Source organism: Mesorhizobium sp. ESP7-2, assembly GCF_020164715.1.
In the GTDB taxonomy this organism is placed as follows: Bacteria; Pseudomonadota; Alphaproteobacteria; order Rhizobiales; family Rhizobiaceae; genus Mesorhizobium.
In genome coordinates this window covers 1-55,498 of record NZ_JAIUGQ010000031.1, presented here as the reverse complement: position 1 = coordinate 55,498, position 55,498 = coordinate 1, and the positions used below count along the sequence as shown (strand labels likewise).

Here is a 55,498-nt window from a genome sequence, read left to right as displayed (position 1 = left end):
GGTCTTTCACCAACGTCTTCCACCGCGCCGCCGAGCGCGTCGCCCGTAGCCTCGAGCGCAATGAGGAGGCGCAACGCTCGAGCCAGCAGGAGCAGGACGGCTCCGAGGTGAAGTCCGTCGAGCTGGAACGGCTCACAGCCGAGGGCATAACCTATATCGAGCGGCGCAACGTGCTCGAAATCATGCGCGATGAGGCCGCCGACCTCTACGAGGCGCAGACCGGATCGGCATGGCGGCCGCGCACCGGCTCCAAGGTCAGCCACCAGGCGATGACCGCGTCGGTGATCGACTCGCGCGACTTCCTCGCCGCCCGCCGCCACGCCGAAACCGAGGTACTCGTTCCGGCCGGCACCAAGATCGCCTTCGCCGGTGGTCTCGACTGCAACGATCACGACCGGATCTGGGACGCGCTCGACAAGGCCCACGAGAAGCATCCCGACATGGTACTGCTCCACGGCGGCAGCCCGCGCGGCGCCGAACGCATCGCCGCCTGCTGGGCCGAGAACCGCAAGGTCACGCAGATCGCCTTCAAGCCGGATTGGAACCGGCACGCCAAGGCGGCTCCGTTCCGCCGCAACGACCAGCTTCTCTCGGTCGTGCCCTATGGCCTGATCGTCTTTCCCGGCTCCGGCATCACCGACAACCTTGCCGACAAGGCCCGTCGGCTCGGCATCCCCGTCTGGCGGTTCGCGGAAGACGCCGCGTGAGCGTCGGTTTCCCCGCAATCCGCACCGCCGAACCCGACCGCGCGCGGCCGGGTCGGCGCCCGCGAAGCGCACCGAAGCCCGCGCGCGAAGCACGGCACCCTCCACCACGGCACCCTCCACCTCCACTAATCGGATCGACGCGATGGAGCATGCCGCCACGCAACCTGGTATTGCGATCCGCGTTACACCGACGTATATACATCCGCAGCAAAGGAGCGCGCCATGGCCACCACAGCCACGAGGAAGGAAATACCCGTCTCGATGCGGTTTCGCGATGATGATCTCACCATCATCGACCGCGGCGCGGAGCTGCTCGGCCTCTCGCGCACGGAGTTCATGCGACGCGCAGCACTCCACGAGGCGCAGGCGGCCATCCTCAACGAAACCGTCATCCGCGTGTCCCCGGAAGCCTATGACGCCTTCATGCAGGCGATCTCGGCGCCTGCCGCCCCGCCCACGCCGAAGGCGGCAGAGCGGCTGCGTCGGTCGCCGCCCTGGGACCGCTAGGTGGCGCTTTCAGGCATCGAACTCCTCGACGACGTGCATCGCCTCGACAGCTTCGATTGCGGCAAGCCAGCGCTTAACGCTTGGCTGGCCGGCTTCGCGCGAACGAACCAGGCCCGCGGGTTCACCCGCGTCCTGATCGTTCACGACGCGGGGACAGTCGTCGGCTATTACGGCCTCGCGCCGGGCGTGATCCAGCCAAACAGCGCGCCGCGCGCCATCCGCACCGGTCGCCCGCCCGACCCGATCCCCTGCCTGCTGATCGGACAACTCGCCGTCGACCATCGCTATGCCGGACAAGGCATCGGCAGCGGCCTGGTCAAGGACGCGCTGCATCGCTGCGTCGCCGGCGCCGACATCGTCGGCGGCCGCGCGGTGGTGGTGCGGGCGATCGACGCCGAGGCCGAGCGCTACTGGCAGAGCTGGGGCTTCATCCCCGCGCGGGACAATCCGTCGGTACTCATGCGCTCGATCCAGGACGTGAGTCTCTGGCTGGCCGACAGAGCCCACTAGCTCCACACGTAGCGCCTCCCGCAGCGGCAGGGTCCGGGCGCGCCGGCCTGCGGCCGGCCGGGCTGTAGTCGCGGCGTCCCGCCGCTCCCCGCGCCGGCTTCGCCGTCTCGGCCTTTGGGTGACGATCCCTCGCGCAGGGCCAGAGGGAGAGGGCGGCCGGCGCGGGGCGGGGGACGCTGGAGAGAAGGAGGCGCAGGGCCTGCTCGCCGGCTACAGTTACGAGCATGTCGGGGTCTTCCATGCGGGCAAGGAACCCCGCAACAATCTGGGCGACTGGGCCGCCTACCATGTTCCTTCTCCTGAGGATGCCAGAGGGTGCTGGGTCCACGCCACCAAAGACCGGGAGATGGTGCGGCGCGCCGACTTTGGCATGATGGTCTGGGGCGGCGCATCACCCGGCACGGCCGTCAACGTGTTTCGGCTGGCCATAGCGAACAAGCCGTGCGTCATTTACGATCCGGCCAGGGGCAGCATGGCGACCACGTACACTGTGGAAGACTGGTGCGCCATGCTCCGCGATGCCGGTCCAGACATTCGCCGCCAAGCCGAAGCCTGCATGATGCCGGACGAGCGTCTGGCGTTGCCGGGATGATGTAGGCGCAGTCCCGCCGACAGCCCGGCGGGTACGATCCAATGTGCTTGATCCGGCCCCGAGCCCCCAACTTCCCTTCGATTAACGGCCGGGGCCGGCTCCTTCCGAAATCGGCCACGCACAGAGCCGCAGGGCGTTGTGCAGGACAATCATCTTGCCCGTCTCGCGTCTGAAGCGGGTGCAGCGTGCCGAACATCCTGGCTTGCGCGGTCATCCATCGTGGCTTCGAGGGATTGCTACCGAGGGCGGGAAGTTCGCTGCCATTCCTGCTGGCGCTGCGCGAAAGAGGGTTTCGGGTCACCGCCATCTCGAGCGATGTCGGAGGCGTCTTTTCACCGTATGGCATTCCGCATCGCCGATTTGGCTTCGAGCGCTTTGCCAGCGGTGGTGGCGATGCAGCGCTGCTCTCTTCGGGCGATGATGTAGGATGCTAAGCTAGAGAGCTTCAAGCGGCCCGCGTACGCCTTCAGGTACCAACTCGCGATGCCTGTATCTTGGTACTTCTGTTTGGTTGCAAGCTCATGGCTCGCGATCTCGTCGTCGTAATTGATGGGCTTGGCCGCCGGTGCCCTCGATATGATCTGATCCATCTTCAAATCCTCGGTCATCGGCTCACTTTCGCTTTTCTCTTTCTTGCCGGGTTCGCTGCCGATTAGCCAAGATTCAAACGACCGTTGGCTCGCGACGCGCGATTGGGCCGCTTGGAATTCCATCCGCTCGAAGGCGTATGTTGCGGAAGGAGGCTTCCAGAAGGCGCAATGGTTTGCATCCGTCGAACGAATGAAGACTTGGCTGGAACTGAGGCTACCGTGCTGGCCTCACGGATTCATCGCGGGAAGCTCCCGATCGGCCTTTGTCGGGACTGGGCAGGAACGGAAAGCGGATGGAGGACGAATCCAGAAAACCGGTAAAGGAAACGATGGAGTTGGAACGCCAGCTCGCGGCTTCGGCAATGCCCGTTTACGGCAATTTGGCGACCGACGCCCTCGGGGTAAATGGCGATAGCTTAAAGAGGATTTTCGAGCCAGCGGGCCAGCAATCTACGGCCAAGGAAGGCACCGGCAGCCACGGTTTGACCCGACGCCTCTCACACGCAAGCGTTTGGTCCTTGTTCATTTACGCGGCGGGTGCCGGGCTGACCTTCGTAACCCAGATCGTCATCGCTCGGCTGGCAGGCGCGGAGAGCTTTGGAACATATACCTACGTGTTCGCCTGGATTACACTCCTGTCTTATGGCTCGACTCTCGGTTTTCACGTAGCCGTTCTGCGGTTCGTGCCGGCCTACGAGACAACGAACCAATATCCGATGGCGCTCGGATTCATCCATTTGGGGTCCAAAGCCAGCATTGCGGTTGCAATTCTGATCGCCGCGGTTGGCGCGCTGGTCGTGATCGGGTGGCCTCACCATCTCGAGCCGGAACTTGCCATCAGTGTGTTGATCGGCTTGGCGGCACTTCCGCCGATCACAATTTATCTCACCGGTGCAGGGCTCGTGCGCGCGTTTGGAGGCGTTATTTCCGCGCTCCTTCCCGAGCGCATTATACGCGACGGACTTATGCTCGCCCTCCTCGGTCTAGCGGCTTTTTTCACGCCGTGGCGGTTGGATGCGACGGCCGTGATGTGGATGCTGCTGGTCAGTTCAGCCGTCGCGGCCTTCGTAATGGTTCTCAGCATATGGGGCCTGTGGCCCGCTGGCCTGAGTGCCGCGCCTCCGACTTATGCTTTCCAGGATTGGTGGCCTTCGCTTCTGCCGATCATGATCATGACATTCGTGGACGTCCTGATGAACCGCACGGCTGTGATGCTGCTTGGAAAGATCGGCTTCATAAAGGGGGCAGGGATATTCGCGGTCGGGTCGAACATCGCGTTGCTTCTCACTCTGCCGCGTGTTGCGGTGAGCACCGCATTCGCACCGGCTATTTCGCGTCTGTTCGCCCGTGAGGATCTGACGGGGCTCCAGGCATTGTTCGCAAGAGCCACCGTATTGTCTTTTGCAGGCGGCGTTGCGCTGGCGCTTCCACTGCTCGTGCTTACCGAACCGGTGTTGCATGCGTTTGGCGGTGAATTCACCTCCGGTGCGCTCATAGCCAGGATTCTGATTGTCGGGCAGCTATTTGCTGCCGCGGTCGGGCCGCAGCAGCAACTTTTGACAATGACAGGCCACGAGCGCGCCGCGGCTATGCTGATGTCGGTGGCGGCAATCATCAATGTCTCGGGCTGCATCGTGGGTATCGCGCTGCATGGAGCGGTCGGGGCAGCCATTGTCACCAGCGCGACGATGATCTTCTTGGGCGTTTGTCAAGCGATCTACATCCGCTCCCGATTGGGGATTCATCCCGGATTGATCTGGGCGATCAGACACGTGTGCGAAGCCGTGATGGCGGGTCGGTTGCGCTAGCGAACCGATAAAAGGAAGCGCCGGACGATGCCCAGCCATAGGCCCGGAACGAAAAGCCCCGGCACTTGGGTCTGCACCGGGGCCTTCCTGCGGCAACAGCACCTCGGCCACCGACCTCGTGCGTCCCCTTGCGAAGGGCCCTAATTGCGCACCAATCCCCTTGATGACCTCGACGATCTCGGCCTCGTCGCCACCAACGTGGAACTTCGTCCATCCCGTCCGTTTCAACTCCTCGATCGATCTTAGCAACGCGACGACCTCCAATTTTGAATGCCAGATTTTCGCGACCCATAACGATTTCCACTAGTAGCGGAGTAATTGTGGCGACGATCTCGCCCAACTGAGAGCCATCAAGGGGTGCTTTGGTCGATACCAATGCCTCACCAATTCAGAGATCTCGGTTTTTGTTCAAGAGCGCCAAGTTCGTCAATCTTGGACCGTGGCGAAGTGGGGTCGACTCTGCAACGCCTTCGTCAAAGGCCTTAACCCCGACCGCCATAAACCGATATAAATATCTGTGCGGAATGCTGTAGAGTTGTTACATGCGAGTCGAGCTCTCAGAACAGTCTATTGATGCGCTCGCCGAGATCATCTCCGGCGGCGCCGCCAACGGTTATGAGCCCTCAATTGGCCTGTATCGGCAGGGCTGGAAGCTCGAAGCTTGGTTCAAGGGGTTTGGAGTTCCATTCGACGTCAAGAGTGAGAGCCGGCTACCGGCCACGACGACTGCGATCCGCGCGGCTATCTTCATTGACACCGGTAACGGTGGACTGCTGAAGCGGATCATTGAAAGCTCTGCAGATCCCCGCGACTTTATACGGGAACCGGAGCGGCACTCGGCCGTCGTCGAGTATCTCAATAAGCACCTATTTTATGACGGCCTAAAGCTCGAGTGGGCGGGTCGCATAATGCGGTTGGTCGAGATCGCCGAGACTGCCCTCGTGACCGGTGAACTATCGGCGATGGCTGCCGGCATCGACTTTGACACTGCCAGCCGAGATCTCGATCGCGCTCTTCGTGCGGGCGCTGACGACCCGGAGATTGCGGTCACCGCCGCCTGTGCTGTCGTCGAAAGCGTCTGCCGGTCGATCCTGGTCGAACTCGCGATCGACTTCCCGGCAAAGCAGGTGGAGCCATGACAAGCAAGACGACGAACAGATTTTCTTCCGAGGTTCGCACCCGCGCGGTGCGGCTGGTTCTCGATCCCGAAGGCGAGCACGCCTCGCGGTGGGCGGCGGTTTCGTCGATCGCTGCCAAGATCGGCTGCACGGCGCAGACGCTGCATGAGTGGGTGAAGAAGGCCGAGCGCGACAACGGGGTTCGCGCCGGCGTGCCTACGGATGTGGCGACGAAGCTGAAGGCTCTGGAACGCGAGAACCGCGAGCTTCGGCAGGCCAACGAAATCCTGCGCAAGGCGAGCGCGTATTTTGCCCAGGCGGAGCTCGACCGCCGGTTCAGGCCATGATCGCCTTCATCGACGATCACCGCCAGGCGCATGGGGTCGAGCCGATCTGCAAGGTGCTGCCGATCGCCCCGTCGACCTACCACGACCATGTCGCCAAGCGCATCGATCCCTCCCGGCTGTCGGCTCGGGCAAGACGGGATGCAGCCTTGAAGGATGAGGTCCGCCGCGTATTCGAGGCGAACTTCCGCGTCTACGGCGTTCGCAAGGTCTGGCGGCAGTTGCGGCGCGAGGGCTTCGATGTCGCCCGCTGCACCGTTGCCCGCCTGATGAGGGTCATGGGCCTTGAGGGCATCATTCGCGGCAAGCCGCTCCGTACGACGGTGAGCGACAAGGCCGCACCTTGTCCCATGCCCCGGCGCCGAACATGCTGTGGGTCTCCGACTTCACCTACGTCGCGACCTGGACGGGCTTCGTCTATGTCGCCTTTGTCATCGACACCTATGCGCGAAGGATCGTCGGCTGGCGGGTGAGCCGGACGGCCCACGCGAGCTTTGTGCTCGACGCCCTGGAGCAGGCTCTACATGACGACGGCCCGTTCATCGCGGCGGGCTCGTGCACCACAGCGATAGAGGCAGCCAATACGTCAGCATTCGATACACCGAGCGCCTGGCGGAGGCCGGTATCGAGCCTTCGGTGGGCAGCGTCGGCGACAGCTACGACAATGCTCTCGCCGAAACGATCAACGGTCTCTACAAGGCCGAGGTAATCCACCGACGTGGACCATGGCGCTCGTTCGAGGCTGTCGAGTTCGCAACGTTGGAATGGGTCGACTGGTTCAACAATCGCCGGCTGCTGGAGCCCATCGGCAACATCCCGCCGGCCGAAGCCGAGGAACGCTACTATGCCATGCTGGAAGAACCAGACATGGCCGCGTGACTCAAACGAAATAGCCTCCGGAAAACCCGGGGCGGTTCAAGGAACAGCGTGATAGTGTGGACGACGACGAGTCTGGCTGGACCCATCTGGTGACGAATTCGGCGACGCCTACGTCTTCACCGACGAAGACAAGCAATTCGAGTGCGCGCTCGATTTTCGAGGACGTTGATCAAAGCTGAATCCAGTCCGGGTTCGGTTGCCGGATGCACCGCCGACCTAACCGAACCGCCGGTTCCGGTCATTAGAAGGGGTCTCCATGGATGTCGCGGGCGAGGCGCAAAGCGGCCGTTTTTCACCTAGCCAGTACCACTCCTTGCGATATCTAGCTGCGGACGGTTGTGGCTTCGCTGGTCGCAATTGCCGCAGGAGCACCGCAATCCTGGTCAACGGCCACGTGCTATTTTAGCTCCAACGCCGGCTTGCACAAACCCATCCCAATGTCCGACCTCGTTGACTGCATAAGCCCGCTTAATGTCGGTTGATCGACGCTGACTATTTTCTTGAGAGCAACTCCGCCACCTCGATTTCCAACGCCTTGGCGAGACGATCGACTACATCAATGCTGGCGTTGTAGACACCTCTCTCCAGGGAGCTGATGTACGTACGATCAATGTCGGCGCGGTGTGCAAGCTCCTCCTGCGACAGGCCTTTGGCTAGGCGGGCCGTTCGCAAATTCCGAGCGAATACCTCACGTATCTCCATGGGCGGGAGATCAACGAGTTGAAGAGTATTTCACCACGGAGTATTCTCTACAAAGATTTGTTGTGCTACGATCCTCGCGGCTAAGCACGGGAGCCAGGAACGGATGGTCGATCGATTAATGGCTAGAGCCCCGAATACCAATTTGCGTCGGAACGGCGAAACGCCAGCCCAGCGCCGGGAGAGCGGCAAGGGCCGGGACGCTGTCTCCGATCCAGCTATTGCGTTGTTCACGAACTGGCAGCAGGCCCAACGAGTCTCGCTGGTGTTATGTCGTTTGCAACAGCGTTTGGAAACGCGCGTACTCGGCGCGGCGCCGCTGGAAGTGATGGATGAGAAGGCCGGCTACTTGATCGCCTATCAGGCGGAAGTCGAGGCTATGACGACTGCCTTGAAACTTCAGGACGAACTGCCTCAAACCCCGGCGCGGTCGCTTCTTGGCGTTGTCGCTAAGCTCGAAATCATAGCCGGCGCAGATCGCGACATCGACGATCCCACCGACTTTCCCTGGCCGCATATTGCTTCGGTACTTGATGATTTAAAGGAAATCACCGGGAGCCTGCCGCTGCAACGGCCGGATCGGTTGGCCATCGATGCGGATTGCAGGCGATACCGGGCGATGGCTGCCGATCTAGTCGATCTGCAGACCCAATCCGAGAATCTCGACTTGAGCCTGCGACCCGCCGTTGGGATAAATGCGGAGTGAGAAAAGAAACAACAGCGTACATAACGGCCATTCGCCGCTGAACCAATTTCAGCGAATCTTATCCCGATGCAGCTGTGGTCGGGATGGAACTGGTGAAAGCGAAGCGGCGCGCTACAAAACGCAGCGTTGAGCGCAACGCCGAGACCAATCTGTTTTCGCGCCAACCTGCCATTGACGAAGCATTTCTGGAACGAACGGCCCGCTTGTTCGAGGTGCGCATGGAGCAGCCCCTATCACTGGAAGATTCGCGGCAAATCGTCGATAATCTCGGTGGCTTCTTCCGCATCCTTGCCGAGTGGGAACGGATTGACCGGGGCAAATAGCTGGCGCTAGCTGCCTGATCGCCGGCTCTGTCTGTTCGCAAAACCCGATGTCCAGGGATGGAAGGAGGCATCTAGATGAACCAGCGACTTATGGAGATCGCAAGGCCCCCAGGTCTTGTAAAGGCGCTGCTTTACGCGAGCGTCTCCTCCAAGGAGCAGGAAAAGGAAGGCTTCTCCATCCCGGCGCAGTGCAAGCTGCTGCGGGACTACGCCCTGCAGCATCGGTTCGATATCGTGCAGGAGTTCGTCGACGTCGAGACGGCCAAGACCACCGGCCGGACCAACTTCATCGAAATGGTCAAATATCTGCGAAAGCGTCCGGGCATTCGAAGCATCCTGGTCGAGAAGACCGACCGGCTCTATCGCAATCTGAAGGACGGGGTGACTCTCGATGAACTGGATGTGGAAATCCACCTTGCGAAAGAAGGTGTGACGCTGTCGCGAGACTCGCGCTCATCTGAAAAGTTCATGCACGGCATCAAGGTCTTGATGGCCAAGAACTATATCGACAACCTGTCGGAAGAAGCCCGCAAGGGGCAGATGGAGAAGGCGGAGCAGGGCATCTGGCCAACAAAGGCTCCGCTGGGTTATGTCAACACCACGGGGAAGGATGGCAGAAAGGTTATCGAGCCGCATCCTGAACTGGCGCCAGTCGTCACACAGCTGTTCGAGCGCTACGCGACCGGCCAGTATTCGCTGAAGGCCTTGGCTAAGGCAGCCCACGGCGACGGGCTGATCTATCCCAAGAGCGGCAATCCGGTTCCGGTCAGCACCGTGCATATGATCTTGCGCAACCGCCTCTATACGGGGCTGTTCCAGTGGAACGGCAAATTGCACCAGGGTAAGCACGCACCTCTCGTATCGATCGAGCTATGGGAGCGGGTCCAGGGAATCTTGACAGGCCGCAATGCGGTGCCGACCCACCCGATGGGAAACGAGTTCGCCTTCACCGGCCTGATGACCTGCACCGAATGCGGCTGCGCCATCGTGGCGGAGATCAAGAAGGGCAAATACGTTTACTATCACTGCACGGGGCACGCGAACAAATCTATTGCATTTTGTGGCTCGGCAGTCGCGTGACACTGATTGATGTGGCTGATCCGCTCCGGTGACAATCTTGCAGCGATTGTCGCGTGCAGTTACGCAAAAGCAGGGACCATCGCTTCGGCATCCCGACTGACGCTCTCTTTGAAGCGCGGACTCGAATCGAACCTCTGACCTGTATTCTGCCACCCGCGTCGCCAAAATGGTGAGCGAGGACCGTCGGGCGAACTTTCTCCCCGGCCTGTTCGGCTCCAGCACCTGATGGTCGCCGAGAACACCCTCTACGGCCTCATGGAATGGCTGAGCCCGCTCGATTATGGCGGGGGCTTCTGGCGGTTCTACGAATACGAGGGCAAGCCGCTCTATCTCGCGCCGACTTCGAAGGACCGCTATCGGATCACCTGCGAGGCCAATGGCTACGAGGGCGAGGTATCCGCCGACGCGGCAGGCGTCATCGTCACGCTGTTCGCCCTTTCGCATCATTCATTTCGATATGGGTCCGACCTGCTGGCACGAGGGGTACGCCCGCCTCTACGCATTCGCGGCCGAACATCCTGAAGCCTCCGAAATATTCCAGGCGATCGACTGACCGCCATCGGCGCCCGACAGGCGCAAGGGGGCCGCGTTTGCGGCTCCCTTGCAGATCTGTCCGCGTGGCGATCATCTAGTCCGGATCGGTCTCGGTGAAAGGGCGAGGGCAGCGTGGCTTCCTCGGGAAGCTGGGCGACAGCGTCGATCGCTCGTTTAAGCCTGTGGCTGCGAAAGGCGCTGTCGGCGAACCACAGCCCGATCTCGGCCGGATCCAGCGTGTCGACAAGCGCCGAGGTCGGCACGGCGCAGCCCGAGTCGCGGATAACGCGGATGTTGTGCTGATAGCGCCGGATGCGTTCCGCCATCGGCAGCTCCGGGCCATGCTTGAGCAACTTGTCTTTCGGCCATTCCGGCGTCGCATATCTCCCGCGCCGGCCTTCGCCTCGTGGTCACGCCGCTTTGGCGATGTTCATTTCCACGTGCATGCCGGCTGTCGCCACCATGTTGACCAGCGTATCGAGGCCGAACAGGTCGATCTTGCCGCGCATGAGATCGGAAATGCGCGGCTGGGTGACGCCGAACAACCTGGCGGCCTGGGACTGGCTCAGCCCTTCGGTGGCAATGTGCTGCTTGAGCGCCATCATCAACGTCGACCGCAACTTCATGTTCTCGGCCTCGGCGGGCGTATCCGCGATGGCGTCCCACACACTCTTGAAGCGCTCGTTGCTCATCGGTTCAGCTCCTGCACCAGGTTGCAGCACATAAACAGCGTCGGCAAACCAGGCCACGTAGATAATCCTGAATGCGCCGGCCGCATCCCGGAATCCTGATTTCGCGCACACCCTGCAAGACCGTGTTCATCGGCTTCCAGTCGTCCGGCTCGCGGCCGTTCTGAACCTGGTCGAGCTGATGACCAGCCTCGCGTCGCGCTGCCGCGGGAAAGGCGCGCAGATCGTCAAGGGCGCTCCCACCGAACTCGACAGACTTGGTCATCAAACCTACCCAATACAAAATTTTATATGTGCTTGGCAACTGCGGCAGTCTCCGAGCGCTGGGATGAGGATCCCCGCGATGCCTCCTCATCGATCGCGCTGTGAGGATGTCGGGCGCATCCGGCAGCGCCGGACCGGGGCTCTATTCGGCCGCCAGAGGCGACTCCACGAAGCTTGCTGACGCACTCTTCGCCCTTTGCGGGGTCACGATCCCTTGCGCGACCCCCACGAGCAATTTCAGGACACACTCCACAAGGCTCAGGAGAAGCAGCCGGGTGGCGGGAGCCGCCGCGGCGCGTTGAATATGGCGAGCATTGCCGTCCACGCCATCGGCGCGCGCGGGCGAGGGTGGCTGGCGCAGAGCAAGGGGCTTTGGAAAGAAAGGAGAGACACGATGGCGATGATATTCATTGGAGGCTCACGGGACATTGACGTCCTGCCCGAGCCTGTCATCGAGCGGATCAGCGCGATTGTCAGGCACGAGCACGGCGTTCTCATCGGCGATGCGCCCGGGGCGGATGCAGAGGTGCAGGGGCTGCTGGCGGGCTATGGCTACGAGCATGTCGGTGTGTTCCATGCCGGCAAAGAACCGCGCCACAACCTCGGCGACTGGGCCGCCTACCGCATCCGGCCACCTGATGGCGCACAAGGTTTCGCCGTCCATGCCGGGAAGGACCGGGAAATGGCGCGCCGGGCCGACTACGGCCTGATGATCTGGGATGGCGCATCACCCGGCACCTTCCTGAATGTGCTGCGCCTGGTGTTGATCGCTTCGCCCTGCGTCGTCTACGACACGATGCGGAGCAGGGTGACGACCACCTGCAGCGTGGCTGACTGGCGAGCCATATTCGAACGCGCCGGCGCCGACGTCGCGCGCGAGGTCATCGCCCGGATGACGGCAGAGGAGCGAAAAGCGGTAGCGGCGTAAGCGCAGATGGACGCCACCTTCAGTCACGTACGGCGATCGGCTACGGCCTCGGCCAGCCTCTTATTGCAGCGCAACCCGGCCCCCTGCGAAGCCGGCATAACGCGCTCAGGACGGCCCCCAGGCAGACGACGACTTTCTTGCTCTCATCACCGTGGGGGGCCAGGACGACAGCCCTGAAGCACGGTTGCATGGCCGCCCACGCGGCGGCGCAGCGCCTCTCGCCGAATAGCTGCGACAGCTTCCTCGGCAGCGGCGATCATGACAGCCGTCGGCTTGCCGAGGCTGCGGAGAGACCAGGGTGCTTCCTCGCCGAAGTTGCCGGTGTCGAACGATGATGAGGATCGATGACGGGAGCGGTCAGGGATCCTCCCAGCGGCCGCCGGCCAGAGGTCACGCCTTGCGACCGAGGCAGCCACAGAAGATCGTCCCGGCTTCAGTTGCAACGCGAGCCATTCCCTTTTCATGTCGCCTTTGTAGAGGACCGCCTGCTTTGTGCGGTCAACCCCCGTTGGGGGTACACTCGGCGCAAATTCAGGAAAATTCGATTTCAATTTTTGTTTGCGGGCAGGCGAAGGACCTGCCCTCGGTTTTCGGCAAATAGAATTTTCCAGAATTTGCGCCGAGATGACCGCAGCAGGACGGCCCTCTCCTTCGACGCCATCGGGAATGGTTCCCGATGCAACCGAAGGAGAACTATCATGGCTACCACGATCGCCAACCTCACCACCAAGTCGGACGGCTCGATGGAAGGCGTCTTCGCAACGCTCCGGATCAACGCTCCGATCACCGTCATCCCGAACGGCAGCAAGGCCAGCGAGGAAGCGCCCGACTTCCGCATCCTCAACAAGCGCACCGGCTTCGAGATCGGCGCGGGCTGGTATCGCAAGTCGCAGCGGTCCGGCGAGGAATATCTCTCCGTCAAGCTCGAGGCGCCCGAGATCGGCGTGATCTTCGGCAACGTTGCCCCGGCCCCCGGCGGCGATGAGAGCAAGAAGGTCATCCTGTGGAACAACCCCCAGTGAGGCATCGGTGGCCGGCCCTCAAAGGGCCGGCTTCCCCACTCGGCAAAAGGAGGTTGCAATGAGCCGCTACACCATCACGGTCACTGGCACCGTCACCGGACAGGTCCGCTCGGATCCAGACGCTGTCATCGGCTACGATCCACCGCTTCGGACCTACTTCCTGCAAGCGTTCCCGCACGAGGAAACCGACGAGCCCGCGCTCTGGCTTGGCACTCGCGATCACGCGTTCGAAGCGCTTGAGGATCTTCGCCACGCAGCCATCTCACACGGCTACGACTTCATGCCGTTGCCGCACAGTGTCGCCATCAAGCTGGTCGAGGACCAAAAAACTGGCAATCGCCCGCCGCGCGATGGTGTCCTTCGCGAGCTTCTGAATCGCCTCAACGACCCCGGTTAGACGAACGCAGCCTCAAAAAGGCTGGCGACGGAGCTCCGTCACCGACCTTTTTTTGGCGTCGTGATGAGAACATTTCCGCGGCGATCGAACTCTGGCAGCAGATGGCGCGCCGTCTCGGGTTTACGACGTCTATCCGATTGGTCAATGGTAGGAAGAACTGGACAGGGTGTTGCGAGGAGAAAGACGGTCGAGGCCATTGTCGGGCGATATCGGGGGCGCGTGCTGTGGGCGGACCAGGCCGATCCGGGCGCAGAGCGTTTCGATTTCGGGTTGGTCGAGCCGGCGCGCCATCTTGAGCGAGGTCGAAAACCTGGCGCAGCCACCGACGACGTGGCCGCTCCAATAGGAAATTCTGTCTGAGATGCCGGTAAAAAGCCTGGAGAGGAAATTGCGCCGCCGGACGGTGCCGGGATTGCCCTTGGCGATGTAGTCGTCGGTGTCGAGGAGGATGTCCTTGATCTCCAAGCCGCGGAACGGGGGCATCGGGCTGGGAACGTCCACGGCTTTTTCGACCAGGACGAACAGCCGAATCCTGTCGAGCCGGATTCCGTTCAGGTCATTGGCGAGTATGCGGTTGACAACGCAATCGCGGCCGAAATTGCCATTGAGAAAGGCGGCGCCATGTCCGGCCCGGCTGACGAGCACGATGTCGGCACGCTCCAACATGTCCGACTTTTCGATGATAATGGTGTATTCGCCCACACATGGCTGGCCGGCGTGGCCGGGATAGAAAACCTGCTGCACCTTGGTCCTCCTTGCTGAAGAACGCGCGACCGTGGGATGACACGTTCAGCCGATCGGTTCGGAACGGTCATGGCAAGGTCTTGACATCGGTTTCGCGCAGTTTGCGGTCGAGGCTGAGCAGCGGCACGTCCGCGACCTTGGCATAGGCATAGTGGAAACAGTCGAAATTGCTGAGCGCGCGCTTGCCGATGCCGTGTTTTTGCGCAACGGCAACGGCATTGGACAGCGCCTCGCGGGCGGAGGCGGTCTCGCGCAGCTCGATGTTTCGGGCATCGAGCCATTCGACGACGGCATCCCACGATTGCGAATAGCGGCAATCGAGCTGGTCGGGGCGTGACAGGATGATGATCGCCTCCCAGGCGGCAAGGGCCGATGTCCAGGGCGCCGGCGCCGTGTCGAGCGCCTGTTCATAGGCCGCCGCGGTTTCCTCGCCCGCAAACATCGAGATAATGGCGCACGCATCGACGAACATCAGGCTTTGCCCAGCTCGTGGTCGAGTTCGTGATAGGCGATCTCGGGGACCGGCTTCCTGTTCCTGCGGAAAGACAACCCTTTGCGGGCAAGGATGCGGCGCGCGGTCTGGGAGGCCGTCTCCGTGTGCACGCGTGCATTGACGGCCTCGCGAAGAGCGACGACGACGGCATCGGTGATGGTCGTGCGATCGATCTGGGCAAGCTTCCGCGCCAGCGCATCGGCTTCCGGATTGCGAATGCTGAGCGTCATGATGTGTATGGCCTCATCTGTATGGCTTCTTATACACGAAATGTATGCCGTGCGGCAATGTCTTCCAGATAAAATGACTTCCAGATGAAAGACGGATCCCGAATGACATGGTCGATCACCCGCCCTGATGCAGCAGTTCGGTGTCGTTGATGAGTCGCAGGTTCATGTCGCTGGGGCTCTTGATCAGCATCACCGCACTGAGCCTGCGCAGATCGCGCGGCGGCGTGCAGGCGAGCCAGGCGCGCAGCTTGTAAAGGCCCGGCTGAAGGTCGGCGCCGTAGACCAGGGAGACGGTTTGTTCCTCGCGCGCCGGCATCGGGATCTCGCCACGCCTGGAGCCGATCGAACGATCTTCCAACCAGACGGAGGCGATGCAGGTGGGATCGATGAACACGTTGGAGCCGGTGGTGGCGCGGTATTCGACCGCCAGCTGTGTGCGCCCAGGCTGGGCGATTTTGAGCCAGCCCTGCAGCTCGACCGCGGCGAGGCCGGTGTAGCGGACGCCGTTTCGGGAAAGCTCGCTCAGCGGAATGGCGCCGCCTTGATAAACATAGCTGCCGACGCTGTCGGCCGGAATGTCGGACAACGCATCGGTCTTTGCCGGCGCGATGCGGGCAATGGCGACAGCGCCCGGCTTGTAGGAAGTGCTGTCGGTCCCGGCAGCCGCGGGCACGGCGCCCGCCTTTTGTGACGTGGCGCTTTTCTGCGTTGCCTGGACAGCTGGCGCGGTCGTTTGGCCCGCGTCGATAGTTGCGGGCTCGTCGAGACGGCGCAAAATGGCGTCTAGCTTGTGCTCGATGCGTTCCAGCCTTTGCTCGGTCGTATCGGCAGGCGCATTCTGGGCGGACGCAATGCCGGTCGCGCCGATCAGGGCGGCGAAGCCGAGGAGGATCAAGGGTTTTGTCATCGCGGTTTGTCTCCTTGCGGGATGGTTCCAAAACTGTCGCGGGGCCCCGGCGCCACGTCGATGCCGTTGAGGGGACGACCCGGTGCAATCGCCGGCGGTGAGGCGTCTTCTGTCGGCGCGGGCATGTCCGGCGATCCGGGAACCGGTGGCACCGTAGTTTCCAAACCTGTCGCTGGAACCACACCGTTCTGCCTGACGCGTTCCGGCGCTGTTGCAGCCGAACCGGTCCTGTTTCCTGTGCCGGAGAGGGCGCTGCGTCCGCTCATATCCTGACCGATGCTGACAGCAATCAGGATCAAGGCCAAAACAGCGGCGATGCTGGCATAGCGGAACAGCGGATCGTTCCTGAACAGAGAGGGAACAAGTTTAAGCCGGCGCAGAAGCGCGGCACGGACCGACGCCATCATGTCCCGATACCCTGTCGCTCGTATACAGCCATGGCGGCATCAATATCCTGGGCCTCGATGGTCATGATGGCGTCGCGGCCGGCGCTGCCGACGCCCGGCGTGGCTAGACGCATGGCCTGCGCCTCGCGGGTACGTTCCCACAGTGTGCGGATGTCCCTGGCGTTGCCGAAACTTGTGTCCCCGCCGCCTTCCGCTTCCAGGCGCACGCAGGCGAGGTCGACGGCCTCATCGGCTGCCGCATCGAAACCAAAACCGTCCTTCTTGGCGAGATCGCGAAAAATCGCCGACAGTTCCCCCGCCGCGTAATCCTCGAACAGGATTGTCCTGGTGAAACGCGAGCGCAGGCCGGGATTGCTTTCGAGGAAGCGGCGCATGTCGCCGGTGTAGCCGGCGACGATGACCGAGAGCCGGTCGCGATTGTCTTCCATCAGCTTGATTAAGGTGTCGATCGCCTCGCGGCCAAAATCATTCTTTTGCGCCTCCGGCGCCAGCGCGTAGGCCTCGTCGATGAACAGCACCCCGTCGAGTGCTGCCTCGATCGCCTCGCGCGTCTTGATCGCGGTCTGGCCGATATAGCCCGCGACCAGCTGGCTGCGATCGACCTCGATCACGTGACCCGACTTGAGCAGGCCGAGCGCCCGAAAAATCTCGCCCATGAGGCGCGCGGCTGTTGTCTTGCCGGTGCCGGGATTTCCCAGGAACACGAGGTGCAGGCCAGGTGGCGCGGTGTTGATGCCGTGACGCCGGCGCTGCTGTTCGGTCCGCAGGACGGCGACAAGTTTCTTGACCTCCTGCTTGACCGAATACCAGCCGGTCATGGCGTCGAGCTCGGCAAGGATTGCTTCGAGCGGCCGGACGGCTAGGGCGGACTGGTTGCCGGCGGTCTGTCGTTGCCCGCGCCGATGATGTGCGTCCATTGAAGGAACGCCATATGTGTCGGCACGGACCAGCCGCCATGCCATGATCGCCAGCGCAAGAACGAGGATGATGCCGGCATGGGTTTGGGCGATCGCGACAATGACGACCAGAACGGCGAGACCAACGAGGATGGGGATTAGACCAAATCGCATTTTCCCCCCCGACCTCATCCCGATGCGGCGCGCGGCGCGAAACGGTTCTCCTGGACCTTTGCGATCATCTCCGGCCTGCGGAAATAAATCGCGCGACCGCAGCGCAGCGGTTTTCTGCCCTGGATGAAGACGAACTGTTCGTCGGCGCGAGTGTCGGCCAAGATTTCGGAGACGGTGGCAAGCCGCCTTCCGCGTTCCGATTTCTGCTGCGAAGCGCCGGTTGAGGCGGTGCCGATCTCGAGTGGCCTGGCGCTCTTGCCGCGATTGATCGTGGCCGAACTCAGCACCACGCCGTGTTCGCCAAGCGCCTCGGAGACGGCGCGCGCCTGTTCGAGCGAACCGATCGCGGCATAGGATCGTCAGGAGGCGCTCTCGAACCAGGAGGATTTGCCGCTTTCGCCCCATTGCTCGCGCAACTGACCCTCGGACTGATAGAGCATGACGAGCGTGATGCCGTATTTGCGGCCGGCGTCGCGGGCGCGGGCCAAGGAATTCATGAAGCCGAGGCGGGCGACTTCATCCAGCAGGAAGACGATACGGCCGCCGGGCAAATGACCGTCGGCCTCGTAGACGGCGTTGAGCAGCGATCCGATGACGACGCGGCCAAGGGCGGGCGTCGATTCCAGCACCTTCATGGGAATGTTGACGAAGAGATCGAGATTTCCGGCGACGAGGTCGGCGGTGCGAAAACTATTGCCGGAGACCAGTCTTGCATAGGCGGGATTGGCGAGCCATTCGGTCTGCTCGCTCATATTGCCGTAGACACCGGAGAACGTCTCGGCGACCAGGCCCATCAGCTGACCGGCGAGATGTTTTCCGCGATGCGAGGACGACTGCTCGTGGATGCGGGCTAATTCGCCCCGCATGTTTTTTTCCGGAAGAGCCAGCCGCTCAGCCAGCGTGACGAGATTGCGTTTGTCGTCTGCGAGATTTTTGTCGAAGACGATGTCGGACAGCAGCGCCTCGACAATCGCTTTGCCGCGGCCCTCGAAAAAGGCTTTTCCCGACGCGCTCGCGGGCGCATCGCGCGTGGCGGAATGTTTTTCGCCAGAAATCCAGTCGACGATCGAGCGGATGTCGCCATCGATGAGGGGGGAATCCTTCGCCAGCCAGTCGAGGGCGTTGAAGCCGCCGGTTCCCTTCAGGGGATCGATGGCGATGACGCGCCTGCCCATTGCCGTGCGCGCGCCGGTCAGCATCGGGGCAAGTTCAGAGGACGGATCGAGCGTGACGATCGGACCCCGATAACCGAGCAAGGTGGGCACGCAGACGGAGACCGTCTTGTAGGAGCCGGATCCGGCGAAGACGAGGCCGTGCGTGCCGCCCCATGACAAATCGAACGTGAGCAGCGGCGCCTTGCCACCCTTGCCCCAGCTTCTTCGATCGGAGGAAACGAATTTTTGGCCACGCCGTGCCGGCGCGTCCTGATCGACACGGTAGGCCTCGCCGATGACGACGCCGCCGAGATTTTTTTGCGTCGCTTGCGATCCTGACTGTCTTGCCTGGCCGAACAGGTTTTGCGCCTCGGAAATATCCATCCAGTCGGCATGACCAAAAATGTCGGAGGCAGCGCGCTCGACCGGTTTTGTTATCCCGGGCCCACGCAGCGACTTGCCGAGCAGAGCGCGCACGCCGGCCACGGTGGCGAGGACACCGACGACGCCGGCGTAGAAGATCGACATGTCGGCAATGCGCGCGACATCCGACCATGGATAGAGGGATCGGTATTCGAGCAGTCGCGATGCTTCCGGCCAGACCGTCATTGCGGTTGCGGCGGCCATGCCGATGACGCCGGCGATGGCGGTCGCCGGCAGTGCCAATCCCGCCCGGCGTAGCAGCAGGGCCGCACCCATGGTGACGGCGGGACCGATCAGCGCGATCGAAGGCCAGGCGGCATAGGCAAGACGATAGGGCGCGGAGAACGGTATGAGGCCGCCCCGGTACCAGTCGAGCAAGAGCTGTTCCCAAAGGCCGTGGGCATAACGCCAGGCCGGATACCAGATGACGAGTGGCAGGATGGCGACGATCGCTTTGAAGCCGGCCTTGACGAGATCGTAGGAGAGGCGCCCGAACATTTTTTGTTCCGCGCCCGCTATGACCGGCTGGCTTTTGGGCTGCGCTCCTTTTCCCGGTCCGGCAAATCCCCGCCGTCCGACCCGCCTTGCGGCCCGATACGATGAACCGCACCATCTTGCTCGGCGGCGAGTGCCGCGACGGCTTCGTGGTCCGCCATGCCTTCCCAATGCTGCAGAAACTTGTTCCAGCGCAGACCGGCGCCGCGCAGGCGGGTGGAAAACGCGGTCGGCAACGCAGCGGTAAAGGTGACGGTCAGCGGTTCCCTGGTCGCGTCGAAAACCTTTGCCTCACGATCGAGCACCTTTTTCCCCGCCGATGACCAGACGGCGATCTGCTTTTCGTCGCGGGCTTCCTGCGACAAGAAGAGCAGGGCGCCATAAAGCGCTTGCGGCTCAAGGTCGAGCAGCCCGGCCTTGTCGATGAGCGTCCCGGCCTCGATCAGGCGCCTGACGTGCTGCTTGCGCTCATCGGCCTTGATCTTGGCTTCCTGCTCGGCCAGCCGGGCCTTTTGCTGTTCGAGACGTGACATGCGCTCAGCGAGCGACGTTTTGGCCATGGCTTTTGCAACTCCCTCGTTCATACGCATGAGCCCCGCGCGGTCAGAATGCCAAGCTTGCGTTTCCAGTTCAAGTTTATGATCTCCCCCTAAAATGCCGCCGCGACTTGCCCGAGAGAGGTACCACTACCGATCTGATAGGTTTATACCTTCGTGTGCTGCGAGGTTTGTCCAGACGCAATATGCATTCTCCGAATGCGCGCTTGCGCTATTGCTGCGAGGATGACATCTTGTCGGCATGGCCATCGCCTTTGCCCGTGCCCGCTACATCTCCCGCTCCGACGGCGGCAGTGCCGTGCGCTCGGCCGCCTATAATGGCCGCGAGGCGATCAAGGCGCAGCGCACCGGCGAGGTGTTTTATTTCAAGCACCGGGATGCGCCCGAGCATCACGAGGTGCTGCTGCCGGACGGCGCGCCGGCCGGGCTGTCATCGAGCGATGCGCTATGGAACGCGGCCGAGGCCATGGAAAAGCGCAAGGACGCGCAGCTCGCCCGCGAGATCGTGCTGGCGCTGCCGGCCAATGAAGAGCTCGGCCATGACGACCGGGTGGAGCTGGCGCGGTCGTTCGCGATCGAGCATTTCGTATCGAAGGGATTGGCCGTGCAGGTAGATGTTCACGCGCCGCACGGCGCGGAGAGCGAGGGCGAGCGGGCGAATTATCACGCGCATCTTTTGATCACGACCCGGCGATTGGGGGAGAACGGCTTCGCGGCGAAGAAGGCGCGCGATCTCGATCCGGTGATCAAGCGGAGCGCGGGCAGGGCGACCGTCGCCGAGGGGGAGGCCTGGGGCGTGTTATGGCGCGATCACCAAAACCGATATTTTGCGAGCCAGGGTTTTTCGATTCGGGTGGACGCGACAAGTGCGGTGCCGCAGGAGCATATCGGCCCGGTGCGCATGCGGGCGGTGGATGCCGAAGCGAATGTCCGAGCCGAGCAGATCAGGCGCGCCAATGAAGAAGCGGCGCGCGATCCGGAAAAGGTGCTCGGTGTTCTGACGCGCAACCAGGCAAGCTTTTCCGAGTACGATCTTGACCGGCATTTGAAGAAACACATTCGCGACGAGCATGAGCGCTCGGGCGTGAAGTCAGCGGTGCTCGGGCGTGAGGATGTGCTGGCGCTGCATGATCGAGGGACAGGCGAAGCTGCAGGACGCTGGACAACGCGGGCGGTGCGCGATCAGGAGCAGGAAGCGCTTGATGATGGACGGCGCGTGGGGGCGGGGCGGCATCGGGATGTGGGAGAGGATGTCAGTCGGCGCGTGGCGGCAACACGGGAGCTGCGTGAGGACCAGCTCGCCGCGTTTGATCATGCGACTGGGTCCGGCGGGTTAAAGATAATCGAAGGGCGGGCCGGTACGGGGAAGAGTTTTGCACTTGGCTCCATTCGCGAGGCGCATGAGGCGGCGGGTTATCGGGTTGTCGGACTGGCGCCGACAAACGCCGTCGCGCAGACCATGAAGGAGGATGGTTTTGCCAGAAGCTCGACCGTTCACGCCGAACTGTTCCGGCTGAAGAATGGGCGCCTGCAGTGGGACCGTCGTACGCTGGTTGTGGTCGACGAAGCGGCGATGATGGATGCCAAGGTAACCGGCGAGTTGTTGCGCGAAGCGCGGCTGTCGGGCGCCAAGGTTGTGCTGGCCGGCGACGATCGGCAGCTCGGCTCGATCGAGCGCGGCGGGCTGTTCACCGAACTGAAGAAGGATCACGGCTCGGCCGAGATCACCGAGGTCACGCGCCAGAAGGTCGACTGGCAGAAAGAGGCCGCGCGCGATCTGGCGGACGGGCGCTTCGAAGACGCGCTGCGGGCCTTCGCCCGAAACAAAGCGGTGGTGTGGACCTCGAAGCAGGATGAGTTGCGAGAAAAACTGGTCGCGCAATGGGCGAGGGATGCTGCTTCCAATCCATCGGCATCGCGGTTCGTGTTCGCCTATACCAACAAAGATGTGGATGCGCTGAACAAGGATCTGCGCGCGGTTCGTCGGGAGCGTGGTGAGCTCGGTGAGGATTTTGTGTTTACGACCGGGCACGGCGAGGCAGCGTTTGCGGTTGGCGACCGGGTGCAGTTCACGGATACGCTGAAGGGCGCCGGCATCTACAACGGCAACGCCGGGACCATCGCTAGCATCGACCGCAACTTTGGCCGCATCGGTGTCGTGCTCGATGCGGCGGCGAGCCGGCAAGGGCGGAAGGTCGAATGGTATGCGTCGGAGTTCAACGGCTTCCGGCACGGCTATGCCGGCACGATCTACAAAGGCCAAGGCAAGACGCTCGATCATACCTACCTCATGCACACACAACACTGGCGTGCCGCCTCGAGCTATGTTGCGCTAACGCGGCAGCGTGAAAGCGCGACGATCTTCGTGGCGACGCAGACCGCCCGGGATTTGCGGCAGCTCGCCCGGCAGATAGGTCGCAGCGAGATCAAGTCGGCGTCAGTGGCTTATGCAACACGCGACGAGCTCAGCTCGGAACAACGGGCGAAGCTGGACGAGGGACCGGCGGCGGAGAACGCCCGGCCAGCGTCGCATATTGGGCAGGTTCAGGATGGCAGACAACAAGAGGAGCAGCCGATGGCTTCAGTTGTCGAAGAGGCACGGGTGGGTATGCGTCAGGCAGATCCGCGCACACCGGAGATGCAGTCCGGCGCCATTGCCAAGGACGCGGAGGGCCAGCGTCGGCATGAGGATCAAGGCGCGACGCCTGAGCCCGTCGTGGCGAAGAAGTCAAAAGAGGCAGGAGGTAGCGATCGTCCCGGGCCTACAGATGATCGGGTCGTGGCGAGTAGAACCGAAGATCGGCAGGCTGTTCCAGATGGCAGAAATGAAGAGCAGTCGCGCAGCACCGCAGCCGACCGGCCATCGGACGTCAGGGTACTGATAGCTGCCTTCCAGGATGTGGCTGCTGGTGGCGTGCGCCGGGACAGCCTTGGACGATCGATCGACGAAAAAAGCATCGCCGCTGCTGTCAGTCGCGATGCGGATGTACGGCGCGAGCGCGAGGCTCGCTCAATCTATCTGGAGACCGCCTACCGTGATCCGAAATCGGCGGCGCGGCGTCTCGACGAGATCATTGCTCGAGACGGTCCGACAAGTGCTGCACAACGAATATCGGCGGATACCAGCTTGGTCGGCGAGCTGCGGGGCAGGGAAGGGTTCTTCGCTGGTGCCAGGGGGCGGGAAGAGCGGACCGCCGCTGAACAGGCTGCCGCCGCGATTGGTCCGAACATCGTCCGGACCGCCGAGTTCGAGAACCAAGCCGAACGATCCTATCGCACCCAGGTCGAAAAGCAGCTCAAGGCTGACGCGGTTGAGGTGAGAGATGTTTCGGATCGGGCGAAAGCTGCCCTGGAAAAAATTGCAATGGCCAAGGATGATCGTGAGCGGGCCGAAGCCTTAAAGGCGGTGTCAGCCGATCAGAAGGTCAGACGGGAGATCGCCACCTTCAGGAAATCGATTGAAGTCCGTTTCGGTGAAGACGGCGCACGCGAGATCGCCCGCGCGACAGCATCCGCCAAACCGTTTGAACATCCGTCCGTGCCGAAATCCGAGCACAAGAGGTTAGGGGAAGCGGCGGCTCTCTATTCTGCCGCCCGATCCGGCGAAGTCGCATCCAGGCAGCAGGCCGAAACCGAGCGTCTTGCCGCGCGAGAATCTCCGTCGGCCCGGCTGAAGCAGTAGGGAGGAGGGGGCAGTATGAAAGCGGCGCCGGGGCCGGTTGTCGTGATCATTCAGCTCGGAGCCTTAATGCACCAGCGCGGTTCCGCAGGATCCTGGCGCACTCCCCCGCGCAATGAAGGCTTGGCCGGGTGGATCACGGCTTTCCCGTCCGCAGCAGGTGCGTCAAGAAGGTCCTTCACGGCCCGCCAGAATCGCAAATCCGCTTCCCGATGCGCATTGCTGGCCGAAAGCGCGCACCATTCGATCGCCTGGGCGGCATCGGTGCCGAACAAGTCGTGCGCCGCCCTTGCAATCGCCTCCGGGGTGCTGCGAGCCCAAAGTCCGCAGTCTTCTGTAACCGCGCGTGCGGCAAACGTGCCGCAGGATACGGCTGCACTGGCTCCTGCTTTGCGCGCGACCGCACGCGGAAGCGGCGTTGCCATCGATGGGCTTTTCATATCCGATCTCCGCGCTGGTACATCATCACCGACATGCAGACCTCCTCACGACGCTTTCGCGGGTAAGGCCCGGTTTGGTCGCTGCCGGGCATGAAAGCGCCGGGTTGCTGCGCCTGGCCCATGCGCGCCAGATCGCCGAGCGCGGCACGCAGCTGCGGCCAGGGAAACTCCGTGCAGTCCTCGGCGCTCTCCCCCTCGCGCAGGACCGCATCGAGCTTGGCGGCCAAACCCGCGAGTGTCATGGCTGGCGCGGCCATCAAGTCCTCCACCAGCTCTTGCTCTCGGAAGGCGGCAGCAAGTTCCTCCCGCTTGGCGGCGGAATAGCCAATGCGGCGATCCTCGGCATCCCAACGCGCTTGATGGGCTGCCAAATCAGCCTCGGCTCGCGCGCGCAGGCCGGCAAAGCCAGGATCATCGCCGAACAGGTCTTCTATGTCGCCGGGCCAGGAGACGGTGGCGGTTACGTTCTCGTCGGGCAATTCGATTTCCGCTTTGGGGAAGCCAATGGCGTCGACCAGCCTGCGCTCAAGATGCTGTTGCTTGCGACAGAGCTCAGCGGTACGCGCGTATGCCGACTGCCACTCGTGCCACAGCGCTAGCGCTGGATCGAAGGTACTGTTGTCTGCGAGCGAACCGTCTGCCCACGCGCTTTTCTGAACGTGCAGGGTCGCCGCGACCCCTCCTGCCGCCGCCAGCAACACCCGCCTCGTGACTGAAGGACAGACTCGTGTATTGTCGGAATCACCTATGATCCGAGCTCCCTATAGCTTGGTTTGTGGTCAGGCTGGGCGATGTGAGTCACCACGTCGTCCGGCCGTCTTGCAGGCTGGCAGATTACAGGTCCGAATGTGAATGGGCAAGAAGAATCATCACCTAGTGATGAAATGATCGCGATCCAATGTAAAATGGCGCGAGTAGCTCTTGGGTGGGGTGTGCGGGAACTGGCTGAAGCGGCGGATGTCGCAACGCAGACGATCACTCGTCTCGAAAAAGGTGACCGCCTCAAGGCAAAAACAGTCGGGGCAATCCGCGCGGCCTTTGAGGCGGCAGGCATCGAGTTCATTCCGCAAAATGGCGGCGGCCCAGGCGTTCGCCTCGCGCAGCCCGATGGAGGCGCGCGAGCATCGACGCGCAACGGGTAACTTTCGTCACTGCGGCTCTCGGCCGTGGAGCGTTCCATGACCCCTGCACGATCTATTGGTTCTCGCGCATCGGAGCTTGCAAGGCCATGAAGGTGGGAGACGGTTCCCGCGCCAGCGGGGGTATGCCATCACACCCTGGTCTGACGCGGGATGCTGGCTCGACGCCTTAGCGACTTGAATTTCTTCCCATCATCGAGGCGGACTATTAGTCCGGCGTCACCGACTTCCTGATCGGCACGGCAGGCTTGAGAGGTTCCGACATTTCCGGGGAAACGTTGCCGATTATGGTTTTTGCGTGATCGCTTAAAAATTGACATGGCAGGCGTCACAATTCCGCTGGAAAAGGCTTGATAGCGGGCCATCCATCAAAACAAACCCTCACGATTTTGGCAGCAGACCACCATCCATTCGGCCGTTTAGGGCGAATGGCTATTTCGAGATCTTGGGGTGCGAACGCAAACGTGGCGCTATCTGTAGAAAAGGACCTTGCCACTGGGGATGAGTTGTCGGCAAAAGTCGTAGTCGGCGATGTTCCGAGTCAACAGGACCAGCCCGGATTTCGATGCCTGCAGATAAAGAGTGCAGTCATGCAGGCACCGCAGCTTCCGGTCGTCTTGGTAGCCTTGCAGGCGACAGAGCACCCCACTCATAACAGCAGCGCGGCCTAGGACGTCGGCATCGGGCGTAAGGATTCGGTGCCCGGGTATCGATCGGATGAGCTCGGACAGGGCCTTATGCACGGCTGCGGTGCGGGGATCGTCGGGCTTCAGGACACCAAGCGTATGGGCCAACTCCTGGATGCAGACAGATGAATGCTTTTTGTGCCGACCGTCCATGATCTGCTTCACCAACGCAGGGGCTCTGCCTTGGAGCCTGTCGATGTACACACAGGTGTCGAGCAAGAGGGCCTGCCCACCGAGCTCGCCCTCGTTCACGAAGGGCAGTTGATCATCAGGTCGGCGAGCAAGTGTTTTGGTTGGAAAGCCACGGAGCGAGCGAAGGGCTGCTTCAACATCGAATTCTGACACTCAAACCTTAATCAGAAGCCGAGGTTGATGTCTGGATCGATGGTTCCCGCGAGCTTGTTCATGGTTGCGGGAAAATTGTCCTCGAGCGCAACATTCGCGAGAGCGAATTCAAGCAGCTCGGTGTCACCCTCAATGCCCGTCTGGCGCTTGGCCTGCTCGATGAGGGCACGGCTCAAGCGCGCGGTGATCCGCTCGTCCTTAGAGCCGATCAGGCCTTTGCGAATGGCAGCACGAAGCGTCTGCCGAACGACAAACTTCTGCTCGCCCGGCATGTCGTTGTTGGCGTCCTTACGGATCAGACTCCGCATGCGCTTCTTTTTCGCGACGAGGCGCTGCTGCGGAGCCGTCGGTGACGACGGCCTTTTCAGCGTCTTGGTCATATCACCATCTCCCACGCTGTTAGCCATTTCGGTTATTTTGTCGAACATAACAGATGCGAGCAGCCGTGTCACTTGCGAACTCGTTTTGATCGCTCAAGCCGCCAGCAGGCGCTTACCTCCGGTCTCCCCAACGCGACAACGATTCTGACGCTCAAGGACCGTTCTTGTCATCAAGCATGTAGCCTGCGAGCGGACCGTCCGGATGACCCTGCGAAGGCCAAGCCTCAGCAGCGATTTGCGCAGCCGGCTTACATGCACGTCTACCGTATGGCGTTCTTTTCCGTTCCCGAGCTGACGACGGGAGAGATCGTCACGAGCGCGTGGCGGCCTCGACAAGCCGGTTATCAGTCCCACCAACCCGATCTTGAGCGCTGCCTTGCCGACGGGCGAGCGCATCCAAGTCGTGTTGCCGCCGGCGGCACCCGACGGCGGCGCCATCTCGCTGCGCAAGCAGGTCGTCAGCGATTTCAGCCTGAACGACTATCGCGCGATAACGGTGCGTTCGAGCGGGTTTCCGTTGCCATCGGTGGTGTGACTGATATCGACCGCGAACTGATCCGGCTCCTCCGCGCAGAGGATGTGCACGGCTTCGTCCGGTCAGCGATCGCCAATCGCGTTTCGATCCTCATCAGCAGCGGCACCTCGAGCAGGCGACCTCCTCAACGCCTGCCTCAAGTCAGTCGACAGCCGCGAACGCATCGTCACGCTGGAAGACACGCGGGAGCTGTTTCCACCCCAAGCAAACTCGGTACATCTTTTGGCATCGAAGGGCGACCAGGGCACCGCCAACGTGACAATCCAAAGCCTGCTCGAGGCGTCACTTCGCATGCGTCCGGGTGCAGGCAATCGAAGCTCGATTCGATTCGGCTGCGCGAAGATTGAAGACTCTTGCTATCAGGTCGAGAGCTCTCCAAATCCGGAGGGGAGGGAGGGACTGGTCGGCAATATTCGACGAAACGGTACCAGATGCCGGACCGGAACTCGGGCCGGAGACAGGATAATCCCTTCCGGCCCTCGATGATGGACCATGTACTATGGCATGCACGGCAGGGTTTAAGGTGCAACGCCCCATTGCGCTGAGGGTGACGTCCCTCGGAGATCGCGAATGCGGTCGGCTGCTCAAGAATGCAGGTCTACCGGATTCTCCAAACGAGCAGGTTTGGAGGAACTCGTCGTCGGCGATCTGGGAGCGAAGGGAGTAGCGGCAGGCCGCCAAGGCAGCTGATTTCTTAGCGCCGCAACAGTCGGCCTTCATCGAGAGGGAGGCTTGAAATGGTGAGATGCCCTCGCGGGGGTTCCTCATCAAGAGCGGACTCTTCCGCGTGTTCTAGGCGTTCAAGCAACTCCTTGAAGAGATCCGGTAAGTTATCATCAACCCGGAAGCACGGCAGGCTCTCCGCATAGCGGGTCATAGCCTTCGAGCCTATCTGGCGCTTGACAGCGGCAGCAACTGTCCCGCCCAAGTTCTCACGGAAGTTCATTGTCAGGATGTCCCTTCGCCTAATCCCGAACCCTGAGCTGGTGGATGGTTCCGCAATTCGCACATAATTGTGGCCAGATCCGAATTTCGCACTATCATTGTTGGTGTCGTAGACGGCGGTCTGAGGAGTCCCTCCCTCTTGCTACCCGTCATCGCAGAAAGGGCTGATGGATTGCGTCTCAATCCGTCAGCCCTTTCATGGTTATGAGAGCCGACCGGCCAATTCGCGGAATATGCATCAGTTCGTCAACTGAGATGACGCCCGCCTTAGCCGTCACGGGAATGTTATTCGCGACCGTATCAAACCGACGTTGAACCCCTTCGAGTCACGCTTTAGAGTCTTAGCTATTGGGAGGTAGCTATGATCCATAGCCATATAGACATGGCGCGGGCGATGATTGACGCCAGCTTCATATCGCAGCACCGCTCTAGGGCCGACATTACCTCACTTCGCCGTGACATAGCTCAAACCCGACGTGCAATCGCCGCGTCGCGCGACCTGCTAAAACAGTTTCGCCAGCGCAAGACAGACGCTCTCAGGGAGGCTGAGCAGCACGTGGGTTCGTCGTCTGCTTCACCATTCCTCGCCAAACCCCCACACACCTGCTCCGGCAGCCTGTACGCTTCACGAACGGCGACTGCGAATCTTAACCGCGAGACCATCGTCCTGTCTTGTATGCGCAGGCGGCAAAGGAACAATCCGGTTGAGCCTGGTCCGGTGAGGATCACAGGCGCTGACCCCAATAAGCTGGACGGCGATCCCGACGGGATCGGTTGCGAGGGCAAGTAGCGCGGTCTCGAAGAACAAAGGCCCGCCGCCGGAGTAGCAGGCAGTTCGTCCCGCGTCCGAACGATCTTTCGCAGGGCGCGGATCTTGTTGCCGAACACCTCGGCGGCCGATTTTGGCCTTCGTGTTCGGTGGGACTTCTTTTCATTCTAATGGAGGTTTAGGTCGATCACAGCCGAGCTCGACTTCACCGCCCCAGCGGGAGTTTGGAGAGCGCCGCAAGTTCTTCCTCGTCTCTAAACCCGGCCTGATAGTTTGCTATAACGCGGGATGCGAGCGCTTCACGCCGCTCTGGCGATTGGCCCTCGGTTTTCAACTTCTCGAAAACGCGCCCCAGCAGAGCAACTTCGGAGGAATCGAAAGGCTTGACGCCGGATAGACGTACACGGCCGCCCTGCGGATTTTGCCGGGCCGCCCAGAAGCGATTTCGGAACGGAACCACTGAGGTGAGCTGTTCGCGATGGTCGCGCCAATGGAGAGCCCACCATGCCCTTCGGCGGCGACGTGCCCGACATTGAGTGACGCAGCTGATGTCTTGGCAGGCCCTTGGGTCGTCGGCAGCGGGCGACCTAAACAGCGCCGACGAGAAAGTGCTGCGAGTGCTTCTTGGCAGACGCGTTCGGCGGCTCGCGCGGCCGAGCTCGCGATCAAGGCATGCCCGCGTCAAAAATCAATTGCAAATCCCGCCTCAATCGCACTTCGCGCAATGAAGTCGCCGAGTTCCCAGTCCGTCAGTTCGCAATGCGGAAAAGCTCGCCGCGTTGCCTCAATGACCTCGGATATCGAGATGCTCGGCCTGCGGACGTTGTCGATCAAGTGGCGGATGATCGCTTGGCGAAGGTCCGAAAAAGCAGGCTTCTGGTCGGTCGTCGGCATCCGGCCCTAGGAATGGAGCTGGGGTGCTACGCTGTCGGCCGTCGTTTTATCGAAAGCCACAGCCACACCGTGAACGATGGATGCCGCCGCCAACATCTCCTCTAATTGGCGGTCAGAGGCCTTACAGGTCGGCATGAGTGTTCGGATGGCGCGAATTGCCTGTGCGATGGAGAGGAACCGAGCTTTGCCTCTGGAAAGCACATAGGCCTCGGTAGCTCTTTCAACCGTGATGGAATGAAAAGCGTTGCTCATCAAGAATACCTCGCTGACCCCAGAGCAATATGATTTATCGCCAAGATCTGACAGCCTTCAAGGGCATGTCCGATTCCGACAGTCGGGCACTGGCTATGTCGAAGTGACGTTGCTCCTCCTCGCCATAGGCACCATTTGTGATTTCGATCATTCCGGCGCGGTCAATAATCGTGATCTCGCCACGCTTGGCATGAACCAGCCCCCGATATTCGAGCATTTGAAGGGCGGTAGTAACGTCGGGAACCAAGCTTGGTCGCCAGAAATTCATGCGTCAGGTAGATCTTGTCCCCTTCGATGAGGTCGTTCACCATCAGCAGCCAGCGGGCGAGACGTTCCTCGATTTTCGATTGGCTGTTGACCAGCGCCATGCGGGAGGACTGGATCAGGGACGCGTGGGCGTGCCGTAGCAGTGACGGCTAAAGGCTCTGGCTTTCGGCAATCGCGATGCGAAGAGGTTCAACCGGCAGGGACCAGCCGTCGCTGGCGACCTGGATATAGGTTTCATTGGGAGACCTGTCCTGGCCGAGGACGACCGTAATGCCCGTCATGCCGTCATAGCCGATCAGGCCGACTTCGCTTTGCCGCCCTCCGGTCATGGCGGCGACCACCGATGCGATACCCGTCTCGGGAAAATATACGTGCTCGATCGGCTGGTACGCGATCTCCAGCCGGGCTTTGATGGCCAGGTCGACGTGATGCATCGACGGCCGTAAACGCGCGAAATCCTCAGGCGTGAGGTTTTTCAAACGTGGTTGCGAAAGCTGGATTGAGGCATGGCTCTTCTCCCTATCGGGCAAGAGCACGTATCTCTCACTGTCGGCAGCATCGGATAAATCGGCGGCCGATGTCTGAGCCTACACCCTATATGCGCGCTTAGCAAAAAACGGCCGCATCGAATTGCCAGCGGCTCGTTAAGCGAGGCGTAACCATGACACACAGCCTCACGGATCGTGAATGAACGAACCGGATTGGCGGCGGTTAAGCTCGTGCTTTCCAAAGAGGGACCACGTTGTGTTCGCGACCGCTTTCGCTTTGCTGATCTCATTCTCGGTCAGCGTTGCCCTCGTTTCATGGGCCGCGCCGATCACCGCGGAAGCCATATCCATCGACCTGCAGAAGTCCATCGACGGATGGGAATTGCGTCAAACAAGATCCGACGCGCTCCCGCAACGCGCTAGATGATTGCCTCGCGCGCAGAACACTCTCAAACGAGACGACCGTCTCGACGCAGGCTGTGGTGCGATCATCACGGCTTTGGTTGCCGATCGCCGGATTTTTTCGCGGCGGTGCTCTTTTGACAGGTGTCTTAGCGCCTGCCTTGCGGCCGAGGCCCATAGCTTCGCGAGGGCCCTCTTGGGGCTTCTTGACAGACTTCGGCGGCGTGAGGCAATTTCGCGCCCTGAGAAATCAACCGGGGGAATACCTATGAAAAAGATCTACGAAAGACCTGCGCTGGTGAAGCGCGAGAGGCTGACGTCAGTTGTCGCCGTTTGCGTCTCGAACTGCCCGATCTTAACCTAGCTTATGATTTCAAAGCCCGCTGGCTCCGGCCACCCGGCTTTTTGCGTTGTCCGGCGTGGAATAATGGGCATTCACATACGTTAGACCGCGCTATGGAAAAGGCCGACTCCACTGGGGATGCCTGACAGCATTCTCCTGGCCGCGCGCTCCAAAGGCGATTCGAGGACGAGAATAGGTGGAGTGATGGAGGCCGACGCAGTGGCTGAGAGCCACCGCGCCGGCCAAGCGAACCTCAGGTCCGCCGCGCGCTCACAAGACAGGACGCCAGTCACGCCGTCGATGTCGTTTGCGAGGCGTCCCGCGACAGTCATTTCCGACGGGGAAATTCGATCACCTTAGCCCCGGGCTTCGGCTCCAGCGGCTCATGGCCAGGCACTTCATGCCAGAAGAGTTGGCCCAAATCGCGCTGATCGACCGGCTGACCGCATGCGGGACAGTTGTAGAAATGATCGTTCTCATTTGCGAGTTCAGGTCCATGCACCTTGCCATCGATCGGTGGACCGAGGTCGGAAAGTTCCGTCATTTCCAAGAGGTCTAGGCGCTCGTCGGGTCCGGCCAAGCTGTACTCGTATACGGCAGCTTGATCTTCATCGACCACGCGGAACCAATGACCCTGTAGTGCCCTCGGCGACACTCGTTGTTGTCCGGCGGCGGCCTAGGCAGCCTTCATAGGATCATTTTCCACGACGATGCCAGATGACACCACCGTGTCGCCGTAGAACTCTTCCACCTGGTACTTCGTCATCGTCGCCTCATCCCGATGGCTGGAAACGGGGTTCCCCAAGCTTTGTTGCATGGCAGCATGCAGTTTCGGAACTATTTTAGCTAAAACTGATTGAATCGCGGTTGCGAGTCCTGTGCATGCGTTTGAAGTTCATCGAGCCGCTGATGCCGACCTTGGTTGAGAAGCCTCCCGGGGGCGAAGGCTGGATTCACGAGGTGAAATTCGACGGCTACCGATCGCAGATCGTCAAGGACGAGGGCGGCGTGCGGATCTTCACGCGGCGCGGGCTCGACTGGACGGCCAAATACCGAGACCTGGCCAAAGCCGCCGCAAGTCTCGATGTCGACAGCGCCATCATAGACGGCGAGATCATCGTGCTGAACGAGGCCGGGCTGTCGGACTTCGGCGCGCTGCGCAAGGCGATCACCAGTCGGCAGCATGACCTCTACTTCGTGGCCTTCGATCTCCTGCACGTCAACGGCCACGATTTGCGCGACATGCCGTTGAAAGACCGGCGCGAGATCCTTGCCGAGTTGATCCCGGACTGACACCGTCGAACGGCAAGTAGAGGCCCGTGATGCAGAGGGCTGCCGCCGGTGAGGTCAAAGCCCCTTAGGCAAAGCACGTTATCGTGCCAGGACCATAAACAAATCCAAGGAACCGTGAACGCCCACCATAGGCGGAGGAACCCTCGTCTAAGGTTCATATCCGGCTCCTCCGCGCACCCATCAGCACAGCGCCTCGCACGCCACGCCGTCGCCGTCCCGGTCCAGCTTTCCGCCCCATGAGCAGTTCTGCAGATACCATTGGGCCTTATCACAAGAGCCGATTTGCTTACACGTTCGCCGCGGCTCACACGAATACCCGCCCTGCGCGACCAGCTTGCGGCTGACGATGCCGAGCGGCTGGCGAGACGGCGCCGCGCCGTCGGCATGCTCCGCGCGCCACTCCCAAGGCGCCTGAAACTTGCCGGCCCACACACCTATCTTGGCCGCCTCCGCCGTCGCTTGCTGCTGAGCGTAGGCGCCGTGGCTGTAGCGCGGCCAATCCAGAGCCTGGCCGTGCTCGACCATCCAGCCGGCGACGCTGGCGCCGTCAGCGCGCCGGCACTCCCCGACGAAGCGGTGATAGCGGTCCCAATCGACGAAGGTGCATTGCACTGGCCTCGACACAGCCAGGAAGCCATCCAACGCTTCGGCCGATCGCCGGCCGCACGAATATTCGAAGCCCTTGGCGTCGTCGCAATACTGCTTGCTCTCGGGCGCATCGGTGCCGTTGAAACGAATCCGCTGGCCATGGATTTCGATCGTATCGCCGTCGATCACGGACGCGATCCCAGTGATGGGCGCCTGCTTCGGCCCGATCAGGTTCGACAGGTTTAGGTCGGGCAAACTGTCGCTGTGCTGCATGGCGTTTTGTGCTGCCAGCGCGCCGGCCGCGGCAACCGTCACAAGGATAAGCCTAAGCGGCACACCCGCCCAGCGACGTGCGCGCGAGCGCCTGGCACCGGTGCGCTTGCGCCATTGGCCAGAACGATTGTCGTATCGGTATTTGTCCACGCCCCCATGCTCCCCGAGAGAGGATGCGACTGTTTCTGCCTAGAGTCCAGAAGAGCGCGTACAGGGCCAAGTCAGCGCAACCAAACCATCCGCCGTTGGCGCGAAGCGCATCAATGAATTTTGGGGATTTTGGCGATGGAGAGGTCTTGGAAGACCGCACACCACAAATGGAAATCGGCCAGTCGCCCGGCGAAGTGTGCTTCCATTGCACAATAGGCCGCTGCTGTTTGCGCTTCCGGCCCATAAAGATCGATTGCAGCATCTGCCGCATCGCTAGGACTGGCAAAATCTGAAAGCCTCAGTGCCGCGCCATTGTCAGTCCGGAGCATGACGCCTTCCTTCTGTTCAGCGCCTTTCATTCAACGGGGTGGCTGAATGTATGCGCCCCAGCAACATCAGCGAAACATGCGAACGAAGGAAGGGGCCGCTAGCTCGGGCCGGCTTTTCTGTTGCTCGGCCGTCGCTTTGGGAATTTGAGGATCTTGGCCTCGGGTTCCGGTTCAAGCGGCTCATGACCAGGCCGCTCATGCCAGAAGACTTGGCGCAGATCGCGTTGGTCGACCGACTGGCCACATGCAGCGCAATTGTAGAAGTGAAGGTGCTCGTCGATCTGCCGCCCTCCATGCAGTTTGCCAGGAATCGGGGGGCCAAGGTCAGATAGCTTCGTCATGCGGGCTGCAACATCCGGCCATGCTAAATGTTCCGGAACTATTTTAGCTAAAACTAATTGAATCGCGGTTCGCGAGTCCCTGTGCATGCGTTTGAAGTTCATCGAGCCGCTGATGCCGACCTTGGTTGAGAAGCCTCCCGAGGGCGAAGGCTGGATTCACGAGGTGAAGTTCGACGGCTACCGATCGCAGATCATCAAGGACGAGGGCGGCGTGCGGATCTTCACGCGGCGCGGGCTCGACTGGACGGCCAAATACCGAGACCTGGCCAAAGCCGCCGCAAGTCTCGATGTCGACAGCGCCATCATAGACGGCGAGATCATCGTGCTGAACGAGGCCGGGCTCTCGGACTTCGGCGCGCTGCGCAAGGCGATCACCAGTCGGCAGCATGACCTCTACTTCGTGGCCTTCGATCTCCTGCACGTCAACAGCCACGATTTGCGCGACATGCCGTTGGAAGACCGGCGCGAGATCCTTGCCGAGTTGATCCCGGACGGACAGCGCATCCAATTCAGTCAAGCGCTGCCTGGTGATGCCGCCAGCATATTCCATCTGGTCGACCAGGCTGGCCTTGAGGGCGTGGTTTCGAAGCTCAAGGACAGCAAATATCGCTCGGGCCCATCAACGAACTGGCAGAAGGCCAAATGCTACACCGTCGAGGAATATGAGCTGCTAGGCGTTGAACGAGAGCCCGGAAAACCGGCGTTTGCGCTTATGGCCGATCGTCAAACTGGGCAGTATGTCGGCTCGGCGTTCATCAACTCCAGCCGTGCCATCCGAGAGCGGCTATGGAAGCGCGTTCAAGAGCATGCCGGGCCGGCGCCAAAGGGCATGAAGCGACCGGCGACCCAATGGGTGAGGCCCGGGATCATCGGGCGGGTGAAGCACTTGCGTGGCGAGGAGGATTTGCGGCACGCTTCGCTGCAGGATTTTCGCGAAGAAAGTTGAAGCCACGGTCAGCATCTAGAGCGACTTGCCCGCCCGGATCATTGCTCTGGCAATCGCCAACTCTGCCTCGACCTTCGCATTCTCTTTCTGGGTCATGTTGTCGGCCGCGATCAGCCGGCGCAGCGCGCGCATCACCTCGCCACGCGTCCAGCCTACCTCAAGCATGCAGTCGACGATGGCTTGAAAGCCGGGCTCCATCGCCTCCTGACAATCGACCTCGCGATCGGCGTACTCGCAATCGTGCCTTGGTGCATTAATCATGCGTTGCCGTCCACCGTGCTCTCTTCGTCCAACTGGTGCGGCACCGGCAGATAGGCATTAGCCACCAGCCACTCGGCGATGATCGTATCCACCAGATCCAGCTTCGCCTTACCCATCTCAGCAGCTAGGCCGCTCAGTACCTCGTCGGTCCGGGGGTCGAGACTGAGCCCGCCGACGTTTCTGAGCAGTAGCGCGGCTCTCCGTAGCACTACTTGCAAATCGGCTCGCGAAGTGTCTGCGATCTGATCGGCGGCGCTTTCCAGTTCATGCACGAATTGATCACGAGACATCGCTTGTTCCTTAAAGGAATTTCTCTCCTTCGTCCCGATGCTCAAAGCAGAACCAGTCCGGGGCATGCTTCGGCTTGGCAAAGCCCCATCCCGCATCCTTGGTGCATCCGCCGTGCTCGCAAGCCTGGTGCTGTACTCCCGCCGGAGTGGCGGGCTCGGGCAATCTGACTTCGTCGGCCATGAGCGACAGTGAACAAAATAGGAACAAAATTGTCAAGAGCCTCTTGACCGACCAGGAATATGTTCCTAATTATGTAGATGACAAAAGTAGCCAAATCACGTAAGCCGGAAGGCGACAGGCCGGCACATGAAATAGAAGTTACCCCAGCAATGATTAAGGCAGGGGTAAAAGAGTTGCACCGTGGGGATGAAACAGACGAAGAGGCTGTGACTTGGATTTACCGCAAGATGGAAGCGGCGAGACGGAGAACGGCTAAGTTATGATCCCCCAATGGTAAAACTCTTTGCCAATCGCATTAATGTACTCAAAGCATTTTTCCTTCGAACACACGACCGCGCGATGCGCCAAATCGTTCCTAGCCTTCCGACCGGCATCAACCGTATCAAAATCTTGCCAGACGAGCTTCGAGCGCGAAGCGTCCATTCGGTCACCTAACTGGAACCGTTTTTTCACCCCACTCGGCATGTTGAAAATAGATTCCTCAACGCATTGGAGTAGGAAGTCATCTAGGGCGCAAAACGCTACGATAAGGGGGAGATTGTAATAACCCTCCGGCGGGGTTTCATTGATAAAGCCGCCCAAGGTTGCATAGCTGCGGCTCCAATTTGCAAGCGTGACGACCGAGGACCATTCATGTTGCACCTCGCCCAACGCGATTGGGTCAGTTATCATTCACCCCTCCGATTTGCTCCGGCGCTGAAATCATGAACAAGCCCAACGATCAGAAAGACCTGGATGAAACGAAGCGCATAATGGAGCGCTTGGTGAAAACCCCTCCCGATCACAAAACCGGGAAGGGCAAGGCGGATGAGCCAGAGGCCCAACGAGCTAAGGTGCCGACTAAGCGCGGTGCAAAAACGTCGAAGTAGTCGAGGATCGCTCGACTGCCTTCAGAGTTTCTGGCCTGAAAGTGTCATTGAACTTTTTGGTTTTCTCGAACCAGACGCACCACACGGCAGGTTCCCCCGTCATGGCTAGTTCGCCGACCTGCTCAACGGTCATTAGTGGGCCGCCAGATAGAAGTTGTACCGTCTGGCCAGCAATAAATGATGCATCGCTCATGAGCGCTGCTCCTTCTCTAAATGGGCAGAGCCGGCGCCCGGTTTGGGAGGATTGAAATCGTCTGCGACGGCTCACCCCGTAGGTCGCGGACGTAAGCGGAAGCGGCTCTGACAAGCCAGCTTCCGCACTATTTCGGCATTTATCAAAAATTCGACCAAGAGTCGATGGACACACAATATATGCCGCAAAAACCAGAACCAAATTGGAACATTGGCACTACATGTGGTGCCTTCCGCATCGGTGATAAGGTCGGGCTCAACAGTGGAAGCCCGCCCATGTTGGTAGTCGACAAGGAACCAGGTAGGCTGGTTTGTGCAATGGCAGACGGAACCGAACACGCCTTTCTGCCCATATGCCTCACTTCTTGCGTCTGAGGTTAATGAGCCTTCGCGCCTTCTGCTTCGGCGTCTTTGCCTTAGTGAGCACTTCGGTAGGTGAGGCGCTTGCCTTCGATGCCTTCCATGATGGCGTCAACGCGCATCTTGTCGGTGAAGCCAAGCTTAGTGCGGCGATTGTAACGGAAATCGAACTCGGCAAGGTAGCGGTGCAAATGAGCCTCGCCGCAATGCTGATAGACGCCGACCATGCCGCGCTTGAACACTGAGAACACGCCTTCGATAGTATTGGAATGGATCGACACGCCGTCCTCATAGCGAACGTATTCACCAGCGGCGTGATTGGTCGTCTTGTGCGATGCGTATTCCTCGCCAGTGCGGGTGTAGAGGCGCGACGAGTCGGTATAGAGCGTCGTGTCACGCGACACGTTGCGGACAAGCACGTCGCGCACGGTAGAGGCCGTGGCGTCGTTAAGGTGGAACATGCGAGCCTTGCCGCCACGTTCGACCAGACCGACCACAATGCGCTTCTGTGCGCCGCCGCCCTTGCCCTTCTTGGTGTAGGGATGACCCTTGCGCTGCACGCGCGGCGTCTCACGCTTGCCGATATAGGTTTCGTCGGCTTCAACGGTCTTGCCTTCGCCACCAAGCGGGCCGGACGATGCAACATCTTCCTTCATGGCTTCGCGGATGCGGTGCGCCATGAACCAAGCGGTCTTGTAGGTGACGCCAAGCATACGGTGCAGCTGGTGCGCGGACATGCCTTTCTTGGACGCGCCAAGCAGATGCGTTGCCAGCCACCACTTGGACAGCGGGATTTTGGAGCGCTCGAACACGGTGCCGACAGTGACGGTGAACTGGCCTTTGCATTCGTTGCAATAGCGAAGGCCCGGACGGTGCGACTGCTTCTTGCCTTCGATCAGCGCGATCTTATCTGGGTTCGCATTGCCGCAATGCGGGCAATAGGGACCATTCGGCCAACGGACAGCCTCTAGGGCTTCGCGAGCTTTGTCTTCGTCATGGAAAATCGGGTTTTGAAGGTCGGTCATTGGTGTAACTCCTTGGATTCGTTATCCTCCAAGGGTCACTTTTGTCAAGTATATAATTAGGAATATGTTCCTAATTATATACGTGACATAGCGACTTTCCGCTGCTAATGATTCGAGGGACAGGCCGGCATGTAACGGAACTTAGTTCCTATGACCTACGAATTGGCCGGGAGGCCAACCGAAGCTGAGATACTTCCACCGAACAGCCTCGATAAGGCTGCGCGGGCGTTGTTTGATAAGATGGAACATCTTGATCCGTCCACTCATGGCGATATCGGGTGGGATGCTCTGACCGATTTCGAACGCGAGTATTACCGCGCATGTGCGAAGGCGGTGGCCCTACAACTCGCCAACCACGACAAAATAGACGGGCGCTCCTAGATCGCCAAAAAGGCGGATGCGAGCCATCAGATATTCGACCCCCATTACGCCGCGCACCCGCAATAAGCCGACCTCGGTTTCATGTTTGCTCTTTGCTACTGGGTTTGGATCGCCACCGACCAAATGCCCGGCGAGCCAAGGTTCATCACCGATTATTTGTCGCGCGATAAACGGCTTGAAGCGACCACTGGCTTCGGCAATGGCAAATGCGTATCCAATCTTCGCCAACATCCTTGCGAAATAGGTCGGGTGAAAACTGGCGATGGAATGAACCCGAGTGATGTCAGGCCGAAACGCAGCCTTGATTACTTTTCCAGCGTCCTTACCCAAAGCCGCGTTCATCCAAACGGCGCCGATCACAGACTGTTTGAGTTTAGTAATGCCATTGAGAACAGTTGGCTCTCGGAACGCCGGCAGAGCGGTCACGCTCAACCGCTGGTGCGGTTCGGGTGCGTTGTATGGTCTGAAAGACCCGTCAACGTTGGCGAACATCGGTCGCGGTTTGTATTGATCTTTGGGCCGCCGCTTCCGCCGCTTTGTCTTCCTTACCGCACGCAAATCGCCAAGCATCGTCCGTAGGCACTGGCGCTCTACCCAACCAGTTATTTTTGCGCACCGGGTGCAACTGGCATCGGGCAAAATGTACGTTCCGCCGAGACCATATGGCACTATGTGCTCATCACTTAGACCGCTGGTGGAGCCGCAATAGATGCACCGGTTGAAAGGCGGATACCGTTTAATCGTTGGCCCACCAGGAGGGAGCTTGTCGTTGGTCTCATCTGCGATCATATTTGCGGCAATGTTTTACGAATCCAACTGGAGCTAGCCCGATGCAAGATGGGTCTAACCAAGATTGCGAACTGAGCGAACAAGAGACCAAACTTCGACGCGACAATGCCTTGCGGCGCGCATTGAAAACCCCTCCGTCCAAGCACGAGACGAAGGGAAAGCTAAAGGACAAGAAGAGTCAATCCGTGCACGAAAAGCGCTCGTAGCACTTGCAATCGTAAGTCTGCATTGCCAGATGAACTTTGCGTTAGCTCATCTGGATAGAGCATCGGAATCGCATCCGAAGGTAAAGGGTTCGAGTCCCTTACGCCCCACCAAAAAGGGAGCGCTCCTACGCTCCCTTTTTCTTTGCCCGCCAGCGCCTGAACGCCATCGCCAACTGCTTAGGCGTGACTGGTTTCGTCAGGCTGTCGATAGGTGAGCCGCTTTCCAGTCGTGCCACGGATCAAGGCGTCTGAGCGCTCGCTGTCGGTAATGCCAAGAGCAGCGCGGCGATTGTAGCGGAAATCGAACTCGGCGAGGTAGCGGTGCAAGTGGCTTTCGCCGCAATGCTGATAGACGCCAACCATGCCGCGCTTGAAGACTGAGAACACGTTCTCAATCGTGTTGGTGTGGACCACGCGGTCGGCTTCGTAGCGAACGTATTCGCCGCCAGTGTGCTTGACGGTCGCGTGGTCCGCGAACTCTTTGCCGGTGAACGTGTAGAAGTTGGACTCGTCGGTCATGAGCGTCGATTTGCGGTCGGCATTGCGGACCAGCACGTCGCGCACAGACGCCTTAGTGGCGCGCTCGACATGGAAGGAACGAACCGAGCCGCCGCGCTCGACCAGCGCCACGATAGAACGCTTGGACGAGTTGGACGGCTTGCCGCGAATGGTGCGCTTCTTGATCGTGTCCTTCGGTCCGAAATAGGTCTCGTCGGCTTCCACGACCTTGCCTTCGCCGCCGAGCGGGCCAGATGACTTAACGTCTTCCGCCATCGCTTCGCGGATGCGGTGCGCCATGAACCAAGCGGTCTTGTAGGTGACGCCAAGCATACGGTGCAGCTGGTGCGCGGACATGCCTTTCTTGGACGAAGCATAGAGATGAAAGCCCAGAACCCATTTGCAGAGCGGGATTTTCGACCGTTCCATGACGGTTCCAACGGTGACGGTGAAATGCTCGCGGCAGGCGTTGCACTGAAACAGACCGGGACGCGTGGACTTGCCGGCAAGCTTGTGGATCGTCTCGCCGTCCGTATTGCCGCAATGGGGACAATAGACGCCATCTGCCCAGCGGATAGCTTCAAGATGCTCGCGGGCTGCATCGTTGTCGTGGAACATGGTTGCGGTAAGGTTCATCGGTCTAACTCCTTGGATTCTTTTATCCTCCAAGGGGCCAGCTATGTCAAGTATATAATTGGGAATATGTTCCTTATTCCTCAAGGCGATCTGAGCAGGAAAGGCTATGCGAAAGCGCCAGAACGCGGCGAGTGGCGAAGCTATGTCGGAATTTGAAATGGCGGCGCAGCAGGCGATCGCTGCGGCCGGCGGTGATCCCGTGATTGCGCTGCAGAATGTTCTGGCCAGGAACGTGGAACTCGAACGTGAGCTCGCGCTGTCGCGCGTGGCAATTTCTAACGGCTTCTCTCGCGGATGGCATAGGGCGCGATCCTGAATGGCAGACACGGCCGAAGACAATTTCCGATCGAGGTATGGGACCGAGAGGAAAAGACCCACCTCGAAACAATATCTCGATCGCCGGACGCGATGGTCAGCCAGGCGGCTTGGCAGGCAGCGATCCGGCGCCGGCCGGGCATGCTGCTAATCCACTTCAACAGCCGCCACGTCATGGAAAAGATCATCACGCCTGGCGATGTGAAAATCCCGCCACAGACGATTATCGATGGCAGCATTCACGCCGGTCTCGACGTCGCGCTCGGGGATCTGCGCGAATGGCATAAGCTGCGGGCGTGGTGCAAGAATTGCTCCCATCACGCCGAGGTGAAGGCGGCGGCGCTGATCCGCCGATACGGCAAGGACGCGCTATTCAGCACGGTTGAGCGAGCGCTTCTCTGCACGAGTTGCGATCGTGGCGGGCCGGTCCGGCTGGAAATCCACAAACTGCCCCGGAACTAGGCGCGACGAGACACGACCGTTCCTATTCGTCGCTGTTCTCGTCGTCGTTTCCATCGTCAGATTGGCTATTACGACTTGCGTCATCCGCGTGCTCTTCTACAAGCGCCTCGGCGGTCACGTATGGGCTTACATCCGAGCTTGGATAGTCTGACTTACTTTGCGGCTACAACAGATGTGGCGGCGATGTAGAAATGTCGCTCGCTCTGCAAAGTAGAAATGTCGCATTGGCCGTTCCAAAGGGGCAGGGTGCAGCAAGTTAGAAATGCGACAGTGACGCACTTCCTGGCGCCGACATGAGCGCCCGATCGGGCGTAAGCTGGTCCGGGTTGCGCAGCCCGATCGGGGGCGATCAATCGTGGCTTCTTCGGCTTTAGCTTTGAGAGCCTGCCAACGACATGGATGCGAAGGGCAGCGTCCGACGAGCCTGGCGCAATGTCGCTGATGATCTGGTCACGACATCTCATTCCGCAGCTTCCAGCCTCGTCAGCGCCTGTTCCCGCCGGGCGATTACGGCGGGATCGTTCATGAAATCCGTCCGTCGACCAGGCTTGCGGCCACGCTTCTGGTAGCCATTGCTCTGGCTGCCATCGGGAATGCCGAACAAGTGGTTCGCCTGGCCTGTGCGCCGCGGTCCGTGTTGGCTGCGTGTCAGCTCACGGCCGGCCTGCATCTCGGCCACCATTGCAAGCGCTTCATCCAGGCGTTTGTTCTCGACGATCTCCGATCTGTGTACCGAGCGCAGCTTGTCAAAAGTTCTATAGGGTAGGGAGGTGCTGCCCTCCATGATCTCGAGGCGGCCATCGGGATAGTCGCAGACGACGACCTTCTTACCGGCCAGGCGCTTAGCGAAGACGCTCGGATCGAGAATGAACAGCACCTTGTCGTAGCGCAGTGTCAAAGCCTGGGACAGAGTCCGCATCTCCTTGCGGCACATCGCACTATCCAGATTCTCATGATCGGCAAGGGGGCGATGCATGTCCTTCGGATTGCGTGGTTCCTTGCCGAAACGGGCATTGAAATCGGCGGCGAACTCGGCCGCATAGGCATTGGCCGCCTCGATCGTGCTGATGCCGCGCAGGCGCAGCTCCTTCACAAGCCGGTCCTGCAGCGTCTGATTGGCGCGCTCGACGCGGCCCTTGGCCTGCGGGCTGTTGGCGCAGATGATGTCGATGTTCAGTTCGTAGAGCGCGCGACCGAACTGCGTCAGGCCAGTCGTTCGATCCTTCTCCGAACCATGCGTCGTGCGAAACACGCCATGCTTGTCGCTGTAGAAGGAGATCGGCTTGCCCCATTCCTGCAAATACGCCTTGGTGGCGATCAGATAGTCGAACGTGTTCTCGGAACCGGCAAAGCGCAGATGCAGCAGCTTGCCGGTGGCGTCATCGATGTAGACGAGCAGGGCGCACTTTGGCCCCCGGCTCTCGAACCACCAATGGTGCGATCCGTCGATCTGAACCAACTCGCCGAAGCAATCTCGCCTGCCACGCGGTTGATGAATCTGGCGCTTGCGCTCACGTCGCGATGTCCAAATGGCGGCTTCGGTCATCCATTTGCGCAGCGTCTCTTTGCTGACCGCTATCTGGTGTCGCTCGAGCAGCTTCTCGCGGACAAGCGTCGGACCAAAGTCGACATAGTGTTCGCGGATGAGCTCCAGGACAAAGTCGCGAACGTTATCGATGATGCGATTGTTCGAACATCTGCCGCGCGCCTTGTGCCGGAGAGCCGCGGCACCGTCGTCTTGCAATGTCCTAATAATCGTTGGGTCTGGCGGACCGTGAGTCCCAGGATCTTCGCGCCCGACGCAGTGGAGATGCGTCGTTCAATGACCTTCGACAAAACCTCGATACGCTTCAGCTCGCGTTCGCTCATCAGAACAAGTCCCAAGTTGCAATCTCCCGCACCGTCGAAGGGGGAGAGATTGGCAGCGCACAAGCAGGAGCGACATTCCTGCTTTGCAGAAGTGGGACATTTTAACTTTGCTCGTACAACAGAAAGTCGCAGAATCTATCTTATGGAACTTCCGTAAGGCATTGAAATAAACGTATTTTCGGGCGCGTCCTATGATGTGCGCCAGTTCGTCAAGGACCTGCGCGAGCGCAAGCTCACGCCGCATATCGCCGTCAATGGCCATCTGAGCAAAAACGGCAAGCCTCGCGTGACGCCGATCGATGGTCGCACGCGCTGTCACACCGGGGCTATGCGGTCAGCCAGCGCCGCCGCAAGCGGATCGAGGAAGTGTTCGGTTGGATCAAGTCGTCCGCCGGCATGGCCAAGGTCAAGCTGCGAGGATGCGCCCGTGTGGGCGCGGCCTTCACCCTGAATCTGGCGGCATACAATCTGGTCCGCTTGCCCAACCTTCTGGCGGCGCCGGCATGAGCATCTCAGGCCGCTGGCGGATTGTAGAAATGCGTATGTCGAGGACTATGCCGACATGATGGAGCCCGCCTACATCGAGTTCGCGGCAGATGGATCTGGCGAATTTGCCTTCGGCTGCGTCACCGGGCAAATCTTCGGCGGGGCCGACAGCAATCATGTCGCTTTCTCCTGGCAAGGCAACGACGAAATGGACGAAGTTCAGAGCGACGGCTGAAATCCAGCCGGACGGCTCCGTCTCCGCGCCACGATCGACCGGCCGGAGCGGTTCGGCTCCTCGCGGGCAGTGGGAGCGCATCTGGGCCTGACGCCAGCGCGATACCAGTCCGGTGAAACCGACATTCAGGGCAAGCTCAACCGTTGCGGCGACGAACTCGCCCGCACCGCCCTCTACGAGGCAGCACATTCGCTACTCGTGCGCTCGAAGAAATGGTCCGGCCGGCTTCGTTCAGTGACAGTTCCTTAAGGTCAAAAAGCCGCCTCCTCCGTGAGGAAAAGGATCAAAAAGCCCTGGTTCGCCGAAGCCTTACTTTTTTCAGGACGACGTCGTTGACCGGTGCCGCGAAATCCTACAAATCTCGTTACGCGGCGGACCTCACGGAACCCGCAAGGGCGGCGTGAGGCTCAGGCAACGTCGGTCTCCGGGTCACGCCGCCCTCCACTCCGGCACGGCCACCATGGTCGGATCGTTCATACCGCCATCAGGCGAAACGATGGCCGCGATCCCCGTGTCGATGCCCGTCACCCGCCCATCATAGGCGCCCAGTGCCAGCCCCTGATCCTGCAGAAGCTCTATCAGGAAGGCGGAATGGCCGAGCCGGTCGGCAGCCTCCACGTTCAGCCGCCAGGCCTCGAGCATATTGGCGGGAAGGCCTAGATAGCGGCTCAGCGTCTCCTCTGCCGTTGGATCCGCCTTCGGGAAAGCCTTAAGCGCCTGGGCATAGGGACCCTGCGCGAATTGCGTCACGGTCCCCATAAAGGAAGCAAGGTCCGGCGGCGGGGGCTCGATGCCGGTCTTCTTGTGAAACCAAGCGTCGGCGGCAAAGGTTGGCATCAAGCCGACGGCGTTGGAGAAATTGGCGGGATAGTCGAGCACGCTAGACTGCAGCGCGATGCCATTGAGGTCGAGGCCGTCCTCGTGCAGCAGCCAGGCGAGCACGCAGCTGCGGGCCGTGCCGTAGGACTCGCCGAGCAGGAACCGCGGCGAGTTCCAGCGGTTCGCTTGATGAACTGCTTGATCGAGACGGCGTCTTGGTCAGTGGCCCGGGGCTGCTCAGGTGCCCGGACGTATTTCTTCTAAAGCCCGAAAGAGGCTGGAAAAGGGTTCGTGTCATACCCGAGGCGCGGCTCTGGATTGGCTTTTGTGTGAGTGTGCGGCGTTGCAACAGTGCCAGTTGCACCACAGTCCAGTTTTGCTGCCTTGGCGGCCTTGATCGACAGACCAGCACACGCGTTGACAGTGACGGTTGCTTTCTTCTTTTCGTGCGCCAGGGCGGCACTCGACACGGTAAGGACAAGCGCCGCGCAAACGAGAGCGATTTTCATTAGGAACTCCCTTTTTAGCCATAGCTAATAGATAGTTAACGCAACGTTATCTGCCCGTCAATCAAGGTGGTTAAAGGTGACGTCACGTGCGGCCATCCCATGTGCAATTTCTCCACCCAGATCGACATGGAGGCGCTTGGCGCCCGCCTGGGGCTCGACCACGGCGCCATGCATAACGCCTGCTGAAGGTGGTACGATCGTTGCAAGTGTTGGCGGGCAGCTCGGCTGGGACAGAACGTTGTCAACGACTATCGACTGCCGGTCGTGAAGATGGTGGCGCGTGGCGGGCCAGAAAAATCCCGCTTTGCGAGGCCCCGGATTAATTCGGGATTGGAGGAGAAACCCGTGGGAGATCATACCGGACGGATTCGCACGGCGCACGCCTTCGTCTCCACATGACCATCACCATCGGCGAGATGCTGTGCGAACAAATTGCCAACGCGCTGGAGCAGCGGTATGGGAACTAAACGCTATCGCAACAACGCCGTGGTCCTGTCGAGCGCACTTCCGAAGCCCTTCAGCGACAAGCGAGGTTTGTTTCCTTGCCGCCATCGGCGACCACTTTGACCTTCAGGCTGCTGCCCGAGCGCCTGACCGCTATAGGTGAATAGAACCTTATTGCCCGCTGCTCGAAATCCAGAATGATGTTGCACAAAAGAGACACTGAACATCAGCAGATGCTGATAAGCTGAGAGTGGGGCTTTCAACTGGGGTTTTCAATGCGCTCGCTCTCCATCCTATTAGCTGCCTTGCTGTCGCTAATCACCGGTTCCGCGCTGGCTGCGGATGTAGTTGCGGCCGAGCCCGCCGCGAGCATTAATTGGTCGGGAGCTTACATCGGTGCCGTGGCCGGATATGGGTGGAACAAGGATAAGTACCACTATATTGGCTCGACCGTCGATTTTGACGTCAATGGCTTCGTCGGGGGCCTGACCGGGGGCTACAACTGGCAGATGGGCCAATTCATCTTCGGCCTCGAAGGCGATGTATCCTATGCGAACGTCGACGGTGACGTGTTGGCTCCGTTTCCTAACGCCCCCTGCTTTATTGAAGGCTGTACAGCCAAGGTGAGCTGGTTCGGCACCGGTCGTGCGCGTGTCGGCTATGCTTTCGAGAACTTTCTGCCGTACGCGACCGGGGGCTTCGCAGTCGGCCATGTCAAGGGATCGGCCGATCTCGGCGCGTGCGGATTTACTCCGACGTGCAGCTACAGCGACACACGCTGGGGCTGGAGTGCCGGCGCAGGTGTCGAGTGGGCCATGACCCAGCAGATATCGTTCAAGGCTGAATATCTGCATGTCGACCTCGGCAAGCCAAGCTTCGACTCTGTTGGCCTCCCTTCGACCGACCCCATCAAGTTTGATACGGTTCGGGTAGGCATCAACTATCATTTCTGATACGCTCTGCTCTGTCAGCGCGATTTCCCCATTGGGCGCTTCGACGCCTGGAAACAGCCAGAGAACCGCTTTAGCGCTGGCGATTGCCCTTCCGGAGAGCATAGTCGGGAGGGTACGATTATCGTGACGGCCTTTTCGGCCCCTGCCGGACAGATCGGTCCGTAAGCGCTTTCTGAATTAAATGTTTGTAAGGCCATCTCGAGGCCCCTGTTTCGGGCCCTTCGGCGTCCTAGATGCTTTGGTGTCGAGACGGCCGGCTGCCATGTATGGCGAGACAGGCAATCCCGCCCTCGACACGCCGACGGGCGTCCCTTGAGAACCACCCACGGCGCCGATCAGCTCTCGCCCGGACAGAACGACCATGTCACCTATGAGCATTCTTCGCAGACATCGCGTCGCCGCCCTGCTGAGCGCTGCGCTGACCATTTGGCCCGTCGTCGTCTCCTTCGCCCAAAGCAATTCCGGCCTCAGCACCGTGGCCGCGACGACCCAGACACCTGTCGCCGGGACTACAGCTCCGAGCGGCTCGTTCGCCCCGATTGTTGCGGTCACCAAGCCCGCGGTCGTCACCATCACGACCGTCATGGAGGGCCACCGCAAGGCCATGGGCGAAGCCTCGCCCTTTGGCGGCAATTCGCCCTTCAACGAGTATTTCCAGCAGTTTTTCGGCGACCAGGGCCTCCCGATGCCGAAGACGCCGCCGCAGCAGCAGGGACAGCGCGCCGAGGCGCTCGGCTCCGGCTTCATCATCAATACCGATGGTACCATCGTCACCGACAACCATGTCATCGACGGCGCGAGCTCGATCAAGGTGACGCTCGATGACGGCACCGAACTTCCTGCCAAGCTCGTCGGCCACGACGCCAAGAACGATCTCGCCGTGCTCAAGGTCAAGGCCGACAAGCCGCTGCCGACGGTCAAATGGGGCGATTCCAACAAGCTGATGACCGGCGATCAGGTGCTGGCGATCGGCAATCCGTTCGGCATCGGCACCACCGTCACCGCCGGCATCGTCTCGGCGCGCGGCCGCGATCTCCACAGCGGACCGTTCGACGATTTCATCCAGATCGACGCGCCGATCAATCACGGCAATTCGGGCGGCCCGCTGGTCGACATCCATGGCGATGTGATAGGCATCAACACCGCGATCTACTCGCCCAATGGCGGCAGCGTGGGAGTCGGCTTTGCCATCCCGTCGGATCAGGCACAGAAAGTCGTCGCCAAGCTGGAGCAGGGCGGCAACATCGAATACGGCTATCTTGGTGTGCAGATTCAGCCGGTCACACCGGATGTCGCCGGCGCCATTGGCCTCGATCACCCAGCCGGAGCCTTGGTTTCGTCAGTCACGCAGGGCTCGCCGGCGGCCAAGGCGGGCATTGACGTCGGCGATGTGATCACAGGCTTTGGCGGCCAGCAGATCAAGGATCCGAAGGACCTGTCGCGCGCCGTCGCCGATGTTGCGCCAGGCACCAAGGAGACGGTCAACATTTGGCGCAAAGGCAAGACGATCCAAATCTCGACCGATGTCGGACGCAACACCGAGAATACGCAGACCGCCTCCACCGGCGGGCAGGGCAAGCCGTCAGCCGGACAGGGCCTGGGCGTGCCGTCGCTCGGCCTCGGCCTAACCGACATCACGCCCAACATCCGCCAGGAACTCAACCTCTCCGACAGTCAGCACGGCGCCGTGGTTGAGCGCGTCAGTCCAGACAAAGCAGCCTCGGCGGCAGGCATCCAGCCGGGCGACGTCATCGTCGGTATCGATCAGACTCCGGTGAAGAGCGCCAGACAGGCAAATCAGGCAATCGCCGAGGCCGGCAAGGCTGGCAAGAAGTCGGTACTGCTGCTGATCGATCGCGGCGATCAGCAGATATTCGTCGCGTTGCCCTTTGCCGCCGGGTGAAGCGAGCCGAAAAGATAAGAGGCTTGAGCTAAGCAGGACCAGCGTCTGTTCGCCGCAAAGGGGCACTTGGCCGGCTTGCTCGGTAGTTGGAGTAGTGACAATGGCGGCGGCATGTTGATTCAGCCCAGACAATCCCCTCTACCGTCGCCTTCGCTTGGCTGAAGTATGGGGTTGCGATGCCAGGACCGTCCGAATAGACCGCGCCGAAACGTGGTATGACTAAGCATATCGTCCGTTTCCAATCTGATAATCGGGCAAAGGGAGTTGAACGATGTCCAAGGAAAGCAAAGATCTTTCGCGCCGTCGGTTCCTCGGTGGCAGCGCCGTCGTCTTCACGGCCGGTACGTTGGGGATGCCGTTCGTGCGAACGGCACGCGCGCAGGCCACCACCTTCAAGGCCGGCGTTATCACCTCACTGTCGGGTGAGAACATCCTCGGCGGCAACCTAACCAAGCGTGGGTACGATCTGTGGGCGGAGGCCATTAACGCCAAGGGCGGCGTCGAGGTCGCCGGCGAGCGTTTCAAGGTCGACATGTTCTACGGTGACGACCAGAGCAACCCGGCGACCGGCGCCGACGCCGCCGAGCGTCTGATCGTGCAGAATGAGGTCGACGTGCTGTTCGGCCCCTACACCAGCGGTTCGACCATCGCTGTGCAGCCGATCTGCCAGAAATACCAGGTGCCGATGATTTCTGGGTCTGCGGAATCGCCGAACGTTTGGAAGGCCAAGCCGGAATTCAACTTCGGCATCATCCCAGCCGTGGACACCACTGCGGGTAAGTCGCTGGCCGTGCTGGCGAAACTGTCCAACCCCACAGCCAAGACGATTGCGGTGATCGGCGTCAACGAGCCTTTCTCGAAGGAGACCGGCGAAGGTTTTCGCGACGGGGCCAAGGAGGCCGGGCTGGAAGTCGTCGCCTACGAATTGGTGCCGGCCTCGGGCGACCTCACCCCGGTCATCTCTAAGATCGCAGCACTCAATCCCGACATCGTCGCCGTCGGTGGCCATGAGGAGCCGCTGATCAACGTCGTCAAGACCTCGAAGTCGCTGAACTTCCGGCCAAAGGCGCTGATAATGCACTACGGCGTCACCGACCCGGCCTTCGCCCAGGCGCTCGCCGCGGACGCCGACGGCACCTGCGGCGTCTCCGTGTGGCTGCCATCGGTTCCCTACAAGGACGACGTCTTCGGCACCGCAAGGGAGTTTGCCGACATGGCGCAAAAGAAGTCCGGGCACGAGCCCGACTATACCGAAGCGGCCTGCGCGGCCAGCGGCCTCGTTTTCGGCGATGCCGTCAAGCGGCTCGGCAAGAAGCCGGCGCTCGCGGCCGAAGACAGGGTGGCGCTGAAGGATGCGATCGCCGAGACAGACATCCAGACCTTCTACGGGCCGATCAAGTTCGAGAAGGAAGGCAACCACTACCATGACAACGTCCAGCCGGTGCCGGTGCTGATCCAGATTCAGGGCGGCAAGACGGTGGCGGTGGGCCCAAAGGAGGCCGCGGCGGCAGACCTCACCTACCCGCTGCCGGCCTGGAAATAGGCTGTTTCGGACAGGGTGCGGGCAGCCTCGTCGCCATCACCCTGCCCGGCGGAACTACGACGGTTGCGCGTGCTCGGAAAATGGCGGACCATGCCATCGAGTGCGGCAGCGTTGCCGCGGCACCTTGCCCTTTCGTTTGCCTGACTGACGGATGGTTCCCGCTTTGGATCTTTTCCTACAGACCTTGCTGAACGGCCTTCTGATCGGCGGCGTCATCGCCACCTTTACGATCGGATTCCAGCTCGCTTTCGGCGTGCTGCACGTCATCGACTTCGCCGTGGGCGGCTGGGTCGTGCTGGGTGGCTATCTCGGCTACTACATGGCCGCCGGACTGGGCGTCGACGGATTCCTGGCGATCCCCGTGGCCTTCGTGCTGTTCGGCACCATCGGCTATCTGATTGGGCCGATCCTCTACAATGTCCGCAACAGCCGCACGGCGCGGCCGGAATTGATGGCGCTGGCGCTGACGTTCGGCCTGTTCACGCTGCTGCGCGGCGGCATGCTGACCGCGTGGGGTTTCAATACCCACAGCGTTCCGACGGCGTTGAGCGGCGAGAGCCTCGCCGTCGGGCCGGTGACGGTGCCGCTGATCCGCGTGGCGGCGGCGGTGTTCGCGATCGCCATCGCCGGCAGCCTGTTCCTGTTCCTCTACCGCACCCCCTATGGGTTGGCGATCCGAGCGACGGCTGAAAACCGGCAGAACGCCGCGCTGATGGGCGTCAACATCCACCGCCTCAGCGCCAATGTCTATGGGCTTTACGCAGGCATCACCGCCATGGCCGGCGTGCTGATGGGGGCAATCTTTTCCGTCAATCCGGAGGTCGGCCTGCGCTATACACTGTTCGCGTTCTTCGTGGCTGTGCTTGCCGGCTTGGGCTCCGTCGGCGGTGCCCTTGTCGCCGCCCTGCTGCTCGGTGTTATCGAAGCCTTCGTTGCGACCTATGTCGGATCGAGCTATTCGCTGCTGGCGATCTTCGCCACGCTGTTCCTCGTCCTGCTCGTGTCCCCGCGCGGGATCCTGCGGCACGGTTTGTGAGGCCGGAAATGAGGCAAAGCTGGACCGGCCTCCTCCTGCTGATCGCGGTGATCGTTGTGCTGGTGCTCCTGCCGATGCTGGTCAACAACTACTGGCTGCGCATCGCCACCGGCGCGCTGATGTGGGCGGGGCTGGCCTGCTCCTGGAACATACTCGGCGGCTATGCCGGTTACATCAATTTCGGCCATTCGGCCTTCTTCGGGCTCGGCGCCTATGTGACGGCGCTGCTGATGGGCGACAAGCTCGCCTGGCCCTTCTTCGCCACAGTCCCGGCCGGCATAGTGGTGACGGCGCTGTTTGCCATTATCATCGGCGCGCCGACGCTGCGCCTGCGCGGCGCCTATTTCGCCATAGCCACATGGGCCTTCGCCGAGGTGCTCATCCAGTTCGCGTCGGTGATGGACTTCACTGGCGGCATCGGCGGAATTGGGCTGCCGCCTTTTCTCGACGAACGCTTCTTCTACTTCGCCATGTTCGGCGCGGCTGCGCTGACCTACCTCATCACCTGGGCGTTGTTCGAGCGCTCGCGTTTCGGGCTGAAGGTCAAGGCACTGCGCGACCACGAGCCGGCGGCCGAGGCTATGGGCATCAACACTTCGCTGGTCAAGCTGCAGACCTTCGTACTCAGTGCCGTCACCGCTTCGGTGTTCGGCGCGATCTTCGCCTACTGGGTCACCTTCATCAATCCGAAGAGCGTCTTCGGCGGCGACATCACCGACCAGATGGTGGTGATGGTGCTGCTTGGCGGACTGGGCAGCCTGTGGGGGCCGGCACTGGGCGGTGTTGGGCTGTTCGTCGTCAACCGCATGATCTGGATGTACTGGGGCGACACCGCCTTCTATATCGCCATATTGGGCGCGGCCATCGTGCTGGTGGTGCTGTTCATGCCGAACGGCATCGGCGGCCTGTTTTCGAGGCGTGGGGCCAAGTCCGGCGCCAAGCTGGACAAGGCGGTCGGCAAGCTTGTCGGCGACGGCCAAGGAGGGCCCAGTTGAGCGTGACCGAGGGCAAAACGGCTGGAGCCGGCGACCCTATCCTCGTCGTGCGCGAACTCTACCGCCATTTCGGCGGCATCAAGGCCGTCAACGGTGTCTCCCTGGACGTCGGTCGGCGCGAGATCGCCGGCCTGATCGGGCCTAACGGGTCGGGCAAGTCGACACTGTTCAGCCTGGTATCGGGCGCGGTGACGCCGGATCGTGGCCAGATCCGCTTCGACGGTCACGAAATCGGCGGCCGAAAAGCTCACGCGATCGCGCGGCTGGGGCTTGCCCGTACCTTCCAGATTCCGGCCATGTTCGACAATATGAGCGTCACCGAAAACCTTCTGGCGGCCGCCGCCCAGGGCCACTGGCCAGGAGCGCATGAGCGGGCGGCCGGAACGCTGGCTCTGCTCAAACTGGAGCATGTCGCCGACAATCGCGCCTCCGACCTTTCGGGCGGCCAGCAGAAACTGCTGGAGTTCGGGCGTGTCATCATGCGCGAGGCCTCGCTCATCCTGCTCGACGAGGTGACGGCGGGGGTGCATCCCAATATCCGTAAGATCATCCTGGAGGCGATCGCGCAGCTGCGCGAGCGTGGCATCACCTTCCTGGTCATCGAGCACGACATGGAGATGGTGCGCAATGTGTGCGACCGCATCATAGTCATGGATGCGGGCCGCGTCGTGACCAGCGGCTCTTTCAACGACATCGTTCGCGATTCGGAAGTAATGCAGACCTATCTGGGGCGGCCGCAATGAGCACCACGCTCACCGCCGAAAACATTGTCACCGGCTATGGCAAGCAGGAGATCATCCATGGCGTCTCGCTGAGCGCGGAGGCCGGCAAAATCACCTGCATCTTTGGGCCGAACGGCTGCGGCAAGTCGACCCTACTCAAGGCCGTCGCCGGCGCGCTGCCGGTGTGGAGCGGCACGGCGAGACTGGGTGACGCGACGCTGTCCAACCTTGCCGTCCATGAGGTGGTACGCCAGGGGCTGGTGCTGATGCCGCAGGGCGGCGGCGTATTTCCGCGCCTGACGGTGATCGAGAATTTGCGCATGGGCGGCTACGCTATCGCAGACCGCCGGCTGGTAGAGCAGCGCATCGAGGCGCTGATCGAGCAATATCCCTCTTTGGCGCGACGGCGGCGTACTGCGGCCGGTTCGCTTTCAGGCGGCGAGCAGGCTATGCTTGCGCTGGCTCGAGCACTGGTCTCGGAACCGCGCTTCATTCTGCTCGACGAGCCTTCCGCCGGATTATCGCCGGCCATGGTGATCGAGACGCTCGAACGCATTACCACCCTCATCACGCACGGCATCGGAATAGTGATGGTGGAGCAGAACATTCGCCAGGCGATGCCGATCGCGGACAAGCTTTACATCATGGCGGCCGGCGAAAAGCGTTTCGAGGGAACGCCCCGCGACGTGCGCGACGACCGGCAAATCATGGACATCTATATGGGCGGAGCGTGAGATGGCTCTGTCGCAAATCGTGATTTTGGCCACGACGGGACGTGTCGCGCAGATGATCAGCCGGCGAGGATTTCGAACTGCTCGGCGATCGAGGGACGTGAATTGTAGGCAAACCTCGCCTGTCGCTTGCACATCATGTGAACCATTTCGATGCCGGAGAGAAGGACCTCGGCGAAAACAATCGCCTCGTGATTGGTCTGGCTGCCGTCGATGACGATGCGATCCGGTCTGCCGTGGCGCTCCAGCGCCTTTCGGAGGAAGCGTTTGGCGGCCGGCAGGTCACGGTTCTCGCTGAAGAAGAACTCGATCGTGTCGCCGACGCTGTTGATGGCGCGATAGGTACATCCAACGGCCGCGAACTTTGATGTAGGTTTCGTCCATATGCCACTTGCCGGTGACGGCACGCTTGCGTCGGTTGAAGCGCTCCAGCAGTTGCGGCGAAAATCGTGTCACCCAGTGATGTACAGTGGAGTGGTCGACCTGCAGGCCACGTTCGGCCATCATCTCTTCCAGATCCCGCAGGCTCAGATTGTAGGCGTGGTACCAGCAGGATTATTGATCGGTCGAAGATGACGGCCCTTGAACATCGAGAACTCCCGGAAATCGAATATCCCTCATGCCGGAAACAAGTTGCCATTCAGTTTGCGACAGAGCCCGCTGGTGGCGAGCGCGCGATTTGCGGACCACGTCGAGCAGCCAGACGATGTTGCCGCAGTCCCAGTCATTGCCCTTGAGCCTGACAAACTGCCGGCGCGTGACTGCTCCTCGATCCTGGCTCTAACGGCCTCCGAGACCTTTGCCCAGATAGCCAGGCCCACCATCGGCCCCTCGTCGCCGGAGGCTTTGACGGGCCCGGCCGTCCGATGCCGCTGATCAGCGAAGCGGTCCGCGGCGAAGGCGCAAGTCGCCGGGAGGGAACGCCGGCATCGTCCGGCTGCCGTAGTCCCCCAAGATCCCCCTCGCGGCAGCCGGGCAGCCTCTTCAGCCACCATCTCACATTAGCGATCGCTTTGGCGTCCCAGTCCGCGGCCGGATTGGATCATCAGGAAGTAAACCTTTCGAAGGCGCCGAGCTTGTGGCACGCGCGGCAGCGCTGTTGCGCAAAATCTCATTGATGCTGCGCG

The 55,498-nt window shown here is 60.9% G+C and carries 57 protein-coding genes, 9 pseudogenes and 1 other annotated feature (1 of these 67 cut by a window edge); of the genes and pseudogenes, 31 read left to right on the top strand and 35 right to left on the bottom strand.

What is annotated here, in order from left to right; all coding sequences use genetic code 11:
• The 4 genes from LB543_RS24445 to LB543_RS24430 all read left to right on the top strand — a co-directional run.
• Positions 1–707 carry the 3' portion of a DUF2493 domain-containing protein gene (locus LB543_RS24445; protein ID WP_224615906.1) on the top strand. It extends 235 nt beyond the left edge of the window, so the window shows 707 of its 942 coding nt (coding positions 236–942); its start codon lies off the left edge, out of view; its stop codon occupies positions 705–707.
• A 222-nt stretch (positions 708–929) separates the two neighbouring features.
• Positions 930–1,214: a DUF1778 domain-containing protein gene (locus LB543_RS24440; RefSeq protein ID WP_140763110.1), complete on the top strand. Its 285-nt coding sequence runs from the start codon at positions 930–932 to the stop codon at positions 1,212–1,214.
• Entirely contained in the window at positions 1,215–1,724 is a 510-nt protein-coding gene (locus LB543_RS24435; protein WP_224615905.1) for a GNAT family N-acetyltransferase, read from the top strand.
• Positions 1,725–1,842: 118 nt separating this feature from the next.
• Positions 1,843–2,316, top strand: a complete 474-nt coding sequence (locus LB543_RS24430; RefSeq protein WP_224615903.1) for a hypothetical protein — start codon at positions 1,843–1,845, stop codon at positions 2,314–2,316.
• A gap of 332 nt (positions 2,317–2,648) precedes the next feature.
• Here LB543_RS24430 and LB543_RS24425 read toward each other — a convergent pair whose 3' ends face one another.
• On the bottom strand, positions 2,649–3,029 hold the full coding sequence (locus tag LB543_RS24425; protein ID WP_224615901.1) for a hypothetical protein: 381 nt from the start codon (positions 3,027–3,029) through the stop codon (positions 2,649–2,651).
• A gap of 170 nt (positions 3,030–3,199) precedes the next feature.
• Here LB543_RS24425 and LB543_RS24420 point away from each other — a divergent pair, with 170 nt between their 5' ends.
• The 3 genes and pseudogenes from LB543_RS24420 (at position 3,200) to LB543_RS24410 (ending at position 7,055) form a co-directional block, all read left to right on the top strand.
• Positions 3,200–4,714 carry a lipopolysaccharide biosynthesis protein gene (locus tag LB543_RS24420; protein ID WP_224615899.1) on the top strand — a complete coding sequence of 505 codons (1,515 nt, stop codon included), beginning with the start codon at positions 3,200–3,202 and terminating at the stop codon, positions 4,712–4,714.
• 542 nt (positions 4,715–5,256) lie between these two features.
• On the top strand, positions 5,257–5,853 hold the full coding sequence (locus tag LB543_RS24415; RefSeq protein ID WP_224615896.1) for a hypothetical protein: 597 nt from the start codon (positions 5,257–5,259) through the stop codon (positions 5,851–5,853).
• A pseudogene (locus LB543_RS24410) lies at positions 5,850–7,055 on the top strand (IS3 family transposase). The gene LB543_RS24415 and the pseudogene LB543_RS24410 overlap by 4 nt, the downstream one beginning before the upstream one ends.
• Positions 6,134–6,250: a sequence feature (AL1L pseudoknot), on the top strand. Its footprint overlaps the pseudogene before it by 117 nt.
• Positions 7,056–7,547: 492 nt before the next feature.
• On the opposite strand, the gene LB543_RS24405 reads toward LB543_RS24410, so the two are convergent.
• Entirely contained in the window at positions 7,548–7,757 is a 210-nt protein-coding gene (locus LB543_RS24405; protein WP_224615894.1) for a helix-turn-helix domain-containing protein, read from the bottom strand.
• Between the two features lie 103 nt (positions 7,758–7,860).
• Between LB543_RS24405 and LB543_RS24400 the strand changes: the two genes are divergently transcribed.
• The 4 genes and pseudogenes from LB543_RS24400 to LB543_RS24385 all read left to right on the top strand — a co-directional run bounded on the left by LB543_RS24400 (position 7,861) and on the right by LB543_RS24385 (position 10,416).
• Complete coding sequence (locus tag LB543_RS24400) at positions 7,861–8,460, top strand: hypothetical protein (RefSeq protein WP_224615893.1); 600 nt, start codon at positions 7,861–7,863, stop codon at positions 8,458–8,460.
• Between the two features lie 83 nt (positions 8,461–8,543).
• Positions 8,544–8,783 (top strand): hypothetical protein, encoded by a 240-nt coding sequence (locus LB543_RS24395; protein WP_224615892.1) that lies wholly within the window; start codon positions 8,544–8,546, stop codon positions 8,781–8,783.
• Positions 8,784–8,858: 75 nt separating this feature from the next.
• On the top strand, positions 8,859–9,863 hold the full coding sequence (locus LB543_RS24390; protein ID WP_224615890.1) for a recombinase family protein: 1,005 nt from the start codon (positions 8,859–8,861) through the stop codon (positions 9,861–9,863).
• A gap of 166 nt (positions 9,864–10,029) precedes the next feature.
• A pseudogene (locus tag LB543_RS24385) lies at positions 10,030–10,416 on the top strand (antirestriction protein).
• A gap of 391 nt (positions 10,417–10,807) precedes the next feature.
• Here LB543_RS24385 and LB543_RS24380 read toward each other — a convergent pair.
• Positions 10,808–11,089 carry a helix-turn-helix domain-containing protein gene (locus tag LB543_RS24380; protein WP_224615937.1) on the bottom strand — a complete coding sequence of 94 codons (282 nt, stop codon included), beginning with the start codon at positions 11,087–11,089 and terminating at the stop codon, positions 10,808–10,810.
• A gap of 4 nt (positions 11,090–11,093) precedes the next feature.
• On the bottom strand, positions 11,094–11,351 hold the full coding sequence (locus LB543_RS24375; protein ID WP_411908786.1) for a type II toxin-antitoxin system RelE/ParE family toxin: 258 nt from the start codon (positions 11,349–11,351) through the stop codon (positions 11,094–11,096).
• Positions 11,352–11,564: 213 nt separating this feature from the next.
• Here LB543_RS24375 and LB543_RS24370 point away from each other — a divergent pair, with 213 nt between their 5' ends.
• The 3 genes from LB543_RS24370 to LB543_RS24360 all read left to right on the top strand — a co-directional run bounded on the left by LB543_RS24370 (position 11,565) and on the right by LB543_RS24360 (position 13,697).
• Positions 11,565–12,278, top strand: coding sequence for a hypothetical protein (locus LB543_RS24370; protein WP_224615888.1), 714 nt, complete (start codon positions 11,565–11,567; stop codon positions 12,276–12,278).
• Between the two features lie 698 nt (positions 12,279–12,976).
• Positions 12,977–13,300, top strand: coding sequence for a DUF736 domain-containing protein (locus LB543_RS24365; protein WP_027144402.1), 324 nt, complete (start codon positions 12,977–12,979; stop codon positions 13,298–13,300).
• Positions 13,301–13,358: 58 nt separating this feature from the next.
• Complete coding sequence (locus tag LB543_RS24360; protein WP_224615887.1) at positions 13,359–13,697, top strand: hypothetical protein; 339 nt, start codon at positions 13,359–13,361, stop codon at positions 13,695–13,697.
• A 141-nt stretch (positions 13,698–13,838) separates the two neighbouring features.
• Here the strand turns inward: LB543_RS24360 and LB543_RS24355 are convergent, their stop codons facing one another.
• The 8 genes and pseudogenes from LB543_RS24355 to LB543_RS24320 all read right to left on the bottom strand — a co-directional run bounded on the left by LB543_RS24355 (position 13,839) and on the right by LB543_RS24320 (position 20,180).
• Positions 13,839–14,441 (bottom strand): hypothetical protein, encoded by a 603-nt coding sequence (locus LB543_RS24355; protein WP_224615885.1) that lies wholly within the window; start codon positions 14,439–14,441, stop codon positions 13,839–13,841.
• 67 nt (positions 14,442–14,508) lie between these two features.
• Complete coding sequence (locus tag LB543_RS24350) at positions 14,509–14,913, bottom strand: type II toxin-antitoxin system VapC family toxin (protein ID WP_224615883.1); 405 nt, start codon at positions 14,911–14,913, stop codon at positions 14,509–14,511.
• Complete coding sequence (locus LB543_RS24345) at positions 14,913–15,164, bottom strand: type II toxin-antitoxin system VapB family antitoxin (RefSeq protein ID WP_224615882.1); 252 nt, start codon at positions 15,162–15,164, stop codon at positions 14,913–14,915. The genes LB543_RS24350 and LB543_RS24345 overlap by 1 nt, the downstream gene beginning before the upstream one ends.
• A gap of 115 nt (positions 15,165–15,279) precedes the next feature.
• Positions 15,280–16,071, bottom strand: coding sequence for a hypothetical protein (locus LB543_RS24340; RefSeq protein WP_224615881.1), 792 nt, complete (start codon positions 16,069–16,071; stop codon positions 15,280–15,282).
• A complete protein-coding gene (locus LB543_RS24335; protein ID WP_224615879.1) occupies positions 16,068–16,478 on the bottom strand; it encodes a hypothetical protein in 411 nt (136 codons plus the stop codon). The genes LB543_RS24340 and LB543_RS24335 overlap by 4 nt, the downstream gene beginning before the upstream one ends.
• Positions 16,475–17,548 (bottom strand): AAA family ATPase, encoded by a 1,074-nt coding sequence (locus LB543_RS24330; RefSeq protein ID WP_224615877.1) that lies wholly within the window; start codon positions 17,546–17,548, stop codon positions 16,475–16,477. Before LB543_RS24330 ends, LB543_RS24335 begins: the two co-directional genes overlap by 4 nt.
• Positions 17,549–17,562: 14 nt before the next feature.
• Positions 17,563–19,623, bottom strand: a pseudogene (locus LB543_RS24325) (type IV secretory system conjugative DNA transfer family protein).
• 17 nt (positions 19,624–19,640) lie between these two features.
• Complete coding sequence (locus LB543_RS24320) at positions 19,641–20,180, bottom strand: conjugal transfer protein TraD (protein ID WP_224615875.1); 540 nt, start codon at positions 20,178–20,180, stop codon at positions 19,641–19,643.
• Between the two features lie 238 nt (positions 20,181–20,418).
• Here LB543_RS24320 and LB543_RS24315 point away from each other — a divergent pair, with 238 nt between their 5' ends.
• Positions 20,419–23,859 (top strand): AAA family ATPase, encoded by a 3,441-nt coding sequence (locus LB543_RS24315; RefSeq protein ID WP_224615874.1) that lies wholly within the window; start codon positions 20,419–20,421, stop codon positions 23,857–23,859.
• A gap of 50 nt (positions 23,860–23,909) precedes the next feature.
• Here the strand turns inward: LB543_RS24315 and LB543_RS24310 are convergent, their stop codons facing one another.
• On the bottom strand, positions 23,910–24,296 hold the full coding sequence (locus LB543_RS24310) for a hypothetical protein (RefSeq protein WP_224615872.1): 387 nt from the start codon (positions 24,294–24,296) through the stop codon (positions 23,910–23,912).
• On the bottom strand, positions 24,293–24,994 hold the full coding sequence (locus tag LB543_RS24305) for a hypothetical protein (protein WP_224615870.1): 702 nt from the start codon (positions 24,992–24,994) through the stop codon (positions 24,293–24,295). Before LB543_RS24305 ends, LB543_RS24310 begins: the two co-directional genes overlap by 4 nt.
• A gap of 186 nt (positions 24,995–25,180) precedes the next feature.
• Here LB543_RS24305 and LB543_RS24300 point away from each other — a divergent pair, with 186 nt between their 5' ends.
• On the top strand, positions 25,181–25,438 hold the full coding sequence (locus LB543_RS24300) for a helix-turn-helix domain-containing protein (protein ID WP_224615869.1): 258 nt from the start codon (positions 25,181–25,183) through the stop codon (positions 25,436–25,438).
• Positions 25,439–25,905: 467 nt separating this feature from the next.
• On the opposite strand, the gene LB543_RS24295 is transcribed toward LB543_RS24300, so the two are convergent.
• Complete coding sequence (locus tag LB543_RS24295; RefSeq protein ID WP_224615868.1) at positions 25,906–26,466, bottom strand: type II toxin-antitoxin system VapC family toxin; 561 nt, start codon at positions 26,464–26,466, stop codon at positions 25,906–25,908.
• Between the two features lie 11 nt (positions 26,467–26,477).
• On the bottom strand, positions 26,478–26,846 hold the full coding sequence (locus LB543_RS24290; protein WP_224615867.1) for a hypothetical protein: 369 nt from the start codon (positions 26,844–26,846) through the stop codon (positions 26,478–26,480).
• Positions 26,847–27,157: 311 nt separating this feature from the next.
• Between LB543_RS24290 and LB543_RS24285 the strand changes: the two are divergent.
• Positions 27,158–27,681, top strand: a pseudogene (locus tag LB543_RS24285) (ATPase, T2SS/T4P/T4SS family); the annotation flags it as partial.
• Positions 27,682–29,776: 2,095 nt separating this feature from the next.
• On the opposite strand, the gene LB543_RS24280 reads toward LB543_RS24285, so the two are convergent.
• The 6 genes from LB543_RS24280 to LB543_RS24255 form a co-directional block, all read right to left on the bottom strand.
• Positions 29,777–29,989 carry a hypothetical protein gene (locus tag LB543_RS24280; RefSeq protein ID WP_224615865.1) on the bottom strand — a complete coding sequence of 71 codons (213 nt, stop codon included), beginning with the start codon at positions 29,987–29,989 and terminating at the stop codon, positions 29,777–29,779.
• A gap of 6 nt (positions 29,990–29,995) precedes the next feature.
• Positions 29,996–30,241: a hypothetical protein gene (locus LB543_RS24275; RefSeq protein WP_140813278.1), complete on the bottom strand. Its 246-nt coding sequence runs from the start codon at positions 30,239–30,241 to the stop codon at positions 29,996–29,998.
• A gap of 161 nt (positions 30,242–30,402) precedes the next feature.
• A complete protein-coding gene (locus LB543_RS24270) occupies positions 30,403–30,609 on the bottom strand; it encodes a helix-turn-helix domain-containing protein (protein ID WP_224615863.1) in 207 nt (68 codons plus the stop codon).
• 48 nt (positions 30,610–30,657) lie between these two features.
• A complete protein-coding gene (locus LB543_RS24265; RefSeq protein WP_224615862.1) occupies positions 30,658–31,044 on the bottom strand; it encodes a hypothetical protein in 387 nt (128 codons plus the stop codon).
• A gap of 138 nt (positions 31,045–31,182) precedes the next feature.
• Positions 31,183–31,347, bottom strand: coding sequence for a hypothetical protein (locus LB543_RS24260; protein ID WP_224615861.1), 165 nt, complete (start codon positions 31,345–31,347; stop codon positions 31,183–31,185).
• A gap of 722 nt (positions 31,348–32,069) precedes the next feature.
• Complete coding sequence (locus tag LB543_RS24255; protein ID WP_224615859.1) at positions 32,070–32,321, bottom strand: hypothetical protein; 252 nt, start codon at positions 32,319–32,321, stop codon at positions 32,070–32,072.
• Positions 32,322–32,623: 302 nt separating this feature from the next.
• Between LB543_RS24255 and LB543_RS24250 the strand changes: the two are divergent.
• Positions 32,624–33,025, top strand: a pseudogene (locus tag LB543_RS24250) (RNA ligase family protein); the annotation flags it as partial.
• Between the two features lie 189 nt (positions 33,026–33,214).
• Here LB543_RS24250 and LB543_RS24245 read toward each other — a convergent pair.
• A complete protein-coding gene (locus LB543_RS24245) occupies positions 33,215–34,045 on the bottom strand; it encodes an excalibur calcium-binding domain-containing protein (RefSeq protein WP_224615857.1) in 831 nt (276 codons plus the stop codon).
• A 110-nt stretch (positions 34,046–34,155) separates the two neighbouring features.
• Positions 34,156–34,374 (bottom strand): hypothetical protein, encoded by a 219-nt coding sequence (locus tag LB543_RS24240; RefSeq protein WP_224615856.1) that lies wholly within the window; start codon positions 34,372–34,374, stop codon positions 34,156–34,158.
• 426 nt (positions 34,375–34,800) lie between these two features.
• On the opposite strand from LB543_RS24240, the gene LB543_RS24235 reads away from it, so the two are divergent.
• Positions 34,801–35,661, top strand: a complete 861-nt coding sequence (locus LB543_RS24235; RefSeq protein ID WP_224615854.1) for an ATP-dependent DNA ligase — start codon at positions 34,801–34,803, stop codon at positions 35,659–35,661.
• A 15-nt stretch (positions 35,662–35,676) separates the two neighbouring features.
• Here LB543_RS24235 and LB543_RS24230 read toward each other — a convergent pair whose 3' ends face one another.
• The 7 genes from LB543_RS24230 to LB543_RS24195 form a co-directional block, all read right to left on the bottom strand.
• Entirely contained in the window at positions 35,677–35,922 is a 246-nt protein-coding gene (locus LB543_RS24230) for a hypothetical protein (RefSeq protein ID WP_140758354.1), read from the bottom strand.
• Positions 35,919–36,212: a hypothetical protein gene (locus LB543_RS24225; RefSeq protein ID WP_224615852.1), complete on the bottom strand. Its 294-nt coding sequence runs from the start codon at positions 36,210–36,212 to the stop codon at positions 35,919–35,921. The genes LB543_RS24230 and LB543_RS24225 overlap by 4 nt, the downstream gene beginning before the upstream one ends.
• A gap of 433 nt (positions 36,213–36,645) precedes the next feature.
• Entirely contained in the window at positions 36,646–37,065 is a 420-nt protein-coding gene (locus LB543_RS24220) for a hypothetical protein (RefSeq protein ID WP_224615850.1), read from the bottom strand.
• Positions 37,066–37,233: 168 nt separating this feature from the next.
• Positions 37,234–37,455 (bottom strand): YodC family protein, encoded by a 222-nt coding sequence (locus LB543_RS24215; protein WP_224615849.1) that lies wholly within the window; start codon positions 37,453–37,455, stop codon positions 37,234–37,236.
• A 415-nt stretch (positions 37,456–37,870) separates the two neighbouring features.
• The gene (locus LB543_RS24210; protein WP_224615847.1) at positions 37,871–38,839 is read right to left on the bottom strand and encodes an IS1595 family transposase; all 969 of its coding nucleotides are present in this window, start codon (positions 38,837–38,839) and stop codon (positions 37,871–37,873) included.
• 339 nt (positions 38,840–39,178) lie between these two features.
• Positions 39,179–39,712 (bottom strand): hypothetical protein, encoded by a 534-nt coding sequence (locus LB543_RS24205; protein ID WP_224615942.1) that lies wholly within the window; start codon positions 39,710–39,712, stop codon positions 39,179–39,181.
• A 680-nt stretch (positions 39,713–40,392) separates the two neighbouring features.
• Positions 40,393–41,349, bottom strand: a complete 957-nt coding sequence (locus LB543_RS24195; protein ID WP_224615845.1) for an IS1595 family transposase — start codon at positions 41,347–41,349, stop codon at positions 40,393–40,395.
• Positions 41,350–41,455: 106 nt separating this feature from the next.
• On the opposite strand from LB543_RS24195, the gene LB543_RS24190 reads away from it, so the two are divergent.
• Positions 41,456–41,665 (top strand): hypothetical protein, encoded by a 210-nt coding sequence (locus LB543_RS24190; RefSeq protein ID WP_224615843.1) that lies wholly within the window; start codon positions 41,456–41,458, stop codon positions 41,663–41,665.
• Between the two features lie 173 nt (positions 41,666–41,838).
• Positions 41,839–42,126 (top strand): hypothetical protein, encoded by a 288-nt coding sequence (locus LB543_RS24185; RefSeq protein ID WP_224615841.1) that lies wholly within the window; start codon positions 41,839–41,841, stop codon positions 42,124–42,126.
• A 460-nt stretch (positions 42,127–42,586) separates the two neighbouring features.
• On the opposite strand, the pseudogene LB543_RS24180 reads toward LB543_RS24185, so the two are convergent.
• Positions 42,587–43,995 (bottom strand): annotated as a pseudogene (locus LB543_RS24180) (ISNCY family transposase).
• Between the two features lie 187 nt (positions 43,996–44,182).
• Here LB543_RS24180 and LB543_RS24175 point away from each other — a divergent pair.
• The 3 genes and pseudogenes from LB543_RS24175 to LB543_RS24165 all read left to right on the top strand — a co-directional run.
• Positions 44,183–44,502: pseudogene (locus LB543_RS24175) on the top strand (transposase); the annotation flags it as partial.
• A gap of 55 nt (positions 44,503–44,557) precedes the next feature.
• Positions 44,558–44,716, top strand: a complete 159-nt coding sequence (locus LB543_RS24170; RefSeq protein ID WP_224615839.1) for a hypothetical protein — start codon at positions 44,558–44,560, stop codon at positions 44,714–44,716.
• Positions 44,717–44,731: 15 nt separating this feature from the next.
• Positions 44,732–44,935 (top strand): annotated as a pseudogene (locus LB543_RS24165) (transposase); the annotation flags it as partial.
• A 210-nt stretch (positions 44,936–45,145) separates the two neighbouring features.
• On the opposite strand, the gene LB543_RS24160 reads toward LB543_RS24165, so the two are convergent.
• Together LB543_RS24160 and LB543_RS24155 are read right to left on the bottom strand one after the other, a co-directional pair.
• Positions 45,146–45,658 (bottom strand): hypothetical protein, encoded by a 513-nt coding sequence (locus LB543_RS24160; RefSeq protein ID WP_224615838.1) that lies wholly within the window; start codon positions 45,656–45,658, stop codon positions 45,146–45,148.
• A gap of 137 nt (positions 45,659–45,795) precedes the next feature.
• Positions 45,796–46,044 (bottom strand): hypothetical protein, encoded by a 249-nt coding sequence (locus LB543_RS24155; protein ID WP_224615836.1) that lies wholly within the window; start codon positions 46,042–46,044, stop codon positions 45,796–45,798.
• A 719-nt stretch (positions 46,045–46,763) separates the two neighbouring features.
• Between LB543_RS24155 and LB543_RS24150 the strand changes: the two genes are divergently transcribed.
• The 7 genes from LB543_RS24150 (at position 46,764) to LB543_RS24120 (ending at position 54,374) form a co-directional block, all read left to right on the top strand.
• Positions 46,764–47,441 (top strand): outer membrane protein, encoded by a 678-nt coding sequence (locus LB543_RS24150; protein ID WP_140812160.1) that lies wholly within the window; start codon positions 46,764–46,766, stop codon positions 47,439–47,441.
• 361 nt (positions 47,442–47,802) lie between these two features.
• Positions 47,803–49,344: a DegQ family serine endoprotease gene (locus tag LB543_RS24145; protein ID WP_411908785.1), complete on the top strand. Its 1,542-nt coding sequence runs from the start codon at positions 47,803–47,805 to the stop codon at positions 49,342–49,344.
• A 271-nt stretch (positions 49,345–49,615) separates the two neighbouring features.
• On the top strand, positions 49,616–50,887 hold the full coding sequence (locus tag LB543_RS24140; protein ID WP_224615833.1) for an amino acid ABC transporter substrate-binding protein: 1,272 nt from the start codon (positions 49,616–49,618) through the stop codon (positions 50,885–50,887).
• 163 nt (positions 50,888–51,050) lie between these two features.
• A complete protein-coding gene (locus LB543_RS24135) occupies positions 51,051–51,923 on the top strand; it encodes a branched-chain amino acid ABC transporter permease (RefSeq protein ID WP_224615830.1) in 873 nt (290 codons plus the stop codon).
• Between the two features lie 8 nt (positions 51,924–51,931).
• Positions 51,932–52,918, top strand: coding sequence for a branched-chain amino acid ABC transporter permease (locus tag LB543_RS24130; RefSeq protein WP_224615828.1), 987 nt, complete (start codon positions 51,932–51,934; stop codon positions 52,916–52,918).
• A 2-nt stretch (positions 52,919–52,920) separates the two neighbouring features.
• Entirely contained in the window at positions 52,921–53,661 is a 741-nt protein-coding gene (locus LB543_RS24125; RefSeq protein ID WP_224615935.1) for an ABC transporter ATP-binding protein, read from the top strand.
• Positions 53,658–54,374, top strand: a complete 717-nt coding sequence (locus LB543_RS24120) for an ABC transporter ATP-binding protein (RefSeq protein WP_224615826.1) — start codon at positions 53,658–53,660, stop codon at positions 54,372–54,374. Before LB543_RS24125 ends, LB543_RS24120 begins: the two co-directional genes overlap by 4 nt.
• Before the next feature lie 56 nt (positions 54,375–54,430).
• On the opposite strand, the pseudogene LB543_RS24115 reads toward LB543_RS24120, so the two are convergent.
• Positions 54,431–54,961 (bottom strand): annotated as a pseudogene (locus LB543_RS24115) (IS6 family transposase).
• Positions 54,962–55,498 lie beyond the last annotated feature (537 nt).

Bases quoted from the DNA above. Each gene is read 5' to 3' on its own strand.
- LB543_RS24225 (WP_224615852.1), bottom strand. From the start codon at position 36,212: ATGTCTCGTGATCAATTCGTGCATGAACTGGAAAGCGCCGCCGATCAG.
- LB543_RS24270 (WP_224615863.1), bottom strand. From the start codon at position 30,609: ATGGCGCTGGTCAACAGCCAATCGAAAATCGAGGAACGTCTCGCCCGC.
- LB543_RS24395 (WP_224615892.1), top strand. From the start codon at position 8,544: ATGGAACTGGTGAAAGCGAAGCGGCGCGCTACAAAACGCAGCGTTGAG.
- LB543_RS24120 (WP_224615826.1), top strand. From the start codon at position 53,658: ATGAGCACCACGCTCACCGCCGAAAACATTGTCACCGGCTATGGCAAG.
- LB543_RS24145 (WP_411908785.1), top strand. From the start codon at position 47,803: ATGTCACCTATGAGCATTCTTCGCAGACATCGCGTCGCCGCCCTGCTG.
- LB543_RS24215 (WP_224615849.1), bottom strand. From the start codon at position 37,455: ATGAGCGATGCATCATTTATTGCTGGCCAGACGGTACAACTTCTATCT.
- LB543_RS24220 (WP_224615850.1), bottom strand. From the start codon at position 37,065: ATGATAACTGACCCAATCGCGTTGGGCGAGGTGCAACATGAATGGTCC.
- LB543_RS24235 (WP_224615854.1), top strand. From the start codon at position 34,801: ATGCGTTTGAAGTTCATCGAGCCGCTGATGCCGACCTTGGTTGAGAAG.
- LB543_RS24425 (WP_224615901.1), bottom strand. From the start codon at position 3,029: ATGGAATTCCAAGCGGCCCAATCGCGCGTCGCGAGCCAACGGTCGTTT.
- LB543_RS24300 (WP_224615869.1), top strand. From the start codon at position 25,181: ATGATCGCGATCCAATGTAAAATGGCGCGAGTAGCTCTTGGGTGGGGT.
- LB543_RS24260 (WP_224615861.1), bottom strand. From the start codon at position 31,347: ATGGATATGGCTTCCGCGGTGATCGGCGCGGCCCATGAAACGAGGGCA.
- LB543_RS24390 (WP_224615890.1), top strand. From the start codon at position 8,859: ATGAACCAGCGACTTATGGAGATCGCAAGGCCCCCAGGTCTTGTAAAG.
- LB543_RS24140 (WP_224615833.1), top strand. From the start codon at position 49,616: ATGTCCAAGGAAAGCAAAGATCTTTCGCGCCGTCGGTTCCTCGGTGGC.
- LB543_RS24345 (WP_224615882.1), bottom strand. From the start codon at position 15,164: ATGACGCTCAGCATTCGCAATCCGGAAGCCGATGCGCTGGCGCGGAAG.
- LB543_RS24405 (WP_224615894.1), bottom strand. From the start codon at position 7,757: ATGGAGATACGTGAGGTATTCGCTCGGAATTTGCGAACGGCCCGCCTA.
- LB543_RS24195 (WP_224615845.1), bottom strand. From the start codon at position 41,349: ATGAACCTTACCGCAACCATGTTCCACGACAACGATGCAGCCCGCGAG.
- LB543_RS24315 (WP_224615874.1), top strand. From the start codon at position 20,419: ATGGCCATCGCCTTTGCCCGTGCCCGCTACATCTCCCGCTCCGACGGC.
- LB543_RS24350 (WP_224615883.1), bottom strand. From the start codon at position 14,913: ATGTTCGTCGATGCGTGCGCCATTATCTCGATGTTTGCGGGCGAGGAA.
- LB543_RS24380 (WP_224615937.1), bottom strand. From the start codon at position 11,089: ATGAGCAACGAGCGCTTCAAGAGTGTGTGGGACGCCATCGCGGATACG.
- LB543_RS24330 (WP_224615877.1), bottom strand. From the start codon at position 17,548: ATGCGATTTGGTCTAATCCCCATCCTCGTTGGTCTCGCCGTTCTGGTC.
- LB543_RS24420 (WP_224615899.1), top strand. From the start codon at position 3,200: ATGGAGGACGAATCCAGAAAACCGGTAAAGGAAACGATGGAGTTGGAA.
- LB543_RS24130 (WP_224615828.1), top strand. From the start codon at position 51,932: ATGAGGCAAAGCTGGACCGGCCTCCTCCTGCTGATCGCGGTGATCGTT.
- LB543_RS24365 (WP_027144402.1), top strand. From the start codon at position 12,977: ATGGCTACCACGATCGCCAACCTCACCACCAAGTCGGACGGCTCGATG.
- LB543_RS24190 (WP_224615843.1), top strand. From the start codon at position 41,456: ATGCGAAAGCGCCAGAACGCGGCGAGTGGCGAAGCTATGTCGGAATTT.
- LB543_RS24210 (WP_224615847.1), bottom strand. From the start codon at position 38,839: ATGACCGACCTTCAAAACCCGATTTTCCATGACGAAGACAAAGCTCGC.
- LB543_RS24205 (WP_224615942.1), bottom strand. From the start codon at position 39,712: ATGTTCGCCAACGTTGACGGGTCTTTCAGACCATACAACGCACCCGAA.
- LB543_RS24375 (WP_411908786.1), bottom strand. From the start codon at position 11,351: ATGACCAAGTCTGTCGAGTTCGGTGGGAGCGCCCTTGACGATCTGCGC.
- LB543_RS24415 (WP_224615896.1), top strand. From the start codon at position 5,257: ATGCGAGTCGAGCTCTCAGAACAGTCTATTGATGCGCTCGCCGAGATC.
- LB543_RS24275 (WP_140813278.1), bottom strand. From the start codon at position 30,241: ATGAGCAACGCTTTTCATTCCATCACGGTTGAAAGAGCTACCGAGGCC.
- LB543_RS24440 (WP_140763110.1), top strand. From the start codon at position 930: ATGGCCACCACAGCCACGAGGAAGGAAATACCCGTCTCGATGCGGTTT.
- LB543_RS24400 (WP_224615893.1), top strand. From the start codon at position 7,861: ATGGTCGATCGATTAATGGCTAGAGCCCCGAATACCAATTTGCGTCGG.
- LB543_RS24170 (WP_224615839.1), top strand. From the start codon at position 44,558: ATGATGGAGCCCGCCTACATCGAGTTCGCGGCAGATGGATCTGGCGAA.
- LB543_RS24320 (WP_224615875.1), bottom strand. From the start codon at position 20,180: ATGGCCAAAACGTCGCTCGCTGAGCGCATGTCACGTCTCGAACAGCAA.
- LB543_RS24150 (WP_140812160.1), top strand. From the start codon at position 46,764: ATGCGCTCGCTCTCCATCCTATTAGCTGCCTTGCTGTCGCTAATCACC.
- LB543_RS24155 (WP_224615836.1), bottom strand. From the start codon at position 46,044: ATGAAAATCGCTCTCGTTTGCGCGGCGCTTGTCCTTACCGTGTCGAGT.
- LB543_RS24280 (WP_224615865.1), bottom strand. From the start codon at position 29,989: ATGCCGACGACCGACCAGAAGCCTGCTTTTTCGGACCTTCGCCAAGCG.
- LB543_RS24340 (WP_224615881.1), bottom strand. From the start codon at position 16,071: ATGACAAAACCCTTGATCCTCCTCGGCTTCGCCGCCCTGATCGGCGCG.
- LB543_RS24290 (WP_224615867.1), bottom strand. From the start codon at position 26,846: ATGACCAAGACGCTGAAAAGGCCGTCGTCACCGACGGCTCCGCAGCAG.
- LB543_RS24310 (WP_224615872.1), bottom strand. From the start codon at position 24,296: ATGAAAAGCCCATCGATGGCAACGCCGCTTCCGCGTGCGGTCGCGCGC.
- LB543_RS24360 (WP_224615887.1), top strand. From the start codon at position 13,359: ATGAGCCGCTACACCATCACGGTCACTGGCACCGTCACCGGACAGGTC.
- LB543_RS24185 (WP_224615841.1), top strand. From the start codon at position 41,839: ATGGAAAAGATCATCACGCCTGGCGATGTGAAAATCCCGCCACAGACG.
- LB543_RS24230 (WP_140758354.1), bottom strand. From the start codon at position 35,922: ATGATTAATGCACCAAGGCACGATTGCGAGTACGCCGATCGCGAGGTC.
- LB543_RS24335 (WP_224615879.1), bottom strand. From the start codon at position 16,478: ATGATGGCGTCGGTCCGTGCCGCGCTTCTGCGCCGGCTTAAACTTGTT.
- LB543_RS24240 (WP_224615856.1), bottom strand. From the start codon at position 34,374: ATGCTCCGGACTGACAATGGCGCGGCACTGAGGCTTTCAGATTTTGCC.